The organism is Pseudomonas sp. FME51, assembly GCF_014897305.1.
In genome coordinates, this window is sequence record NZ_JABUYN010000003.1 from 172,242 (window position 1) to 229,912 (window position 57,671).

Below are 57,671 nucleotides of genomic sequence, written 5' to 3' on the forward strand. Positions count from 1 at the left end.
TACCGAACAGACTTACAACTCCTTGCAAGCCATGTATGGCAGGGCCCTGAATCATGAAATCAGCAGCGGCAGCGCCCGGCCCGCTGAGTTTGGCGCGCACGCCGGCGTAGCCCGGTTGCAAGCGCTCGGCGCGGCACGCCGGCCAATAGCGCTGGATCGACCGGGCAAATCCCTCGCCCAGCCCCGCATCGACCTGATAGTCGATGCCGTCGGTGTAGCGCACGTCCGGCCCGAACCGCAGCTGTCCGCCCAGATCCAGCGTAGCATGCACACCCAGACCAACCGCGTTGGGCTCAGGCATGGGATAGACCAGGTGACGGAAGGGTGAAGAGCCCGCATAACTGAAGTAACGGCCCTGGCAGTAGTGCAATGACGGAATCAGCGCCGCTGGATAACCACCGATTGAGTGAGCCAGCTGCTGGGCAAACAATCCGCCGGCGTTGATCAGCCAGCGGCAACTGACGGCGAACGGCTGGCCGCCGCTCTGCCCCTGTACCCGCCACTGATCACCCTGACGCTCAACCCGATCGACCCGGGTACGCAGACACAGCTGCCCACTCAGCCCTAGCAGCGCCGTCTCGAAGGACTGCATCAATGCGTGACTGTCGACGATCCCGGTCAAGGGTGAGAACAGGCCACCGACGGCCGTGACCGCGGGCTCCAGATCGCGCACCTGATCCGCATTCAGCGATTGCAGCTGCACGCCACAGGCCTGTGCGTTGAGTCGCAGCTGCTCCAGCGCCGGCAGCTCCTCATGGGTGGTCGCCACCAGCAGTTTGCCGATACGTCTGTACGGTACCCGGTGTGCCTCACACCAGGCGTACAACCGGTCGCGCCCATCCAGACACAGCCTGGCCTTGAGCGAGCCCGGCGGGTAATAGATACCTGCATGGATCACTTCACTGTTACGGCTGGAGGCATGCTCACCGATGCTGGCTTCACGCTCCAGCACCATGACTTCCCGCCCCACGCTGGCCAGGCGCTGGGCAATGGCCAACCCGACCACACCCGCCCCCACCACTATCACCTCGATATCCGCCACGCCCGCCTCTGCTCAGATAACCCCGCTTATTCTGCCGGCTCACCCGTCACAAGGAAAGCGGGGTTCAGAGCCAGCCGCCCCCCGGGACGTTCCTCCTATAGCCCCGGGGATGGGCTAGCCGTATAATGCCCGCCCTTGATTTATATATTGTGGAGAATTGCCATGACGGAGCGCAGGGCGAGTGTCGAGCGCAACACGTCGGAAACGCAGATCAAAGTGGAAATCAACCTGGACGGTACCGGTCAGGCGCACTTTGATATCGGTGTTCCCTTCCTCGAACACATGCTGGACCAGGTAGCGCGACACGGCCTGATCGATATGCATATCGAGTGTCGTGGTGATCTGGATATTGATGACCACCACACCGTGGAAGATGTCGGCATCACTCTCGGCCAGGCGTTTGCCAAGGCCGTAGGTGACAAGAAGGGGCTGCGCCGCTACGGCCACTCCTATGTGCCTATGGACGAAGCCCTGTCGCGTGTCGCACTGGACTTCTCCGGCCGTCCCGGCCTGCAGATGCATGTACCTTTCACCCGCGCAGTAGTGGGCCGCTTTGACGTTGACCTGTTCCAGGAATTCTTCCAGGGCTTCGTCAACCACGCGCTGGTCACACTGCACATCGACAACCTGCGTGGCATCAACACCCACCACCAGATCGAAACCGTGTTCAAAGCCTTTGGTCGCGCATTGCGCATGGCCATTGAAATCGATCCGCGCATGGGCGACCGCATCCCTTCGACCAAGGGTTCGCTGTAAATGAGTGCAGTAGTCGTTATCGACTACGGTATGGGCAACCTGCACTCGGTTGCGAAGGCACTGGAACATGCCGGCGCGCGCCACGTGAGCGTCACCAGTGACGCTCAGCAGATTCTGGATGCCGAGCGTGTGGTGCTGCCCGGCGTCGGCGCCATCCGCGACTGCATCAGCGAACTGCGCAAGCTGGGACTGGATCAGGTCGTGCGTCAGGTAGTCACCGAAAAACCCCTGCTGGGTATCTGTGTCGGCATGCAGATGCTGCTGGAGCGCAGTGAAGAAAATGGCGGCGTGGACGGCCTCGGCCTGTTTCCCGGCGAGGTGAAGTTCTTCGGTGATGATCTGTTCGAAGACGGCGAGCGACTCAAGGTGCCCCACATGGGTTGGAACCAGGTAAAACAGACCGGCGACCATCCGCTGTGGCACCGTATCGAACAGGATGCGCGCTTCTATTTCGTGCACAGCTATTACGCCAGTCCGGTGAGACCGACCCAGACCGCCGGACGCTGCCATTACGGTGTCGATTTTGCCGCCGCACTGGTACAGGACAATATTTTCGCCACCCAATTTCACCCGGAGAAGAGCCATACCAATGGCCTGCAGCTGCTGCAGAACTTCCTGGTGTGGGATGGCCGCTGGTAAACCGATCAGGAAAATCTAGCCATGCTCATTATCCCCGCGATTGACCTCAAGGACGGCGCCTGCGTTCGTCTGCGCCAAGGCCTGATGGATGACGCCACGGTGTTCTCCGATGACCCCGTGGCCATGGCCGCCAAATGGGTCGAGGCCGGCTGCCGCCGCCTGCACCTGGTGGACCTGAATGGCGCCTTTGAAGGCAAACCCGTCAACGGTGACGTGGTTACCGCCATTGCCAAGCGTTACCCGAACCTGCCGATCCAGATCGGTGGCGGCATCCGCTCGCTGGAAACCATCGAGCATTACGTCCGCGCCGGCGTCAGCTACGTGATCATCGGCACCAAGGCCGTCAAACAGCCGGAGTTTGTCGGCGAAGCCTGCCGCGCCTTTCCCGGCAAGGTGATTGTCGGCCTGGATGCCAAGGATGGCTTTGTAGCCACCGACGGCTGGGCAGAGGTCAGCGATCTGCAGGTCATCGACCTCGCCAAGCGCTTCGAAGCTGACGGCGTCTCCGCGATCGTCTACACCGACATCGCAAAGGACGGCATGATGCAGGGCTGCAACGTTGAAGCCACCGCAGCACTGGCCAATGCCACCCGCATTCCGGTGATCGCCTCCGGCGGCATCCACAACCTGGGCGACATTCAGAAACTGCTGGACGCCCGCGCACCCGGGATCATGGGCGCCATTACCGGCCGCGCCATCTACGAAGGCACACTGGATGTAGCGCAAGCACAGGCACTGTGCGACGCTGCGGAAAACTGAAACAACCATCGGAGAGCTGACATGGCGCTGGCCAAACGCATCATCCCCTGCCTCGACGTGGAAAATGGCCGCGTCGTCAAAGGCGTGAAGTTCGAGAATATCCGTGACGCCGGTGACCCGGTGGAAATCGCCCGGCGCTACAACGAGCAGGGCGCAGACGAGATCACCTTCCTCGACATCACCGCCACCCACGAAGGCCGCGACACCACGCTGCATACCGTCGAGCGCATGGCCAGCGAAGTATTCATCCCGCTGACCGTCGGCGGCGGCGTGCGCACCGTGCAGGACATTCGCAATCTGCTGAATGCCGGAGCCGACAAGGTCTCGATCAACTCCGCTGCCGTATTTACGCCGGAATTTGTCGGCGAGGCGGCCGATCGCTTTGGCTCTCAGTGCATTGTTGTCGCCATCGATGCCAAGCGGGTGTCGGCGCCCGGTGAGCCGGGTCGCTGGGAAATCTTCACCCATGGCGGACGCAAACCCACCGGTCTGGATGCGGTGGAGTGGGCGAAGAAGATGGAAGCACTGGGCGCCGGCGAGATCCTGCTGACCAGCATGGACCAGGACGGCGTGAAGAGCGGCTACGATCTGGGCGTAACCCGCGCCATCAGTGATGCGGTGGGCGTCCCGGTGATCGCCTCGGGCGGAGTCGGTAACCTGCAGCATCTGGCTGATGGCGTGCTGCTCGGCGGCGCCGATGCAGTCTTGGCCGCCAGCATCTTCCATTTCGGCGAGTTCACCATTGGCGAAGCCAAGGCGTATATGGCCGAGCGCGGGATCGAGATGCGGTTGTAAGGGGGCTCACCGATACTTGCGCGCCAACAGCTCCTCCACACTGACAACCACCACCCCTTCATCCTGTTTCAGACCCGGCAGCCGCTGCTCCAGATAATCCAGCGTTTCCGGATAGGGATGGCCGATGATCAGCGCTGCACCCTGCTTGCGCGCCAGCTTCAACGCGCGCTGGAAGGCGGCATCGATCGCTGCTGCAGTACGTTCATTATCCAGAAACACATCCCGCGACAGATGCCGCACGCCGTGCGCCTCTGCGGCAAAAGCGGCCTGAGTGGCCGGGGACGTGCGACTGTCGATGAAGAACAGACCGCGCGCGCCGAGCACCTGCATCACCCAATCCATAGCTTCGCGTTCGCCAGTCAGGCGGCTACCCATGTGATTATTGAGCCCCTGAATGGGGATAAAGCTGTTCAGATTGGCTTGCAGCGTTGCTTCCAGCTCTGCCCTATCCATCTCGGCATACAGCCCACCCTGCCCGATCGGCAACGCCGCACCATTCTCCATAGGCTGATGCAACATGACGGTCTTGCCGGCCGCTCCGGCCTCGCTGGCCAGCCGCTGGGCTGATTGGGTATGCGGCAGTATTGCCAGCGCCACGGGCGCCGGCAGGGCGATAAGACGCCGCCCACGGATCAGGCTGTGGCCGACGTCGTCGATGATGATACCGATTACCGGAGTGGCATCCGGTGCAGAGGCAGGTGCAGTGGCTGGCTGCACTTCAACGATTTCCGGCAGCGGCACAGCCGGGCGGCCTTCGGGCTCAGGCTCAGCATCAACTGCATGCTCCAATTGCAGCCAGCGCGCGCGCAGTTCGTCGTAATAGGCTGCGTCGCTCTGCAGCGTATCCACTGCTCCCGCGACCTGCTCCGTGATGGCTTGCTCAGTATCGGCTGCCGGCGGATCGTCCGGCTCTCCACAGCCGATCAGCACCAACATGAACAGCCCGGCCATGGTCAGAGCGAGCATGGCCGGGCGAAACGAGAAGGTCATTGGCTGCGGGTGATATTCAGACCCTTGAGCAGATTCAAGGCTTGATTCAATTGATAGTCGGCCTCGCGCGCTGCGGCTTCATCTGTCACCTGCCGGCGCATCGTCGGACGCTCATCGCCATTGCCATTGCCATTGTTCAGATGGCCGAGCAGATCGGCCTCACGGTAACTCGCTTCTTCCGCGTTGCGGGTCAAGAGCGCCCGTTCGACCTGAATATCCGGCACTATCCCCTGCGCCTGGATCGAGCGACCGTTCGGGGTGTAGTACAGCGCCGTGGTCAATTTCAGCGCACGGTCGTTGTTCAGCGGCAGTACCGTCTGCACCGACCCCTTGCCGAAGCTGTCGGTGCCCATGATCACCGCCCGGCCTCGGTCCTGCAGAGCGCCGGCGACAATCTCCGAAGCCGATGCCGAGCCGCCATTGATCAGCACCACCAGCGGAATCTTCTTGCCGGGGTTGGCTGGGGAGGCGTTGAAGCGCATTTCGGTATTCGGCAAGCGGCCCTTGGTGTAGACGATCAGGCCATCGCTGAGAAAGGCGTCGGCAACCTCCACTGCGGACTGCAAGACGCCGCCCGGGTTGTTGCGCAGGTCCAGCACCAGCCCCTTGAGCTCATCCTTGGCAGTCAGCGTTTTCAGGCTGCGGCGGACTTCTTCTCCAGTATTGTTCTGGAACTGGGTAATACGCAGGTAGGCATAGCCCGGGTCGAGCGCCTCGGTGCGCACGCTTTTCACCTTGATCACCGCCCGCTCCAACTCAACGTCGAAAGCCGTACCGGCACCACGTACCAGCGTCAGAGTGATTTTCGAGCCGGCCGGCCCGCGCATTCTGTCAACCGCATCCACCAGGCTCATGCCCTTGACCGGATGATCATCAATCTTGACGATCAGATCTCCCGGCTCGATACCAGCGCGGGAGGCCGGGGTATCATCGATCGGCGAGATGACCTTGATGAAACCATCTTCCTGCCCCACTTCGATGCCCAAGCCACCGAATTGACCGCTGGTGGTGTCCTGCAGCCCCTGGAAGGCTTCGGGCTCGAGATAGGCCGAGTGCGGATCCAGCCCGTCGAGCATGCCGCGAATGGCATTCTCCAGAAGAGTGGCATCGTCGACCGGCTCGACGTAAGAAGTACGAATGCGCTCGAGCACCTCGGTAAAGGTACGTAACTCATTGAGCGGAAGCGGGGCACCAGCTTCGCTGTCCTGCGCCTGAGCGGAAATTACGCCAAGTACGAGAGTCAGACAGGCAATGGACAAATTACGCACAGCGGTCATCGAATTCTCCGAGTCAAGACAGTGGGTCCTTGAAAGATGCCGGCAAACACGCCGGTCATTACTGATGACCTCCGGCCGCCTGGGGTCACTCAATGCCATCTCTATCCCTGAAAAAGCGCAGCGAGCCCCTGCAGCATGACCGAGCGCATGGGATTTTTCAAAGGATTCTCAGCCAGAGAGCATACACCAGGCGGCCGGATCGAGTGCCCGCCCCCGATGACGAATGGAAAAATACAGTGCAGCCTCGCCCATCCCGCCGCTGTTACCCACGGTGGCTACGGCCTCGCCCGGCTGAACCCAGCTGCCGACATCTCGCAGTAAACTCTGATTATGACCGTACAGGCTCAGATAGCCGTTGCCGTGATCGAGGATCAGCAACAGCCCGGAGCCACGCAACCAGTCGGCGAAGACCACACGTCCGCCGTGCACCGCGTGCACCTGCGCACCTTCCCGTGCACTGATCAGCAAGCCATCCCATTTGAGCCTGGAATCTGCGCCCCGCTGACTGCCGAAGCGTGCCTGGATCTTGCCATTGACCGGTAGCGGCAGCTTGCCCTTGGCCTGGGCGAAAGGCAGGCTGCCGGCCGGCGCCGGAATACTGGTGATCGCCTCATCAAGCTTCTTGATCAGCGCAGCCAGCTCGGCCCGTTCCGTTTCACGTTGGCTGATCTGCTGTTGCTGGGATTGGCTACGCCCACGTAGCCCGGCCAGGACCTTGGCGCGATTCTCCCGCTCGGACTCCAGCTCCTGTTGGCGCGCCGCCAGCGCCTGCCGATCCTGCTGCAGTGCTGTCTGCTGGCTGGCAATCTGTGCGCTGGCGTCGCGAATCTGCTCGATGGTATCGGTGTAACGCTCTATCTCCTCAACCCGCGCCCGGCTGACATAGCCGTAATAGCGCAGCATGCGCGCGACGCGTGAGGGGTCATCCTGGTTGAGCACCATCTTCAGATAATCCTGACGCCCAGCCATATAGGCTGCACGCACCTGCCTGGCAATCTGCTCCTGCTGAACTTCCAGTGCAACCTGCAACGCCTCGGCCTGCTGCTGCAGGTCGTGCAGACGGCTCTCGCCCTCGCGAATCTGCTGTTCCATGTCAGTGCTTTCCCGGCGCAACCGACCGATTTCGCTCTCGCTGGTCTCCAGCTCTTTTTCCAGGCCGGACACTTCCTGCTTAAGCGAGCCCAGCAGCTTCTTCAGCCGGGCAATTTCCTGCTCGGTCTGCTTCAGCTCGGCCCTCGCCTTCTCGGCATCAGCCGGCTGCGCCAGCGCAGGTAGCGCCGGCAACATCAGCAAAAGACAAAGCACCGCACCGGCCCATGACCGATAGCTCATGATCGCGGCTCAGCCGTGCAGGCTGACGATGGAACGACCGGTCATCTCCGCCGGCTGTTCCAGCCCCAGCAGCGTCAACACGGTAGGCGCCACGTCGGACAGAATACCGCCGTCACGCATGCTCACCTTGCGTGGCCCGACATATACGAAAGGGACCGGTTCGCAGGTGTGCGCAGTGTGGGCCTGGCCAGTGCTGCTGTCAGCCATCTGCTCAACGTTGCCGTGGTCGGCGGTGATCAGCGCTTCGCCACCCACCTTGGCCAGCGCCGACTCAATGCGGCCGATGCAATGATCCAGACATTCAACCGCCTTGACCGCCGCCTCGAACACCCCGGTATGGCCAACCATGTCGCCGTTGGCATAATTGACGATGATGGCGTCGTAACGCTGTTGCTCGATGGCTTCAACGATGCGATCAGTCACTTCCGGCGCGCTCATCTCCGGCTGGAGGTCATAGGTGGCGACCTTGGGCGATGGAATCAGGATGCGCTCTTCGCCTTCGAAAGGTTCTTCGCGACCACCGGAAAAGAAGAAGGTGACGTGGGCGTACTTCTCGGTTTCAGCGATACGCAGCTGGGTCTTGCCATTGTTTGCCAGATATTCACCCAGCACGTTGGTCAGCGAGGACGGCGGGAAGGCGCAGGGGGCGGGAATATCTGCTGCATATTGGGTGAGCATGACGTAACCGGCCATGTTCAGCGCACGCTGCCGGGCGAAGCCGTCAAAGTCCGGCTGAACGAAGGCACGGCTCAATTCACGGGCGCGGTCGGCGCGGAAGTTCATGAAGATGACGGCATCACCGTCCTCCACCCTGACCGGCTCGCCGATGACGGTAGCCTTGACGAACTCATCGCTCTCGCCACGCTGGTAGGCCGCTTCCAGCCCGGCCTCGGCGCTGGCGGCGCTGAAGTCGCCCTGCCCTTCGCTGATCAGGTTATAGGCAGCTTCGACACGCTCCCAGCGATTGTCGCGGTCCATGGCGAAATAACGACCGATCAGGCTGGCAGTACGCCCCTTGCCCAGGCGTTGATAAGCCTGCTCCAGCAGAACCAGGGAAGGCGCAGCGCTTTTTGGCGGCGTATCGCGACCATCAAGGAAGGCATGCACGTGAATCTGCTCGGCACCGCGGCCGGCCGCCAGCTCAACCATGGCGACCATCTGACTCTCATGACTGTGCACCCCACCCGGCGACAGCAGCCCCATGACATGTACCGCGCGACCAGCCTGCACCGCTTTGTCGACCGCCTGGCAAATGGCGTCATTGGTGAAGAAGTCGCCATCGTCGATGGCCTTGGTCACCCGGGTGAAATCCTGATACACCACCCGGCCTGCACCGAGGTTCATGTGGCCGACTTCGGAGTTGCCCATCTGCCCGTCCGGCAACCCCACATCCATACCGGAACCGGAAACCAGGGTATGCGGTGCGTTCGCCCACAGGCGATCCCAGACAGGGGTGTTGGCTGCCATGATTGCGTTGGACTCAGGCGAATCACTGTGTCCAAAGCCATCCAGAATCATCAATACCACGGGTTTGGGAGTTGCTGTCATCCGATTAGACTCGCTGTATGAAAGAGGCAAGGGAGTGCACTGCCGCGCCGCGGCAGGCATGCTGCCGCCAGTTTACTTGGCCGGCTGCGGTGTGTCATGCACACCGGAGGTTCTGCCACCCGACCGGGCTGTGTATACTGGCGGCCTTCAACGATTCCGGAATTATACTTCATGCAGTTTCTACAGCATCTTATCGAGTTCATAGGCAATCATTATTGGTTGACCACGGCCTTCCTGATTGTACTGGCACTGCTGATCATTACCGAAGGTCGCAAGGCCGGCAAAGCCATCACCACTCAGCAGGCTACCGCGCTGATCAACCGGGAAAACGCGCTGGTCGTCGATGTGCGACCGAAGAAAGACTACGCTGCCGGGCATATTGTCGACTCGATCAGCATTCCTCAGGACAGCTTCGCCACTCGGATGGTCGAGCTGGAAAAGCACAAGGAACGCCCGATTATTCTGGTGTGTGCCAACGGCCAACATTCCGGCCCTTGCTCCAAGCAGCTGAAGGCCGCAGGCTACAATCAGGTAAGCCGGCTGGCCAGTGGCATCGGAGGCTGGCGTTCAGACAACCTGCCACTTGTTAAGGGCTGATATGACTGACATCACTATATACAGCAGCAATTACTGTCCATTCTGCATTCGCGCCAAGCAACTGCTGGACAGGAAGGGTGCCGCTTACAACGAGATTCGGGTAGACGGCAAGCCCGACGTGCGCGCCGAGATGACTCGGCTGGCCGGCAGGACTTCGGTACCGCAGATCTGGATCAACGGCACCCATGTCGGCGGCTGCGATGAACTGATAGCACTGGAACGCTCGGGCAAACTGGATACAATGCTGGCGGGCTGAATTTACAGGTAGCCCAAGACCAATAGAACCAACAAGGACTGAACATGGCTGACGAACAACAGAACAACACAACCGCCAATGGCGCACAAGGTAACCAGCCGCAGGTGCAGTTCAATCTGCAGCGCATCTACATCAAGGATCTCTCCTTTGAGTCCCCGAAAGCGCCGGCAGTGTTTCAGAGCCAGTGGAACCCGAAGGTCAATCTCGACCTGAACACGCGCCACACCGAGCTGCAGGAAGGCATCTACGAAGTGGTGCTGAGCCTGTCCGCCACTGTCACCAATGGCGAAGAGGAAGTTACCTTCATCGCCGAAGTGCAGCAGGCTGGCATCTTCGCCATCAACGGTCTGGATGAAGCCGGTATGCGTCACACACTCGGCGCCTTCTGCCCGAATATCCTGTTTCCTTATGCGCGTGAGGCCATCGACAGCCTGGTTCTGCGTGGCAGCTTCCCTCCCCTGATGCTGGCTCCGGTCAATTTCGACGCCCTCTTCGCCCAGGCCGAGCAGCGCCGCACCGCGGAAGCAGCCGAAGCCGAGGCCTGATTGTTCGCGTTCGCCGGTCCGCTCTGCGACCGGCGACGCTTGCGCCTCTTGTCAGCTACTCTGCCATCATCTAAGGTATTTGCCGCTTCCCCCCAGCTATGGATGTGCGCATGACCCTGCCTGCTTCACGCCCGCTTTACCTGCTCGCCTTCATCACCTGCGCCCTGCTTCTGGCGGCAGCGTATTACATGGAATACGTCATGGGGTTGCTGCCGTGCCCGCTATGCATCGTGCAGCGCTTTGCCATCCTGCTTATCGGTCTGGTCTGTCTGGCCGCCGTACTGCACAACCCGCAACCCAAACGTGAACACCGCCGCAATCTGGCCGCCCGTGCCTATGCCTTCGGCGTCACCCTGTTTGCCGTATTCGGCGGCGCCACCGCCAGCCGCCAGGTCTGGCTGCAGCATCAACCAGCCGACCAGCTGCCATCCTGCCTGCCCAGCCTCGACTACATGGTGGATGTATTGCCCGTATTCGAAATGCTCACTCTGCTGTTCAGCGGCACCGCCGACTGCGCCAAGGTGACCTGGACCTTTCTCGGCTTGAGTATTGCCGAATGCACGCTGCTGGCTTTCATCGGCTTTGCACTGTTCGGACTGGTTCAATTGATCCGCCGCGAAGACTGAAACACACCACGCCACCGCAAGTCTTGATACCGCCGTACGGACTGGCCTATTCTGTTGTTTCCACGGGAACAGCAGTCCCAATCCCGGCTCACAAGGCAAGATGAGGTGGATCATGCTGGAAAGGTGCACAACAGCCCAGGAACGCTGGGGCGGAGTCGACCAACTCATCGACCGCTGGCTGGCTGAACGCGAGAAGCTCGTGGGGCACTATATTGCTCTGCGTGATCGACAGGACCCCGACGTCAGCCCACAAACACTACTCAACAATTTCTGCAGCTGTCTGCTGGACTATGTCTCGGCTGGGCATTTCGCGGTCTATGAACACCTGGTGCGCGGCGCTGAAGAAGCGGGCGACGAGCGCGCCCTGGACCTGACTCGCCAGGTTATTCCGCGAATCGAAACGATCACGCAGTTCGCTGTCATATTCAATGATTATTACGGCCCGAAGAATACCCGCGCGCTCAAGCTGGATGTCATGCATTCACGCTTGCTGAAGCTCGGCGGCCTATTGCTGGAGCGCTTTGAACTCGAAGATTGTCTGATCGAAGTGATGCATAACGCTTACCGCAGCACCCATGAAGCAACCGAGACAATGGAGTAATACGTGACCGGTCAAACCGAAGACAACAAGGCCGCCCGAGTCCAGACCCCGCTGCACCTGTTGCAGGTACTGGCGCGCACGCTGAACGAGCATCTGGCAGAGGCCTGCACCCAGGCCGAAGCCGATGCCCACAAGGCGCTGGAGAAGCTCGACAGCGAACACCTGAAGTTGCAGGAAAAGCTCGACGAAGCACAGCAGAAGCTGGCCTCTCGAGAACAGGAAGACGGCAAGCCGGTGGAGAAACTGACCACCAGGATTGAAGAGCTGACCACTGCCATCGCGGCGCTGACCCAATCACGCAATGACGCCCAGGATTATATCCGCCAACTGCAAAGTGATGTCCGTCAGACACTGCGCCTGGCCAAAGGGCTGGATCGTATCGACCTGCAGGTAACCCAGGCCATCGAAAAGCGCGACAGCCCTACACCCGCCGCCCGTTCTGGCGGTCGTCAGGCACCGCGCCGCCCGCGCAACAGAAAGCCCGCTGCCGCCCCGTCCGGGGACGCCGCGGAGTAAGCCATGCATCGCTGTCGCCGACTGCGGTCGGTGGCAGCGGTCTTCATCCCCCTCTCCACGCCAGCTCAGCAAGCTGATCCAACCGCGTACTGCTGGTAGCGCAGCAAAACTGCAAATGCGCCCTGATCCCATGCAACGACTCATCCGATCCTGTCAGGCCTTCGCATAGCTGTGCCAACTGCGCCAGCTGATGCCATTCCGCCGCCAGCTCACAGGCTTTGACCTGATCTCGCAAGGTGACTGCGCCTGGATCGCCAGTCAAGCTCCGCCGCACCTGTCGCAGCGGCTCGATAACCTGCTGCCGCCAAGGCGACTGCCGAGCATGCAGCGATTGCCACAATGCCTGGTCCGCTGCAACACCACGCGACCCCAGCCAGCATGCTGTGAGCAGCAGTAACACATCCTCTCCGGCCTCATCCTGCAAGCTCAGCAACAGCGTTTCCACTCCCGGCTGCGCGTACAGCTGTCCCGCGTACTCGGCCAGCGACAATCCTCTCATCGGATACCTCACACTGATATACTCCGCGCCATGATAAAGATCGATTCCCTGACTCTGCAACGCGGCCCGCTGCGACTGCTGGAAAACGCCAACCTGACCCTGCATCCGGGCCAGAAAGCTGGCCTGCTCGGTACCAATGGCGCAGGCAAATCCAGCCTGTTCGCGCTGCTGCGCAACGAACTGACGCCCGATGCCGGTGATTGCTCGCTCCCGGCAGATTGGCGCATTGCCCATATGCGCCAGGAGATAGATGACCTGGAGCGACTGGCCGTCGACTATGTACTGGATGGCGACCAGCGTCTGCGCACCATCCAGCGCCAGCTGGCAGAAGCCGAGCAGCAGCACAACACCAGCCAGCTTGGCACCCTGTACGCCGAACTGGAAGCCCATGACGGTTTCAGTGCCGACAGCCGCGCACGCACTCTGCTGGCAGGGCTGGGTTTCAGCTCAGCGCAATGTGAGGTCCGGGTCGGTGACTTCTCCGGCGGCTGGCGGATGCGCCTGAATCTGGCCCAGGCATTGATGTCACCCTCCGATCTGCTGCTGCTCGACGAACCCACCAACCACCTGGATCTGGACGCCATCCTGTGGCTGGAAGACTGGCTGAAAAGCTATCAGGGTACTTTGTTGCTGATCTCCCATGATCGCGACTTCCTCGATGCGGTGGTCGAGCATATCGTGCATATGGAAGCTCGCCAGCTAACGCTTTATCGTGGTGGCTACAGCCAGTTCGAGCGCACCCGCGCGGAACGTTTGAGCCAGCAGCAGGCCGCCTTCGAGAAGCAACAGACCCAGCGCGAACATATGCAGAAGTACATTGCCCGGTTCCGCGCTCAGGCGACCAAGGCGCGCCAGGCACAGAGTCGCCTCAAGGCGCTTGAACGCATGGAGCTGCTCAGTCCGGCGCATATGGACTCGCCATTCAATTTCAGCTTCCGCGAAGCGGACAGCCAGTCCAATCCGCTGCTGGATCTGCGCGAAGCTGCACTCGGCTACAACGGCTCGGCCATTCTGCAGCACGTCAAGCTGCAGCTGGCACCCGGCGCGCGCATCGGTATTCTTGGCCCGAACGGCGCGGGCAAATCCACCCTGATCAAGACGCTGGCCGGCACCCTGCCACTGCTCGCCGGCGAGCTGAAGACCGGTGAGCACCTGGCGATCGGCTATTTTGCTCAGCATCAACTGGACAGCCTCGACCCGGAGGCCAGCCCGCTGCTGCATCTGGCACGCATTGCACCGCAGCAGCGAGAGCAGGAGCTGCGCAACTTTCTCGGCGGCTTCGACTTCCACGGTAGCCGTGCCGAAGAACCGGTGCTGCATTTCTCCGGCGGCGAAAAGGCGCGTCTGGCTCTGGCGCTGATTGCCTGGCAGAAGCCCAACCTGCTGCTGCTGGACGAACCGACCAACCACTTGGACATGGAAATGCGCCATGCCCTGACCGTAGCCCTGCAGAACTTTGAAGGCGCCATGCTACTGGTTTCCCACGACCGAGCACTGATCCGCGACACCACTGACGAACTGTGGCTGGTCGCCGACGGCAGGCTGTCCACCTATACCGAAGACCTGGACAGCTATACCCGCTGGCTCGCCCAGTTTCGCCAACAACAGGCCAACCTGGCTGCCGGCAGCGAGTCGGCAGACACCGAACCCCGTGTCGATGCCAAAACCCAGCGCCGTCAGGCGGCAGAACAACGCCAGCGCCTTGCCCCATTGAAGAAGGTGGCGGACAAGCTGGAGAAGCAGCTGGAAACCGCACAGCAGAACATGCAGGAAATCGAGACGGCCTTGGCCGACAATGACCTGTACAGCGATGCCAACCGCACTCGACTCAAGGAGTTGCTGGCACGCCAGGCCGATGGCCAACAGCGCATCGACGAGCTGGAAATGCAGTGGCTGGAAGCCCAGGAAACTCTTGAGCAGTTGCAGGCAGAGCTGTCCGACTCATGAGGAACTGACGAGCAATGACTTTGTGGATTGACGCCGACGCCTGTCCCCGCCCGGTACGCGACATCATGTTACGCGCCGCTCGCCGGCGGGAACTGCAGCTGGTACTGGTAGCCAACAGCTCGCTGGGCCTGGCCGCAGCTCCCGGTGTGCGTCAGGTGGTGGTACCGGGCGGTGCAGATGTGGCTGACCTGTACATCATCGAGCATTCGCAGCCAGGGGACCTGGTCGTCACTTCCGACATCCCCCTGGCTGATGGGCTGGTGCGCCGTGGCGTCACCGCCATCAACCCGCGCGGTGAGATCTACGATCAGGGCAGCATCGGCGAACGCCTCGCCGTACGCAACCTGATGGACGAGCTGCGCGGCGCCGGTCTGGCCGGCCGCGGCGGCCCGCCTCCTTTCAGCGACAAGGACAAACAGTCCTTCGCCAACGCGCTGGATCGGTTGCTGGCGCAGGGGCTGGGCAAGTAACCACACGTCTCGAAGGACAGGCTTGCGGCAGAGGCCAGTGCGGTAGCTGCGCGAGCACAGTGCCTTCACGAGCGATGAGGCTGCCGCTACGGGTAAAAGGACACCCCGGGCGCTGAAGCGGCGGGGCATATCGGCGATATAAGCCTCATGGCCAGCATTGCACGGACATCCGGCCTGCCATACATGCAAGCCTCTCTATACCACTCAGACTCTGACCGGGAGAAAACAATAGCGTAAAGCCATCCCCGTTCTGCCAACCCCCGCACATCCTGCAAAGTTTGCACTTTAACCCAGGTCTGCAGGGGATTAATCTCCGCGGTTCATGCAGGAGAATGCCCGGACTGGTGCCGGCTCGCATCGCCGGACAAGGATCATCCCGCCCCATGCAAACCGATTTGAACACATTTTCCCTGGCCATCGCCTTGGTCCTGGTCACGCTGGGCATGACCCTGGTGCTGATCATGGCTGCCTGGCATTCCGGCAGCGAAAAAGGTTTACGGCATTGGGCGCTGGGCAATCTGGCACTGACTATGGGGCTGGTATTAAGCATCAGCCAGGGCCTGCTGCATCACAGCCTCTCGCAGATTCTCGCCACCGGCCTCATGGTGCTGGGCCTGGGGGTCATCTGGCTCGGGGTGCGTGCTTTCAAAGGGCTGAGCCAGCCTCAGGTCGGACCTATTCTGGCCGCACTGCTAGTCATGCTGATTCTCGGGTACTTCCATTACATACAGGACAGTGCCGCAGCGCGATTGACCACTACCGGCATCTGGTTGGGTGTGCTGTGCCTGATGTCCGCGCGCGAACTGCTGGTCTCGGCGACCGCCCCACTGCGCCGCGCCTACTGGTTTACCGGCGGGATCATGCTGCTGAGTGGTATCGGCCTGCTGTTGCGCACTGCAGCAGGCTTCCTCGGCGCACTGCTCGACGTCGGCATCACCGATAAGGAGCTTCAGCACGCCACGCTGTTGAGTGTGATGGTAGCGCAGATAGGCATGGCTGGCGGCTTCATACTCATGACCCATTACCGCACCATAATGGCCCTGCAACAGCTATCCGAGCACGACGCTCTGACCGGCACGCTGAATAGACGCAGCATGCATGATCAAGCCCAGACAGTGCTCGACACCACTCGACAGCATGGCCTGCCGGCTACGCTGGTCATGCTCGACGCCGACCATTTCAAGCGCATCAATGACGAATTCGGGCATCAGACCGGAGATGCCGTGCTTTGCCATCTGGTAACGCGAATCCGCTTGCACATGCGCAGTAATGATTTGCTCGGGCGCTTTGGCGGTGAGGAATTCGTGCTGCTGCTGCCAGGCGTCGATGCCAGCGATGCGCTGGAGATAGCCGAACGTATCCGCCTCGCCGTCAACAATCACCCGGAGAATATCTCCGATCAACCGGTGATGCTCAGCATCAGCCTGGGTGTTGCCAGCACCGACTTGCACGGGCACGACTACAACGCCATGGTGTCTGCCGCTGATGGTGCCTTATACCGGGCCAAGGCGCTGGGGCGCAATCGAGTCGAGATGTGCAGTGCAACCGATTCCCCGGTGCGCGACAAGATGGCCCTACGTTTACTGTCCCAATTCCGTCATAATCTCGACGTATAAGGAAGGTCGAGGGTTCCGCCACCCGTTCCGGCCCGTCCCGCCTGATCTTCCCGTCATTCATCAGATCGGTGTTTCACACCATGGGAGTTACAGTGAGTCAGCCTGCCAATCGTCCGTTTCCTCTGTCCCGCATGCGTCGCGCACGCAAGGATGAGTTTTCCCGTCGGTTGATGCGTGAGAATCGCCTGAGCACGGATGATCTGATCTATCCGGTATTCGTGCTCGAAGGCACCGGCCAGCGCGAGCCAGTAGCGTCCATGCCGGGTATCGAGCGTCTGTCCATCGACCTGCTGCTGGAAGAAGCTGCCGAGCTGGTCGAGCTGGGTATTCCCGCCGTAGCGCTGTTTCCGGTGACCCCGACCTCCGCTAAGTCACTGGACGCTGCCGAAGCCTGGAACGCGGAAGGCCTCGCCCAGCGTGCCACCCGGGCGCTGAAAAAGCAGTTCCCGGAACTGGGCGTGATCACCGACGTTGCGCTCGACCCCTTCACCACACATGGTCAGGACGGCATCATCGACGAGCAGGGCTATGTCCTGAATGACATCACCGTCGAGACGCTGGTCAAACAAGCGCTGTCCCATGCCGAGGCTGGTGCCGACATCGTCGCCCCCTCGGACATGATGGACGGGCGTATCCGTGCGATCCGTGAGGCGCTGGAAGCCGCCGGGCATATCAACACCCGGATCCTGGCCTATTCGGCCAAATACGCCAGCGCCTACTATGGTCCGTTCCGTGATGCCGTGGGCTCGGCCAGCAACCTGGGCAAGGCCGACAAGGCGACCTATCAGATGGACCCGGCCAACAGCGACGAAGCCCTGCACGAAGTGGCGCAGGACCTGTCCGAAGGTGCGGATATGGTGATGGTCAAGCCAGGCATGCCCTATCTGGACATCGTCCATCGGGTCAAGGAAGTCCACAAGGTGCCGACCTTTGTTTATCAGGTCAGTGGCGAATATGCGATGCACCAGGCAGCGATCGCCAACGGCTGGCTGAGCGAGGCAGTGATCATGGAGTCGCTGACCGTGATCAAGCGCGCCGGCGCCGATGCCATTCTCACCTATTACGCAAAACATGCCGCGCGACAATTGCGCAACATGAAATAACTTCAGAGGACCTCATGCAGGACACCAACAACGACTCAGAATTGCAGCCCGAGCCCACTCCTGCGCAGGCGCTCCCCACCGCCACGGCTCGCCGGCAGAGTATTTTGCCGGCTGCCATTGCACCACCGGAGCTGGTGGAGGTGACTGCGCCGGCAGCGGATATCAATGCGCCGGAGCTGTACATCCATCGCGAACTGTCGCAGCTGCAATTCAACATTCGCGTACTGGAACAGGCGCTGGATGAGTCCTACCCGTTGTTGGAGCGCCTCAAGTTCCTGCTGATCTTTTCCAGCAACCTGGATGAGTTCTTTGAAATCCGCGTCGCCGGCCTGAAGAAACAGATCACCTTTGCCCGCGAACAGACCGGTCCGGACGGGCTGCAACCGCAGCATGTCCTGAGCAAGATCAGCGAGATTGCGCATCAGGAGGTCAACCGCCAGTATTCGATCCTCAATGACGTGCTGCTGCCGGCGCTGGCCAGAGAGAAGATCCGCTTCATCCGGCGCCGCCAATGGACCTACAAGCAGACGCTGTGGGTACGCCGCTTTTTCCGCGACGAGATCGCACCTATCATCAGCCCGATCGGCCTGGACCCAACGCACCCGTTCCCACTGCTGGTGAACAAGAGCCTCAACTTCATCGTGCAGTTGGAAGGTATCGATGCCTTTGGCCGCGATTCCGGTCTGGCAATCATTCCGGCTCCACGCTCGCTGCCGCGCCTGATCCGCATTCCGGATGAACTGTGCGACGATGGCGACAACTTCGTGTTCTTGTCATCAATGATTCACGCCCATGCCGATGACCTGTTCCCCGGCATGAAGGTGCTTGGCTGCTATCAGTTCCGGCTGACCCGCAACGCCGACCTGATTGTCGACCCCGATGAGGTTGACGATCTGGCTCGCGCTCTGCGTGGTGAGTTGCTGTCGCGCCGCTATGGCGATGCGGTGCGGCTGGAAGTAGCCGACAACTGTCCCAAACCGCTGTCGGACTTTCTGCTCAGGCAGTTCGGCTTGAGCGAATCGGAATTCTATGAGGTCAACGGTCCGGTCAACCTGACCCGGCTGTTTTCGATTACCGGCCTGGAGAATCGCCCGGAGCTGCAGTTCCCGTCGTTCAGTCCGGGCATTCCCAAACTGCTGTCCAGCGCTGATAACCTGTTCCAGGCGATTCGCAAACAGGACATCCTGCTGTTGCACCCTTACGAGTCGTTCAGCCCGGTGGTCGATCTTCTGCGTCAAGCCGCGCAGGACCCGTGCGTGCTGGCGATCAAGCAGACCCTGTATCGCACCGGCGCCAACTCGGAAATCGTCAATGCGCTGGTCGAGGCTGCACGTAACGGCAAGGAAGTCACCGTAGTGATCGAGCTGCGCGCACGCTTCGATGAAGAGTCAAACCTGCAGCTGGCCAGCCGTCTGCAGCAAGCCGGCGCGGTGGTGATCTACGGGGTGGTCGGTTTCAAGACCCACGCCAAGATGATGCTTATCCTGCGCCGAGAGGACAAGCTCCTGCAACGCTATGCACACATGGGCACCGGCAACTACCATTCCGGCAACGCCCGTCTGTACACCGATTACAGCATTCTGACCTCGGACGCCGCCCTCACTGAAGATGTGCACAAGCTGTTCAACCAGCTGATCGGTATGGGCAAGGCACTGCGCATGAAGAAATTGCTGCAGGCGCCCTTCACCCTGAAGAAACGACTGCTGGAACTGATCAACCGTGAAGCTCTGGCGGCTCAGGCCGGCAAGCCGGCGCACATCATCGCCAAGGCCAACGCGCTCACCGACGCCAAGATCATCAAGGCGCTGTACAAGGCATCACAGGCGGGAGTGAAAATCGAGCTGATCATTCGCGGTATGTGCTGTCTGCGTCCAGGCATCCCGGGGGTGTCGCACAATATTACTGTGCGCTCGATCATCGGGCGCTTTCTCGAGCACAGCCGGGTCTACTACTTCCTCGGCGAAGGTCAGGAACAGGTGTGGATGTCGAGTGCCGACATGATGGAGCGCAACCTGGATCACCGGGTGGAAACCTGCTTCCCGCTGGAAGGCAAGAAGCTGATTACCCGCGCACGTCAGGAATTGCAGACACACCTGACTGACAACACCCACGCCTGGATACTGCAGCCTGACGGCAGCTATATCCGTTGCACTCCGACCGGCAACCAGATTTCCCGCAGCGCACAGGGTGCGCTGCTGGATAAACTGGCCAGCTCGCCTCAGCGCGCCGTCAACGTGTAACCGATCTTCGCCCAGTATTGCGACTCTTGGGCGAAGTCGGCCTGGGTCAACGGATTGGCCTTCAGCCAACCCGGCGGGAAGCGCAGCGTCAGCTGCGTATCCCTGGCCTCGACCTGCAGCTCGGGCATGTCCTGAAAGCCGCGAATGTGGTGATAAAGAATCGCCAGCCGCAGCAACATGCACAGGCGCCGCAACGCAGGGCCGTCTTCGCCCACCTCGGCAACGCGATCTTCTCCCGGCAGGCTACGTCGATGACCGCGCACCAGCAATGCCATCGCCTGCTGCTCCTGACGTGAAAACCCGGGTAGATCGGCATGTTCAATCAGGTAAGCGCCATGCTTGTGATACTGGCTATGCGCGATATCCATACCGATTTCGTGAACACGTGCGGCCCAGCTGAGCAGATCCGCATGCTTGCTGTCGGTCAGCCCCCACGGCTCCGCCACCTTGCTCAACAGACTCAGCGCCTTCTGTTCGACTCGGGCCGCCTGCTCGGCATCGACATGGCTGCGCTCAGCCAATGCGGACAAGGTCCGCTCACGCACATCCTCATGCTGATGACGCCCGAACAGCTCGTACAGCACACCCTCGCGCAACGCCCCTTCAGAGAGTTCCATGCTCTGTATCTGCAAGGCATCAAACAGCGCCTCGAGAATAGCCAGCCCCGCGGGCAGGATGGGACGACGTTCAGCCTTGAGTCCCTGCAGGCTGAGCTTGTCCACATGATTGGCCTTGAGCACCTTGCGCTTGAGCCATTGCAACCCCTCGCGGTGCACCTCGCCATTGCTCAGTTCAGCACCGCGCAGGCATTGAGCAATAGTACGAATGGTACCGGATGCGCCAACGGCTTCCTGCCAGCCCACACGCTGAACGCTCTGTTCGATCCGCATCAGCTCCAGGCGCGCAGCGGTATACGCCTGGTTATACCCTGAGGAGGAAATACGACCGCCGTCAAAGAATTTCTGGCCGAATGAAACACAGCCGAAATGCAGACTCTCACGCAACACCGATTCGAAGCGCTCACCGATGATGAACTCGGTACTGCCGCCGCCAATATCCACCACCAGCCGCTTGCCGGCATCATCGGCCAGGGTATGGGCCACACCGAGATAGATCAGCCGCGCCTCTTCCCGCCCGGAAATCACATCCACCCGGTGGCCGAGCACGTCCTTGACCTTGTTGATGAAAACATCACGATTGTTCGCCACTCGCAAGGTGTTGGTAGCAACAATACGAACCGCGCCGGCGGGAAGCCCATTGATCAGTTGAGCAAAGCGCCGCAGGCAATCTACTCCGCGCTGCATGGCTTCTTCGCTGAGGTTGTTCTGCTCATCCAACCCGGCACCCAGCTGTACTTTTTCGCCGAGCCGCTCAAGAATCCGTATTTCTCCGTGGTCCACTCGAGCCAGTACCATATGGAAACTGTTAGACCCCAGATCTATGGTCGCCACCAGCGGAAAGTCCGTGTGTTCTGTCTGCGCCATGCGTATCCCCTATGTGTGATGGGGGAATATTACCTTCCAATTGCCAGCATTGCCCGCCTGCTGCGACAAACTGTGCAGCAAGTGCTCGGAAGAGCGGCTGTCTGTTGACGTTTCACACCAGCGTAGGGTGATGCTATCATCCACTTCATTGCACTTGGCTAACCCTATTTCCTGGAGAAACTCATGAGTGATTTGATTGTGCACGTCACTGACGGCAGCTTCGAGGCAGAAGTGCTGAAGGCCGACGGCCCTGTCCTGGTTGATTACTGGGCGGAATGGTGTGGCCCGTGCAAAATGATAGCCCCGGTGCTGGATGACATCTCGCGGGACTACGAAGGCAAGCTCAAGATCTGCAAGCTGAACATCGATGAGAACACCGACACTCCGCCAAAGTACGGTGTACGCGGTATCCCCACGCTGATGCTGTTCAAGGATGGCAATGTAGAAGCGACCAAGGTCGGCGCTCTGTCCAAATCCCAGCTGGCGGCCTTCCTCGATAGCAATATCTGATTTATCAGGCACCCCCGGTCCGCCGGGGATGCACTTTTCTTGATCAAACATGTAGACGCAACCGCCCAGCGGTGCTAGATTTGTTTTCCAACTCCCTGCCGCACCCTGCGGCAATGGCTTCCCTACTTGCCAAAATCCATCGCCCCATCCTCACATGGCGGCTGTTACCAACCCCGTCCTGCCGAAAGACGCATAACTCACCGAACCTATGAACCTGACTGAACTCAAGCAAAAACCTATAACCGAACTGCTGGAAACCGCCGACCAGATGGGCCTCGAGAATATGGGCCGATCACGCAAACAGGATGTGATCTTCGGCATCCTGAAAAAGCACGCCAAAAGCGGTGAAGATATCCACGGCGATGGCGTACTGGAAATTCTGCAGGACGGTTTCGGGTTTCTTCGATCGGCTGATTCTTCCTATCTGGCCGGGCCCGACGACATCTATGTCTCCCCCAGCCAGATACGCCGTTTCAATCTGCGTACCGGTGATAGCATTGCCGGCAAAATCCGGCCACCAAAGGATGGGGAGCGCTACTTTGCCCTGTTGAAGGTTGACTCGATCAACTTCGACCGTCCGGAAAACACCAAAAGCAAGATCCTGTTCGAAAACCTCACCCCCCTGTTCCCTGATGATCGTCTGAAGATGGAAGCCGGCAACGGCTCTACCGAAGACCTGATGGCGCGGATCATTGATCTGTGCGCCCCGATCGGCAAGGGTCAGCGCGGTCTGCTGGTGGCACCGCCGAAGGCCGGTAAAACCTTGATGTTGCAGAACATCGCTTCGAACATTGCACGCAACAACCCCGAGTGCCATCTGATCGTCCTGCTGATCGACGAGCGCCCGGAAGAAGTGACCGAAATGCAGCGCACCGTGCGCGGCGAAGTGGTCGCCTCGACCTTCGACGAGCCGCCGAGCCGTCACGTTCAGGTCGCCGAAATGGTCATCGAGAAGGCCAAGCGTCTGGTTGAACACAAGAAAGACGTGATCATCCTGCTCGACTCCATCACGCGCCTGGCTCGCGCTTACAACACCGTCATTCCCAGCTCCGGCAAGGTACTGACCGGTGGTGTCGACGCCCACGCACTGGAGAAGCCCAAGCGTTTCTTCGGCGCCGCACGGAACATCGAGGAAGGCGGCAGCCTGACCATCATCGCTACCGCGCTGGTGGACACCGGCTCGAAGATGGACGAAGTGATCTACGAGGAATTCAAGGGCACCGGCAACATGGAGATCCACCTGGATCGCAAGATTGCCGAGAAGCGCGTTTTCCCGGCAATCAACATCAACCGCTCCGGTACCCGTCGCGAAGAACTGCTGACCAGCGAAGACGAGCTGCAGCGGATGTGGATTCTGCGCAAGATCCTGCACTCCATGGACGAAATTGCCGCTATCGAATTCCTGTTGGATCGTCTGAAAGACACCAAGACCAACGATGAATTCTTCATGTCGATGAAACGCAGCAAGAACTGATCCAGCCAAACACGGCGAGCGGGCACCACCCTCTCGCCGTGGTTTGCCTTTTTGCAGCACCCCGCAGTCGGTATGATGCCGCACAACACACCCCTTTCATGGGCGGCGCGGCTGAAACCAAACAGCTTGCCGCTTGAAGCTTGAGGCTTAAAGCTGCCATGCAATACTCCGATCTTCGAGATTTCATCAAGGGACTGGAACAGCGCGGTGAGTTGAAGCGCATCCAGACACCCGTATCACCCATCCTGGAAATGACCGAAGTCTGCGACCGTACCCTGCGCAAGGGCGGCCCGGCTTTGCTGTTTGAAAATCCCACTGGATTCGACATGCCGGTACTCGGCAATCTGTTCGGCACTCCCGAGCGGGTCGCTCTGGGGATGGGCGCCAATGATGTCAGCGAACTGCGCGAGATCGGAAAGCTGCTGGCCTACCTGAAAGAACCCGATCCACCGAAAGGCCTGAAGGACGCTTGGTCCAAGCTGCCACTGGTGAAGAAGGTCATCTCCATGGCGCCCAAGGTGGTGCGTGATGCACCCTGCCAGGCGACCGTGATCGAAGGTGAGGATGTGGATCTGTCGCAGATCCCGGTTCAGACCTGCTGGCCCGGCGACGCCGGTCCACTGATCACCTGGGGGCTGGTGGTTACCCGTGGCCCGAACAAGGACCGGCAGAATCTCGGCATCTATCGCCAGCAGGTGATCGGTCGCAACAAAGTCATCATGCGCTGGCTCAGCCATCGCGGCGGTGCGCTGGATTTCCGCGAGTGGTGCGAGAAGCATCCCGGCGAACCCTTTCCGGTGGCCGTGGCACTGGGTGCCGATCCGGCAACCATCCTCGGCGCGGTAACCCCGGTACCCGATACCCTGTCCGAATACGCCTTTGCCGGCCTGCTGCGCGGCCAGCGTACCGAGCTGGTCAAGTGCCGCGGCTCGGAGCTGCAGGTGCCGGCGGGTGCGGAAATCGTGCTGGAAGGCGTGATCCATCCCGGCGAGATGGCCGATGAAGGCCCCTTCGGCGACCATACCGGCTACTACAACGAAGTGGACAGCTTCCCGGTATTCACCGTCGAGCGCATTACTCAGCGGGAAAAGCCCATCTATCACAGCACCTACACGGGCCGCCCACCGGATGAGCCGGCGGTGCTGGGCGTGGCGCTGAATGAAGTCTTCGTGCCGATCCTGCAAAAGCAGTTTCCGGAAATCACCGACTTCTACCTGCCGCCCGAAGGCTGCTCCTATCGCATGGCAATCGTATCGATGAAGAAGCAGTACCCCGGCCATGCCAAGCGGGTCATGCTCGGTGTATGGAGCTTCCTGCGCCAGTTCATGTACACCAAGTTCGTCATCGTCGTCGATGATGATATCAACGTGCGCGACTGGAATGACGTGATCTGGGCCATCACCACCCGCATGGACCCCAAACGCGATACCGTGATGATCGACAACACGCCGATCGACTATCTTGATTTTGCTTCGCCGGTCTCCGGTCTGGGCAGCAAGATGGGATTGGATGCCACCAACAAGTGGCATGGTGAAACCACGCGCGAATGGGGCACGACAATTGTTCAGGACCCGGCCGTAAAACAACGCATCGACGCCATCTGGTCCGAACTGGGAATCGATTGATGAAAGTGACTCTTCAGCCTTCGGGGCATGTCATTGAACTGCTGCCAGGCGAGCGCATCATCGATGCTGCTCGCCGCTTGGGCTTCGATGCACCGCAGAGCTGTCGCAATGGCAATTGCCATATTTGCGCTGCCAACCTGATCAGCGGACGGGTATTGCAGAACGGCACCGAGCGCCGCGGTGGCGAGTTGTTCACCTGCATTGCCGAGCCGCTGGAAGACTGCGAAGTGGAGTGGGAAAACGTACTGGCGCCCGATGAACTGCCATTGCGCAGTCTGGCGTGCCAGGTAGTCAACATCCAGGATCTGGGCGGCGACGTCTGCCAACTACAGCTGCGAGCCCCAGCGGGCAAGCCGCTGCGCTATCACGCCGGGCAATATCTGTTGCTGGAACGTTTCGATGGTGAGCTGTCGGCTTTTTCAATCGCCTCGGCACCCCATGAGGGCCGGCTGCTCGAACTGCATATCCTGGTCCGCGAACAGAACACCGTGGCGCTGGTCGAGCATATCCGCCAGCAGGGTATCGCGCGCATCAAAGCCCCCCTGGGTGATTGCTGCCTGCCACGGCTGCCCGACCGGCCGTTGGTGCTGATCGCCGCCGGTACCGGCCTGGCGCAGATGCAGAGTCTGACCGAGTATTGTTTGCAGCAGGGTTTCGAGCGACCTGTTCACCTGTATTGGGGCGTGCGTCAACCCGAGGACTTCTATCAGGCACCGCATTGGGATCATTGGCAGCAGCAGCCCAATGTCTATCTGCACAAGGTGGTCAGTGATGTACCGGACTGGGACGGTCGCCAAGGCATGCTATCCGAAGCCGTGTGCGAGGATCTGGCCAATCTGGCCGATTACGAATTCTTCCTGTGCGGCTCACCGGCCATGGTCTACGGCACCCTGGATGCCCTGCTGGCTGCCGGCGCGGTCGAGCAGCAAATCCATTCGGATGTGTTTGCCTACGCGCCACGCTAAGCCAACTCACAGGCCCTCTCCCACTGAGCAGCACAAGCACCACTGTCTGCCGTGGGAGCAGGCCGCTCCCACAAGAGCAACCACCGATTACCCCAGCGCTTTTGGCTGCGGCAACTCCGGCAGATCATGCACCATCAGCGTAAACCCCTGACGCAGCATCTTCTGGCTGGCCTGGTGCTCACCCAGATGCTCCAGCAACCTGACCAGCTCGGCGCAGGTCTGAATATCCCGACGGCTGGCGAAACTCGCTTCAAAATACTCCCGCGCCTTGCCCCACAGGCTGTTACGCAAAGCCAGCCTGCCCAGCGCCAGCAACAGCGTCGCATCCTGCGGGTGATCGGCCAGCCAGCGCTCGGCAGCATCCAGCTGACGCGCCGGGTCAGCGCCGCGCACCAGCCCATAGATATGCACCAATCGATCGTTGTAGGTGTGCCCCAGAGTTTCACGCAAGACTTTCTCCGCATGCACTTCGGCGCCGGACGCACGCAGCTGCAGGCAGTAGGTCTCGACCAGCACCATATCCTGCTTCAGCGGCTTGGGCAGACGCTCCCAGACCGTGCTGACCGGGTTGGCTTCGCCGGTAGGCAGACTCTGACCGCGTTGTCCCGCCTGGATCAGCAGAGCAATATAAACCTGCCGTTCCAGGGCCTGTTGATCGGCCTCGCTGTACAGCTTGTTGCGGTGCAGCTCAGGCAACAACTGCTCCAGCCGCTCCCAGTCTTCCAACCGCAGGTACAGCTGCCCCATCAGCTTCAAGGCATACAGATGCTTGGGGTGCTCCTTGCGCACACGCGTCAAGGTCGCCAGCGCCTGCTCCAGCTGGCCGCGGGATATCTGCAGCTGCGCCTGAGTGACCGCGATGGCCACATCGGCGTTAGGGGTGGTTTCGTAGGCTTCACGCAGCAGCCTGTCGGCCTCGCGGTAATCCTCCAGCTCATGCGCGGCGCGGGCCGCTGCCAGATAGTTGATCAGCGGCTGCTCAGCGTGCGGCGCGGCACGACGCAGCAGACGCAGACTGTTGGCCCAGTGACCTTCAGCGAACTCCAGCAGCCCTCGGGTAGTGATCTGATTGGCGCGGCGGGCACGGTTGTGTCGTGACCAGGGGTTTACCCGCCGGCTGGAGGCATTGATCAGCCGCACCACTGCCCGCAGCAGAACCAACAATAGCCAGAGCGCCAGCAGAAAACCGAGACCGACCCAGACGCTGGTTTCGATCGACATGTTGCGCCAGGCAATCAGCAGGTAGCCCGGGTCCTCGGCTACCGCCATGCCCAGCAGTGCTGCGATCAGCAGAACCACCAGCACCGCTACATAGCTTTTACTCATCAGCGGTCTCCCCACTGACTACGGGACTCTTGCGGCTTTGCACATACGCCGCAAGCCCTTGCTGCAATGGCGCCAGGTCGGGCGGCGTCACGCTCACCCGCTCGCTGCTGAGTTTAAGCAGGCGGCTCTGCATGGCGCGAACCTTTGGGTTATCCAGTTCAAAGAATTGTTCCAGTATGCCAGCGGCCCGCTGCAGAGTGTCCTGATAGATCTCACCTTCGCCGCGCAGCACCGCCCATTGCGCCTGTTCCAGCGTCAGTTGCAGAGTACGCTTGATCCGCTGCATTTCTGCATCATCCAGCAGGGGAGTGATGACCTTGCCGCGCTGGAAGTCGACCCGCACATAACGTTCCAGGCGCATCAGCATGCGCTCACCACGGGTACGACGGGCCAGACGATCCTCGAACTCCTCTTCAGGAGTCACCTCGTTCGGATCAAATACCGGCACTGGCAACGCGGTCAGGTCGACAACCTGATCATGCAGTGCACCCAGCTTGAGAAACAATCCGGAACGGTCAACCAGCGGCTGAGCTTCCAGCTCGGCCTGATAGCGTGCCAACTGCTCACGTACAGCGAACACGCCACTGTCGGGTTGCGCCTGGAGGATATGATCCACCGCCTCCAGCAACTGGCGCGCCGAGGCTACGTCCTGCGCCGCCAACAGACGCAGCGAAGCCAGGCGCAGCAAGTACTCGGCCTCGGCCAGCTTCCAGTCCGCCCGGGCATCACCCTGCAAGGTATCCAGGCGCTGGCTCAGCGCTTGCTGGCTGCGCTGCAGATCAGAGGTAAGCCTTTGAAATTGCTGCCACTCATCACCAGATGGCAGCCCTGCCAGTTGCTGCTCGGCGGCTTGCCGATTTTGCTGTTGGCTGTTGCGCAACTCGGTGAGGCGGTTATCCAGCTGCACCTGTCGGCCCTGCTCCAGTTGCTGCGCCTGATACCACTGCCAGCCGGATAATCCCAGCGCAGCCAGCCCCACCAGCAATGCCAGCAGCGCTATACCGCGCCCAGCCCCACCTCCACCAGAACCGCGCGTCGCCGGCTTGCTCGGCGGCACCTTGGGTGGCGGCGCTGCACTGCTGCCGGCGACCTTGTCGGTGCTATTGTTCGACGGCGTCCCGGTTGCCGGACCCGCGTTCGTTGCCGACGCCGGTGCAGTATCCGTGGAGGGTTGGTTGGCGCCTTGATTGTTGTCTTTTGTCGGTTCCACGCATTTCCCCTTATGGCGTGAGCGGGTGCGCCTTCACGGCGGCGAGTACATTGTCATCGTCTGCCCCCTGGCAGACCACCACATCGGTGCAGCCCAACTGCTGTGCCAGGCTGGCAATCCGCGCTCCCGGTACCCAGCAACGCCAGTGGCGCTGCTGCTCCCATGCTGATCCGGCCGCGCGCTGCCAATGCTGCAACGCTTGACCACTGAGTATCACTATTGCTCTCGCGCCCTGCTCTGCAGCCACGTTCAGATCGCTGGCCAGCGTTGCCGGCATACTGCGTTGATACAACTCCAGTAAATCTACCCGGCCCCCAGCATTCACTATGGTCGAGGCCAGATGGTCACGTCCACCCATACCACGCCAGATCAGTACACGCAGATCCGGCAGGCTCAGCAATCGTTGCCAGGCCGGCAGGCGCAGCAAGGCTTCACTGTCTTGACCGTCCTGCGGGATCTGCACCGGCAGACCATAATCTTCCAGCACGGCTGCCGTGCCCGCCCCCACCGCAAACCACTCAATGCCGGCGGGAGGCTGCGGCCAATAAACATCCATTCGCTCCAGTCCCTGCCGAGCCGCTATCGGGCTGACCACCATCACTGCATGATAACGGTCCAGCTCCAGCATCAGGCTACGCTGCTCCGGCGTTTCCGGCTGCGGATCGATCTGCAGTAACGGCAGACTGGTGCCGGTGATGCCCTGCGCCTGCAAGCGCTCAGCGAGGCGGCGGTTGTCTGCGTCCGAGCGCGTCAGCAACAGCGCTGCGCTCACTGCCCGTCCGCCTCCCGGTAGACTGCATCGAGAATCTCCTGCGCGCCCTGGCGCAGCAGATCTTCAGCCACCGCAACGCCCAACTGTTCCGGCTCGGATTCGGGGCCACGTGCTTCGGCGATCAGCAAACGCTGGCCGTCTGGATCACCGACCAGCCCACGCAGCCAGATTTCGCCATTGGCGCGCTCGGCATAACAGGCAATCGGCACCTGACAGCCGCCATTCAGATGACTGTTCAGCGCACGCTCGGCACGTACCCGCAGCGCGCTGTCAAGATCGTTCATCGGCGCCAGCAGGGCATGCAGCTCGGTATCCTCGCTACGGCACTCGATGCCTACGGCACCCTGACCACCCGCCGGCAAGCTCAGCTCCGGCGCAAGGCAGCTGCGGATACGCTCATCAAAACCCAGACGCTTGAGACCCGCAGCCGCCAGGATGATGGCGTCGTAATCCCCCGCGTCCAACTTGGCCAGACGCGTATTGACGTTGCCGCGCAGGAAACGGATCTGCAGATCCGGGCGACGCGCCATCAGCTGGGCCTGACGACGCAGACTCGAGGTGCCGACCACACTACCCTGGGGCAGCGCATCAATGGATTCATAGGTATTGGAAACGAAGGCGTCACGCGGATCGTCGCGCTCACAGATAACATACAGCCCCAACCCGTCGGGGAACTGCATGGGGACATCCTTCATGGAGTGCACGGCGAGGTCAGCTTCATCAGCCAATAGAGCGGACTCCAGCTCCTTGACGAACAAGCCTTTACCGCCGATCTTGGCCAGCGGAGAGTCCAGCAGCTTGTCACCGCGGCTGACCATGGGAACCAGGCTGACAGTCAGCCCGGGATGTAACTCTTCAAGACGCGCCTTGACGTATTCGGCCTGCCACAGGGCCAGTGCGCTCTTGCGGGTGGCGATTCGCAGATGTCTCATGGGATTCTCGCTGTCTACCAACAGGCATGATACGCGATGCCTCGGCCATCATCCACGCGTGGCAATGACGCAGCCGAATCACAACCCTTCCATCAGCTTGCGCAACCCCGGCACATGCCGGCGACTCACCGTCAGCGTCTCGTCCGGGAGACCCTTGAGGTGCAGATGGAAATGACCCATGGCGCTACGCTGCAGGCGCTCGATACGGCTGCGCGCCACCAGTGCGTTGCGATGGATACGCACAAAATGCTCACCGAATTCATCCTCCAGCGCCTTCAGCGGCTCATCCAGCAGCACCTCTCCCTCACTGTGGCGCAGCGTCACATATTTGTGGTCGGCGACGAAGTAGAGCACATCCTCGATCGGCACCAGCTCTACGCCCTTGCGGGTGCGGGCACTGATATGGCTGCGCGCCTGCTGCGTCTCGCTGGCGATACCGGCCTTGCCCAGACTGGCCAGTTGCATACGATTGAGCTTCTGCGCCTTGTCCAGCGCATCAGCCAGATCCTCGCTGCGTACCGGCTTGAGCAGATAGCCGACCGCGCTGACCGCGAAGGCTTCCAATGCATACTCGCCATGGGCGGTGCAGAACACCACGGCAGGGGCATCGCTCAGCTCACATAGCCGCGCCGCGGCTTGCAGACCATCCATACCCGGCATGCGAATATCCAGCAGCACTATGTCAGGATGCGATTTTTCAACCAGTTCCAGCGCCTCGTGCCCGTTGGCGGCCATGTCCGGCAGTACGGTGTAGCCCGGCAGGGCCGATACCAGCCTGGCCAGGCGCTCTCGGGCAAGAGGTTCATCATCGGCGATAAGTACTTTCATGCCTGAATGACTTCCTGTGCGTTAAGTGGACGGTTGCTTACAAGGATAGACCAGCTTGCTGAAGTAGCGCGGTCCGTCCTGCCACGCTTCCACTCTGGCCGATGGTCCGAACAGGGCGGCCAGGCGCGCGCGGATATTATTCAGCGCCATGCTCGCGCCTTGATGCTCCGATTGCTGTGGACAACTATTGGAGACCTGCAGTTCCACGCAGCCGTCAAGGTAGCGTCCTGTAACGCTGATGTACCCTCCATCGATGCTCGGCTGCAGGCCATGCAGAATGGCGTTTTCCAGCAATGGCTGCAGTGTCAGCAACGGCATCGGCAAGCCTTCAGGCAGCTCGTCCACCGTCCATATCACCCGAAGCCGCTCACCCAGGCGGTACTGCTCAATGCGCAGATAACCGCGGCACAGGCGGTATTCCTCACCCCAGGTCGCTACCGCCTCAGTGTCGGCGAGGTTGGCGCGAAACAGGTCGGACAGATCAAGCACGGCGCTTTCCGCCTTGTCCGGTTGGCTGCCGATCAGGCTGACGATACTGTTGAGACTGTTGAACAGGAAATGCGGGCGGATACGCGATTGCAGCGATTGCAGACGCGCCTGCAGCGCCGCCTGATCATGCAGTTGCCATTGCTGCTGGAGATAGAAATAGCGCAGCAGCATGCTGGTCATGATCAATGCAATCAAGCCATGGCGCAGCAGTTGCTCGATGCGCCATGGCGGGCTGCCGGCCATGCCCTGATAGAGCACCCAGTCGGCAAGCACCGTAAATATCAGTGCGAGCCCAACCACCACCGCATAACAGCAAGCGATAGCCACGCCCAGCGGACGACGACGCATCCAGCTACGCAAGCGACACAACAGCGCCGCAGATAACAGCACTATCCACTGTACGAACAGTGATGCCAGAGCCAACTGCAACCAGTCGAAGCCCTCCGCAGCCGGTTGTGCCAGCACCCAGACCAGCACCATCAGCTCGGCCAGCACGACCAAGGTGAATACCGCTACGGGCGAGCACAGGTCCGGAAGAAAAAAATCCTCTCCCGCCTGAGGCTTGTTCAATAAAGACCAGAATCCATTCATCGTCGCAGTGTCCGCCAGCAGGACGCGATCGTGCAAGCCTGAAATGCTATGCTATGCCTCTTTTCATCTATATCAGCGGAACGATCCGACACATGAGCCAAGATCAGACTACCAACCAATCCTGGGGTGGCCGTTTCAGCGAACCGGTGGACGCCTTCGTCGCCCGCTTCACTGCTTCGGTCGATTTTGACAAGCGCCTGTACAAGCACGACATCCAGGGCTCCATCGCCCATGCCACCATGCTGGCAAAGGTTGGTGTGCTGAGCGACAGCGAACGCGACACCATCATCGACGGCCTGCGTGTGATCCAGGACGAAATCGAAGCCGGCCAATTCAACTGGCAGGTGGATCTGGAAGATGTGCACATGAACATCGAGGCGCGTCTGACCGATCGCATCGGCATCACCGGCAAGAAGCTGCACACCGGCCGGTCGCGCAATGATCAGGTAGCCACCGATATCCGTCTGTGGCTGCGCGAGGAAATCGATATCATCGTCGCCGAGCTGGAACGTCTGCAGCAGGGTCTGCTGGTCCAGGCGGAGCAGCATGCCGCGGTGATCATGCCTGGTTTCACCCACCTGCAGACTGCCCAACCGGTAACCTTCGGCCACCACCTGCTGGCCTGGTTCGAGATGCTCTGCCGTGACCGTGAACGCCTGCTCGACTGCCGCAAGCGGGTCAACCGCATGCCACTGGGCAGCGCCGCGCTGGCCGGTACCACCTATCCCATCGACCGCCAGTTGACCTGCGAACTGCTGGGCTTCGACGCGATCTCCGGCAACTCGCTGGACGGCGTGTCCGACCGCGACTTCGCTATCGAATTCTGTTCTGCCGCCGCACTGGCGATGATGCACATGTCGCGCTTCTCCGAGGAGCTGGTGCTGTGGACCAGTGCCCAGTTCAACTTCATCGAGCTGCCCGACCGCTTCTGCACCGGCTCATCCATCATGCCGCAGAAGAAGAACCCCGACGTACCGGAACTGGTGCGTGGCAAGTCCGGCCGTGTATATGGCCACCTGATGGGCCTGCTGACCCTGATGAAGAGCCAGCCGCTGGCCTACAACAAGGACAACCAGGAAGACAAGGAACCGCTGTTCGACGCTGCCGATACCCTGCGCGACTGCCTGCGCGCCTTTGCCGACATGATCCCGGCGATCAAGCCCCGCGAGGATGTGATGCGTGAGGCAGCACTGCGCGGCTTTTCCACTGCCACCGACCTCGCCGACTACCTGGTACGCAAGGGACTTCCGTTCCGCGATTGCCACGAGATCGTTGGGCACGCGGTCAAATATGGCGTGGACAGCGGCAAGGATCTGGCGGAGATGAGCCTGGACGAACTGCGTCGCTTCAGCGACCAGATCGAGCAGGACGTGTTCGAGGTGTTGACCCTGGAAGGCTCGGTGAATGCACGCGACCATATCGGCGGTACCGCGCCGGCGCAGGTACTGGCTGCGGTGCAACGTGGCCGCGAGCTGCTGAACAGCTGATGGCCAAGCAGAACGCACCCGGCGACCGCCCTCGTTATCGGATCAGTGCCGACCGCCAGTCGGCACATCGCCGTGTGCGCTATGTGGAAAGCAGCCATCCCGATGATGGCGAATGCACGCTCTGCCAGCTGGATGAGCTGGCAGAGCGCGAACAGATCGAACAGCCCACCCCCACGGCAAACATCGCCGACCAGAAACCCACCGACAAGTAGCAGATTGACCGTGGTTTACAGGAAGAACGCCACGAGTTGGATACTCCGAACCCACCCAGACAACGTAACGATCATTACCTCCATGTACATTTCTTTCCGAACAATCAGGTGCGCCTCGCATGGGACAAAACTATGGATATCCCAACTGATATCGCTGGCGATAGAACAGGCCGCCACCCAAGGCGCATATACCCGGTCCGCAATCGTCACAGGCTAATACTCACCTTCAGCCAATCAACCCCTCAGCCTTCAACGCTGCCTGCACCGCCGGACGCTCGGCAACACGGCTGGTGTAGCTGCTCAGCACCGGCCAGGGCGATAAGTCGACCTTCAGCATTTTGCTCCAACTCAGAATGGTGAACAGATAGGCGTCGGCGACGGTGAAGTCATCACCCATCAAATACTGTTTTCCTTCCAGTTGCCCAGCGATATAACCGAGGCGCTGGGCCAGGGTTTTCTTGACCTGCACTCGCCATTCTTCCGGCATTTTTGGATTGAACAATGGGCCGTAGTTCTTGTGCAGCTCGGTGGTGAGAAAGTTGAGTTTTTCCTGCAGATGGTAACGCGCCATGCTACCGGAGGCCGGCGCCAGCTTTTGGTCAGGCACCTGATCCGCCAGATAACCGAGGATAACCACTGCCTCAGTCAGGGTTTCACCATTATCCAGAACAAGCGCGGGCACATAGCCATTCGGGTTGATCTTGGTATAGTCGCCGCCACTGGCGGTTTTCTTGCTGGCCAGATCAACCTGCTCCCTGTCGAAGGAAAACCCGCCCTCATTGAGTATGATGTGGACCGCCTGCGAACAGGCTCCGGGACTGTAATACAGCTTCATATCGAGTCTCCTCATGGGTAGCTGATGATGCGGGGTGGACGAATCACACCCCGGCGAGACACCAGCATAGCTCCTTATGAGAGAGTCAGCAGATACCCACTTTCAGAGCTGCGCGCTGACCGACAACACGAAACTGCCAGCCCCTTCGTCACCGTAAGTACTGTTCGTCAGCTGATACTCACCCGCTTCCAGATACAACTCCAACTGGGCATTAGTACCGCCAGCACTGTCGTCATCCAGCTCTTCCAGTCCTTCTCCCTGCACACTCAGCATTGCATCGAAATCCGCTGAGCGCAGAGTGACCCGGTAACGACCAGCCTGCTCTACGTACAGCTTGACTGTGGTCGGCTGCCCTTCTGCCAGGCGCCCCACACGGGTTTCGTCAGGAGCGATACGATCACCAAGCTGATCCACTTCGGTCAGCTCCGTATGCAGGGTGAACACCCCTTCACCATTGCCGTGCTGCGCGGCATTGATGCGGTAGGTTCCCGGCTCGACCAGCACGCTCAGCAGGGCGTCATGGCCGCCACCGCTGTCGTCGTCACGCACATTGATACCCGCTCCAGTCAGTCCCAGAAGACTATCGATATCATCCGACTGCATGCTGACCTGCAGCAGGCCGGACTGCTCGACAAGCAGCCGATAAGTCTGCGGTTGGCCGGTCAGCATACCGGTGGCCTCTTCACCCAGATTCAGCGCATCGCCATCACCCAGGGTCACCCCTTCAGGCATTTCCCAGCGCTTGAAGCTCAGACTGTAGACCCCTTCGTCGCTGGTATCGATACCCCCGGCAATCAACTGATAGCTTCCCTCCGGCAGCATCGTCAAGACACGCGAGTCGGTCCCGCCAGCACCGTCGTCATCGGTTCGGTTGAGCCCCTTGCCACGCAATTTCAGTACGGTATCGAACTCCGTAGAGCGCATCACCAGCTCGTACAACCCTTTCTCTGCGATCTGCAGATTGTACTGGTTGCCGTTATTCACACTGCCAGCCTGCAGCTGTCCAAGGATCTCGGCGCCCAGCTCCAACTCACCCTCGTTGATGAGTTCACCAGTATTCAGCTCGACACGGAAAGGCCCGAAATCACTGGCACTTTTGCCACTGACCGCAAGGTGGTACACACCATCCTTTTCCGGCTGTAGAAACAGGCTCTCGTTACGCGGACCGCTGATCAGCTCACCTTGCTCTGACAACAGCAACAACACAGGCTGACTCAATGCACCACTGGTTTCCACCCGATAGACGCTGCCGCCTTGCAGTTGCAGATCGAAGCTCTGATTACGGGAGCCATCGTTCAGGTTGATCGGGCTCTGGCTGGACAGCTCGCCAGACAAGGTAGCAGGTACCTCACTCACGACCGGGGTAGTCGCCGCCGTCGGTTCTTTACAGCCAGACAACAGGATCGCAAGGCCCGCCAGTGGCAGGGCGACAGCACGGGGTGAAAACTGCATGGAGTATCCTTATCTTAAGCTCGATTACACGAAAAAACGCCCGACAATCAAGGGATTGCCGGGCGAAGAGCCAGAACTATAAAACGTATTTCAGCGGATGGGCAGCGGAATATTCAGCTAGCGGGCTGCTGTTGAGTAATGCAGTGAATATTGCCGCCTCCCAGGAGTATTTCCCGCCCGGGCACCATCACCACCCGGCGATCGGGAAACAGGGACTCCAGGATGGCTTGTGCCGATGCATCCTGCGGATCATCGAATGACGGAGCGACGATACCGTCATTGACGATCAGGAAGTTGATGTAGGAGCCGGCCAGACGAATTGACGGATCGCGCGACTGGCTGCCGGCTACCCGATCCACACCCGCGCACTCTTCCGCCGTGGCATGGAGGGGGCCTGGAATTGGCATGCGATGCACGGTCAGCTCCCGCCCCCGTGCATCGCGGCTGTTCTCCAGTACCCGCAGCGCCGCCTCGCAACGGGCATGATTGGGATCGGTCACATCATCGGTCCAGGCCAGCACTACCTCGCCGGGACGCACGAAGCAGCAGAAGTTGTCCACATGGCCGTCGGTTTCATCGTTGTACAAACCCTCCGGCAGCCAGATGACCCGCTCGATTCCCAGATAATCCATCAGCATCCGCTCCACCTCATGGCGCTGCAGGTGCGGGTTGCGATTGGCGTTGAGCAGGCATTCCTCGGTGGTGATCAGCGTACCCTCGCCGTCCACGTGAATCGCCCCGCCCTCCAGTACGAAGCCGTCGGTGCGATAGCGCGGGCAGCGCTCCAGCCCGAGAATCTTGTCGGCTACCTGATCGTCCCGGTTCCATGGCCAGTACAAGCCGCCATCGAAACCGCCCCAGGCGTTGAATACCCAGTCGACACCGCGCACCCCACCCTGGCCATTGGTGACGAAGGTCGGTCCCGTATCCCGCACCCAAGCATCGTCGCTGCTGATTTCCACCACGCGGATCGCCGGGTGATCCAGTTGCAGACTGGCGTTGGCATATTGCGCGGCAGACACACCGACCGTGACCGGTTCGAAGCTGGCAATCGCCCGCGCCACCTCGGCAAAGGCGGCCTGGGCTGGTTTGGCACCGAGCCGCCAATTGTCCGGGCGTTCCGGCCAGAGCATCCAGGTCTGACTGTGCGGCGCCCACTCGGCGGGCATGGCGTAACCGTCGGCGCGGGGTGTGCTGTGCAAGGTGTACATGAATCAGGACTCCAGCGAACCATCCAGGGTTTTCAACGGACCATACAGGTTCGGCCGGCGGTCACGGAACACGCCCCAGGCGGCGCGAATATGCTCCAGTTGGTCCAGATCGAATTGCTGCACCAGCACGGTTTCGTCGCTGTCATTGGCTTCCTGTACCTTCTCGCCGAACTGGTCAGCGATAAAGGAGGCACCGTAGAAGGTGATGTCATAGCCATCCTGCTCTTCCCGCCCAACCCGGTTGCTCGCCACCAGCGGCATCAGATTGGCCCCGGCGTGGCCCTGTTGCACCCGCTGCCAATGATCCTTCGAGGTAATGGAGGAGTCATGCGGCTCGCTGCCGATGGCGGTGGGATAGAACAGGATTTCCGCGCCTTGCAAGGCCATGGCTCGGGCGCTTTCCGGGAACCATTGATCCCAGCAGATACCCACACCAATAGTGGCAAAGCGGGTCTTCCAGACCTTGAAGCCGGTATCGCCGGGGTTGAAATAGTACTTTTCGTGATAGCCCGGGCCATCCGGAATATGACTTTTGCGGTACACACCCAGATTGCGCCCGTCAGCATCAATAATGGCAATACTGTTGAAGCGCGCCCTGCCAGACAACTCGAAGAAGCTGATCGGCAACACCACCTCGAGCTCCTTCGCCAGCTTGCTGAAATGCGCAATGGCAGGATTATCTTCGACCGAGGTGGCCAGCTGCAGGTATTCGGGGTTGGGCTTCTGGCAGAAATACGGCGTCTCGAACAGCTCCTGAATCAGAATAATCTGCGCGCCCTTGGCTGCGGCCTGACGCACCAGCTGTTCTGCTTTGGCTATATTGGCCTGGCGATCCCAGCTGCAGCTCATCTGGGTGGCGGCGACGGTAACAAGGCGTGGCATGGTGGTTCTCCGGCAAAGTGAGTCATGTATCAGAGCATAACCCATCGTGCCTGATCAGGTTCTTGAGGATGTTCGCAACCAACAAAAAACGCGCCGTACCGGCAGGTACGACGCGTTGGTTACAGCTATACAGACCTCAACACTTTACCGACACGCTATCCCCTGCTTCACATGCCCAGCCACTCCGGCAGCGCCAGGGAAATCGCCGGCACGTAGGTGATGATGGCCAGAAAGAACAGCAGCAGCATTAACCACGGCATAGCCGCGCGGATCACCGAACCTACCGGCATACCGGTCACTGCCGAGGTAACGAACAGGTTCAGCCCCACCGGCGGGGTGATCAGGCCGATTTCCATATTGACCACCATGATGATGCCAAGGTGGATCGGATCAATGCCCAGCTGCATGGCAATCGGGAACAGGATCGGTGCCAGGATCAGGATGATCGCTGACGGCTCCATGAAGGCACCGGCGATCAGCAACATGATGTTCACGGCCAGCAGGAACATCCATGGCGACAGATCCATCGCAGTCACCCAGGCGGTGATGGCTTGAGGAATCTGCTCGGTGGTCAGCACATGAGCGAATAGCATGGCATTGGCGATGATGAACATCAGCATGATGCTGAGTTTGGCCGCCTCCAGAATTACCTTGGGGCATTCGCGCAGGGTCATGTCCTTATATACGAACACCGCGATGAGCCAGGCATAGACCGCTGCTACGGCTGCTGCTTCGGTAGGCGTGAACATCCCGGAGTAGATACCGCCGAGGATAATCACCATCAACAACAGGCCCCACGCCGCCTTACGCGCCGCAGACAGCCACTCACGCACCGAAGCGCGCGGCAACGCTGGCAGGTTTTTCTTCACCGCGATAACGTAAATCGCGATCATCAGCGCCGCACCGAGCATCACACCAGGGACCACCCCCGCCATGAACAGCTTGCCTACCGATTGCTCAGTTGCTGCGGCGTAGACCACCATGACGATGGACGGCGGAATGAGGATGCCCAGGGTACCCGCGTTACACACAATCCCCGCACCGAAGGCTTGCGGATAGCCGGAGCGCACCATGCCCGCGATGGCTATGGAGCCTACCGCTGCCACTGTAGCGGGCGACGAACCGGACAATGCAGCAAATAGCATGCAAGCCATTACCGCACCGATCGCCAAACCACCACGAATATGGCCGACGGTGGCGTTGGCGAAGTCGATCAGTCGTCGTGCTACGCCGCCGGTGGTCATAAATGCTCCAGCCAGCAGGAAGAACGGAATAGCCAGTAGGGTGTAATGCTCGGATGTCTCGAACAGCTTGACCGCCAACCCGCTCACCGAGTCGGGGCTGAACAACATGATGGTCAGCGAGCCGGCCACCCCGAGGGAAACGGCGATCGGCACACCGATGAACATCAGAACGAACAAAGCCAGGAATAGAAACAGAATGGTCATGGGTTACGCTCCTCATCGTCGGCCAGTTTGGCGGCATCCGCCGCTTCATCAGCCAACCCCAGGCCGGTCTGCTCATGGCGCAGAATACGAATCAGGATTTCGGAAAAACGGATGAACATCAGGGCAAACCCAAACGGCACAACCAGCGCGACATGCCATTTACGAATACCAAATTGGTCCAGGTCATCAGCGTGAATGGCGTTACTGACCAGCGCGGACACCCACTCGAAACTGGCCACGCCAAGTAGCCCGGCATACCCCAGACAGACCAGACAGGCGATGATGCCAATCACCCACTGGGTACGCTGACTGGTCAGGCGCACCAGCGCATCGACACCGATATGCCCGGCCGTACGCACGCCGTAAGCCAGGCCGAAGAAGATCAGCCAGGCGAACAACGCTTTGCTCAGGGCATTCGCCCACGTCATGGTCTGAGCGAGCTCGACGATGAAATCACCAATGGCAAAGAAAAAATCGCTGGTCACTTCAAACGAGTCACCGAGGCCGTAAAACACGTTATATAAATTGTTAAGGATGACGTAGACAAACGTCACCAAGGTCATCGTCGCCAGCAGGAAGACGATGAAACCTTCCTCAAAACGATCCCAGACAAGACGAAGCGCATGCATGGTGGTTTCTCCAAGGGTCTAAAAACAAAAAGCCGGCATCCCTGCCGGCACAGTCAGCACTCAATTCAGAGGTTGCTAGCTTTAGCTTTTTCGATCAGATCAGCGCCGATTTCCTTGCTGAACTTCTGCCATACCGGCTGCATCGCTTCGCGCCACTCAGCACGCTCCTCGGGGGTCAGGGTGAGTATTTCGGTGGTGCCAGCCTCGAGAATCCGCGCGCGTGATTGCGCGTTCAGCTCATCAGCATGGCGGTTCACCTCAACGCTCACTTCGGCCAGAACCTCTTTCAGCTCACTGCGGATATCCTCCGGCAGGTCGTTCCAGAATTGGGCATTGGTGATGACCATGTAGTCGATCAGGCCATGGTTCGACTCAGTGATGTACTTCTGTACCTCATTCACTTTCTGACTTTCATAGTTGGACCAGGTGTTCTCGGTGCCATTGACTACACCGGTCTGCAGCCCTTGATAGACCTCGGCAAAACTCATCTTGCGGGGAATCGCGCGCAGTGCCTTGAACTGTTCGTCCAGCACCGCAGAAGCCTGTACCCGGAATTTCAGGCCGCGGGCATCACGTGGCTCACGTAACGGTTTGTTGGCGGACAGCTGACGCATGCCATTGTGCCAATAGGCCAGACCGAGGATATTCTTGTGCAGCATCGCCTTCAGCAGCTCCTGACCCGCCTCGCTCTGCTGGAAACGGTCCACCGCCGCCATGTCATCGAACAGGAACGGCAAGTCAAAGATCTGCAACGGTTTGGCGTAATGCTCGAACTTGGACAGCGACGGCGCCAGCATATGCACGTCACCCAGCATCAGCGCATCCATCTCCTTGCCATCACCGAACAGCGAAGAGTTGGGATAGACATCCACCTTCACACGACCCGGCAAGCGCTCCTCGGCAAGCTTCTTGAACAGCAAGGCGCCTTGCCCCTTGGGCGTATTGTCCGCCACCACGTGGGCAAACTTGATGACCACCGGCTCGGCCGCCTGGGCTAGACCGACAACGGTGAATGACATTGCGCAAACAATTGCTTTCAGTGTGTTCTTAAACATGTGCAGGTACCTTTTGTTGTTATCTTTCAATCAGTTAGCAAACCATTCTTAGATCGTGAGACCAGCGCGCTGCAGCACCCGCCGCGCCTGTCCGATCACTGGTGCATCAACCATCTGGCCATCGACCACGAACACACCCTCCCCGGATGCGCTGGCGCTCATGACCCGCTGCGCCCAGTTCAACTCGTCGCTGTCAGGCATCAGGGTCTGGTGCACCACCTCTACTTGAGCAGGGTGAATGCACAGCATTCCACCGAACCCCATGTCGCGGGCATCGGCAGCCATTTGTGCAAGGCCTTCGGGGTTCTTGATGTCAGGGAATACGCTATCCAGTGGTGATGCGAGATCCGCCAGGCTGCTCTGCAGCAGGATGGCGTAGCGCGCCTGATCAAGAATCCTGCCGGCTGCTGCGGTACCACTGTTCAGGCCCAGGTCGAGACCCAGATCCAGCGCGCCGAAGCTCAACCGTTCGACGCCGTCAGCTTGGGCGATTGTCGGTAATGCCTGCAGCCCCAGGGCGCTCTCAATGATCGGCCATACCGGCTTGCCACTGGCTGCTGCGATAGCTACCTGATCAGCACTCTCGACCTTGGGCAGTAGCACGCCGATGACACCAGCATGCCTGCGACATACCTCCAGATCCGCCTTCTGCTCGGCATGCAGCGGGGCGTTGATGCGCACTAATACCTGCGCCTCGGGATTGGCTGCGAGAAACGCATCCAGATTGCTGCGAGCCTCGCTCTTGAGGTTCTCCGCCACAGCGTCTTCCAGATCAACGATCACTGCATCTGCGCCGCTGACTAATGCTTTTGGGATGCGCTCGGGCCGGGTCGCCGGCACGAATAGCGCAGTCCGGATAATGGGTTTGAGAGTATTCATATTGCCCCCTGCTGACGCAGACGCTGAATATCGTCTTCGGCGTAGCCCAGCTCACTGAGCAGACTGTCGGTATGCTCGCCCAGCGCGGGCACGGCATCCATGCGCGGCTCGAATGCCGTGTTGCGGCCGGGCGGCAGCAGCGCCGGCAGCATGCCAGCCGGACTACCGACCTCGGACCAGCGCTGGCGCGCCTTGAGCTGCGGGTGAGCCCAGACGTTAGCCATATCATTGACGTGGGCGTTGGCGATCGGCGCCGCATCCAGGCGCGCAATCACTTCGTCGGAGCTCAGCGAGGCGAACGTCTCGACGATGATCGCGCGCAGTTCAGCACGGTTTTCCGAACGCTTGGAGTTACTGGCAAAGCGCTCGTCGCTGGCCAGCTGCGGCTGCAGCAGAACCTTCTCGCAGAATCCCTGCCATTCCCGCTCGTTCTGCAGGCCGAGCATCACCGACTTGCCGTCGCCGGCAGGGAACGGGCCATAGGGGTAGATGGTGGCGTGCGCCGCGCCGGCACGGGGCGGCGGCGTTGCGCCCTGGTAGGCGTAATACATGGGAAAGCCCATCCACTCGACCAGGCTTTCCAGCATGGACACGTCGATACGGCTGCCGACGCCGGTCTTGTCCCGCAGCATCAGCGCCGACAGCACGCCGGTGTAGGCGTACATGCCCGCGGCGATATCGGCGATGGAGCAGCCGGCCTTGGCCATCTGGTCTTCACCCGGGCCACCGGTGACCGAGAGAAAGCCGCCCTCACTCTGGATCAGCAGGTCATAGGCCTTCTTCTGTTCGTAGGGGCCGCCCTCGCCGTAGCCGGAAATATCGCAGACGATCAGTTGCGGGAACCGTTCGTGCAACGTCTCGAAGGACAGCCCCATGCGCGCCGCAGCGCCCGGCGCCAGGTTCTGTACCAGCACGTCGGCCTTGGCCAGCAACTGCTCCAGCACCTTGTCGGCGCCGGGCTGCTTGGCATTCAGCGTCAGGCTTTCCTTGGAGCGGTTGGTCCAGACGAAGTGCGAGGCCAGGCCATCGACGCGCTCGTCGTAACCCCGGGCGAAATCGCCGGAGCCGGGACGCTCGACCTTAATTACCCGCGCGCCCAGATCGGCCAGTTGCCGGGTACAGAACGGCGCGGCAATGGCGTGTTCCAGGCTGACCACGGTGATCCCGTCCAGGGGCCGGGGTTTGTTGTGCTGCTCACTCATTATCTGTTCCTCCCGCCAGACTGACCTGGCTCATATCCGTCTGCTCACGCAATACCCACACCCGGGCCACCAGTACTCCGGCCTGATCGGCATCGCAGGCGCCGGAAAAAGCCACCAGCCGGCGGAATTTGTCCTCCAGCTCGGCCCGGCTCAAGGTATTGCCCGGATCGCCCTTGGGCTCGTCGATGCTGCCGTGCAGCGTGCGGCCGTCCATGGTGGTGACCACGACCCGACCCAGCCAGCGCTGCGGATAGGCACCGTCGACTTCCGGATCCAGCTGCATGCTGACTTTCTCGCGGAAGGCCGCAATCCGGGCATCGGTCAGGCTGTGCTGCTCGAACTCCGGCAGGCCGGCCTTGCCGTAAACGGCGATCAGGCCCAGTACGGCACCCATGGAGAATTTGGCCTGGTGCACAGTCTGCGGCACCACCACCCGGCCCAGCACGTCGATCGCGCCCTGGTGCACCCGGGTTACCACGCTGGCGATGTCATCAGCCTGCAGCTGCTCGCGCTGCATCAGGTCCAGCAGCGCATCGGCTGCCGGATGGGTGTGCCGGCAGGAAGCGTGGAACTTGAACGAGGTTTCCGGCAGCGCCCAGCGGCTGCCGAGGCGGTCGGACAGTTTGCTCGGATCAGCATCGCTGGACATGCCCGCGGCCATGCCCTGATCACCTTCGAGAATATTCTGCGCACCAGTGAGGCCATCGGCGGTCATATAGGCGGCCAACAGGCCATCGGCAGCGGCCTTGGCGGTATGCAGTTGCTTGGAGTCGGCGGCATCGCGCAGGAACTCCCACAACCCGGCAGCCTGCGTACCGGCGCTGCCGAGCAGGTGAGTGAACTGCTGCTGGTTGAAGCCCATCAGCTTGCCCACCGCCACGGCGGCGGCCAGGGTGCCGACGGTCGCGGTGGTATGGAAGATGCGGTAGTGCGAGCGGCCGAGGAATTCACCGATGCGGATACCGGCCTCGTAGCCGGCAACCGAGGCAAGAATCAGCTCGCGACCGCTCTTGCCCAGATCCTGGGCGGCGGCCAGTGCTGCGGGAAACACCACGGTGGCTGGGTGCAGCACGGAGCTATTGTGCAGGTCATCCTGCTCGACCAGATGCGAGCTGGCGGCGTTGACCAGCGCGGCGAAATAGGCCGAGCTGGACTGACCGTTGACCAGAATCTGCGCCGGACCACTGGCCGGCCCCATCTTCTGTGCATAGCGCTCGAACAGCGGAATCGGGTGGGCGCCCTGGCTGGCCAGTGCCGAGGCCAGCCAGTCGAGGAACAGATCTTCGGTACGCGCAATCACCCCCTCGGGGAGTTGTTCGTAACGCAGATCGGCGAGAAAGGCTGTCAGCGCCTGAGTGTGTAGGCTCATTTCATCATTCTCCGATCAGAAGCTGCGCGGCAGACCGAGGATGTGCTCGGACACGTAGGACAGAATCAGGTTGGTGGAGATCGGTGCTACCTGGTACAGACGGGTCTCGCGGAACTTGCGCTCGATGTCATATTCGTTGGCAAAGCCGAAACCACCGTGGGTCTGCATGCAGGCGTTGGCTGCTTCCCATGACGCCTTGGCAGCGAGGTACTTGGCCATGTTCGCTGCGGCACCCGCGTTGCGGCCGGCGTCATACTCCTCACAGGCACGCCAGCGCATCAGGTCGGCTGCCTCGATTTCAATATGCGCTTCGGCAATCGGGAACTGCACCCCCTGGTTCTGGCCGATCGGACGACCGAACACCACGCGGTCGCGGGCATACTCGGTGGACTTCTGGGTGAACCAATGGCCATCACCGATGCACTCGGCGGCGATCAGGGTACGCTCGGCATTCAGACCATCGAGGATGTAGCGGAAGCCCTTGCCTTCTTCACCGATCAGGCAGCTCTCGGGGATTTCCAGATTGTCGAAGAACAGCTCGTTGGTTTCATGGTTGACCATGTTGGCGATCGGCTGCACGGTCATGCCGTTACCGATGGCCTGGCGCAGGTCGACCAGGAAGATCGACATGCCGTCGGCCTTGCGCTGCACCTCGGCCAGTGGCGTGGTGCGCGCCAGCAGGATCATCAGGTCGGAATGCTGGACCCGCGAGATCCACACCTTCTGGCCATTGATCACATATTTGTCGCCCTTCTTCACCGCCGTGGTCTTGATCTTGGTGGTGTCGGTGCCGGTGGTCGGCTCGGTGACGCCCATCGACTGCAGGCGCAGCTCGCCGCTGGCCAGCTTCGGCAGGTAGAAGCTCTTCTGCTCCTCGCTGCCGTTACGCAGCAGGGTGAACATGTTGTACATCTGGCCGTGCACGGTGCCGGAGTTGCCACCGCAGCGGTTCACCTCTTCCAGAATGATCGACGCCTCGGCCAGTCCCAGACCGGATCCGCCGTACTGCTCGGGAATCATCGCCGACAGCCAGCCGGCCTGGGTCAGGGCGCTGACGAAGGCCTCCGGAAAACCCTTGGCCTCGTCGATTTTTCGCCAGTATTCACCGTCAAACTCGGCACACAGGGCGCGAACCCCTTCACGGATGGCGTTGTATTCTTCGTTCAGGTACGGGTTCATTGTTGTGTCCTCTGGTTCATGCTCAACCCCGGCGCGATGGGCCGCCGGGGCATCAATTCGGTTGGGTGGTAAATCAGTTGAATTCGACTTCGGCCTGCTGGGCGATACCCTCGTCATTACCGGTCCACAGTTCGGCCTTGCCCGGCTCGACAATGCGGCCACCGGCAACAAAAGGATGTGGAGCGATCAACGGGCGCATGCCGCGGTAGGCAAAACGTTGCAGCTTCGCGTCAGGGTTGGCCCGACAGAAGGCTCGCAGATTCAAGGTCGCCATTAATGGACCGTGTACTACCAGGCCGGGGTAGCCTTCCGTTTCGGTGACGTAGGGCCAGTCGTAGTGGATGCGGTGGCCATTGAAGGTCACCGCCGAGTAGCGGAACAACAGGGTCGGGGTCGGGGTGATGGACTCCTGCCAATCGGCTTGCGGCAGCGCAGCACCGCCGGCCAGCTTCGGCGGCGTTGGTTCGCGATAGACGATATCCTGCTCCTCGCGAACCGCCAGCTGACCGCCCTGCAGATAGTCATGCTGCACGGTGACAAACAGCAGAGAGCCGGTACGACCGACTTTTTCCTCGACCCGCAGAATGGTGGAAACACGGGAAGCCTCAGCGCCGACCTTGAGTGGCGCATGGAACTCAACTCGCCCGCCGGCCCACATGCGGTTGCGGTTGTCCGCTGGCGGCAGGAAACCGCCGCGCGCAGGGTGGCCATCAGCGCCCAAGCCGGTTTCAGCCACAGCTGGCTGAAAGAAGCACCATTGCCACAGCGGCGGCAACACCTCACCAGCCTGCGGAGCGGGCTCACCCAGAGTAGCGGCGATACGCTGCAGCAGATTCAGGCTGAGGTGATCGTGGGTTTCTTCGGTACGCCCGACCCAGGCGGATAATGCTTGATCGCTCATCGGTTAGTCCCCGTGGCTGACTTGTATTTTTCAGTATCATTGCCAAGTGGCTACCGATCTGTGAATCTACATTTCAGCAAGGGGGCGTTCGGTTTTGATTAACACTGAAGCAGCACACCAGTAAACACGCGGGACACAGCGAGCCATGCATTTCGATTTATCAGATCTTCGTCTATTCATTCATATCGCCGAATCACCCAGCCTGACCCAGGGTGCACGCAAAGCGTTCATCTCACCGGCTGCCGCCAGCGTGCGGATCAAGAGTCTGGAAGCCGAGGCCGGCAACCGGCTGTTGTACCGTGACAGCCGGGGCGTGGAGCTGACCCCGGCTGGCCAGCTGTTTCTGCAGCATGCCCGGCTGATCATGCGCCAGGTCGACTACATGAAAAGCGAGTTCACCGAATACGGCACCGAGGCCGCCGGGCATATCCGCATCTTTGCCAACACCACCGCCGCCACCGAGTTCCTGCCGGAAATTCTTGGCGGATTCCTCGCCGAACGACCGGGCGTGACGGTAGATCTGCAGGAACGCCTCAGTCGAGACATCGTGCGCGGCGTGCTGGACGGGTCCACCGACATGGGGATCATCGCTGGGCCGGTCAAGGCCGATGGGCTGCAGGCGATTCGCTTCAGTACCGACCGCTTGGTATTGGTCACCCCAAAGGATCATCCGCTGGCCGGGCGTCAGAGCATCAGGCTGGAGGAAACCGCGAACTACCCCCATATCGGGCTACATGAAGGCACCACCCTGCTGCGCTTTCTGCAGGAACAGGTCGCCGAGAACGGCAACAGCCTGAACATGCGCATCAAGGTCTACAGCTTCGAGGCCATGTGCCGACTGATCGAATCCGGGGTCGGCCTGGCGGTGATGCCGGATTCTGCCGCCCGCCGCCACCAGCGCACCATGGCGCTGGCAGTAATCGAGCTGGACGAGCCCTGGCGGGTGCGCGAGCGCAGTATTCTGGTGCGGGATCTGGAAGCGCTGCCGAAGGTAATACGGGCCTTGATCGAACAGCTGCAGGCCTATGAGGACAGATGTTGAATCCGGGTTAGCTTCAAGATTTCCGGCCAGACCGCATAAGCCCTACCCCGCAGGCATCTGCCGGTAAAAATCCGCCAGATGCCGATAAACCGCCGGCCACGCAGCTAGCAACGACTCGGGTTGCTCAAAAAAGGTTTCCGATAGCACAGCAAAAAACTCGGCCGGGTCTTCCAGGGCGTAGTCATCCACCGGCAGCGGCTCGTCGTTGTCGGCCCGCCGCGCCAGATCATTCCAGGCCGCGGCAAAATCGCGTTGCCAGGCCGCCGCATCCATGTCCGCGTGCAGCGGCGGCGCACCATTGGCGCTGGCGTCGCGCATATCCAGCGTGTGTGCGAGTTCGTGAATCACCACGTTGTAGCCATCGCCCTGCCCGGAATGCCAGACATCCTCCAGCGACAGCACCACCGGCCCGCGTTCCCAGGCCTCACCGCTGCGCTCGCTGGTTTCCTGATGAACAATCCCGAACTCGTCCTCCCAGCTGTGCTCGGCAACGAAAGGGCCGTCGTACAGAATCAGCGTCTGCCAGCGGTCATACCATTCCAGCCCCAGTTCGAGCACCGGCACCACCGCCATTCCGGCGATACGCAGGCGCAGCCGGTCATCCAGCTCAGCGCCATTGACCGCCACCAAATGCTTGCGCAGCAACAGACGCAGCGCCAGCTCCTGAATATGGCGTTGTTGCTCCGGCCGGTAACGCTGGTATACCGCCCAGTCGCCCAGCGCCTGTTGCCACTGATCAGCCGTGACCGTCAGCCGGCGCAGCTGGCGATCTTCCCGCCAATAGCGCAGGCGTTGCCACCAACCCGAGGCCGGGCGCTGGGTAGAAGCTGCTTTGGAAATGACTGTGCTCCTGTCGGGGTTACGGCATGACCATAGCATGCAGGTCCACAGGCACATGTGCCAGCCCATAAGGCTGGCCATGCAGTAGCCGTTTTCAGCCCGTCATCAGGGCATCCTGGCCCGAGCGAACCCCGTTATTGGACGATGGCCTCGGGCTTATCGTGAACACCGAAGCGATCGACGATAGTGCTGCTGGCTTCGTTGAGTCCCAGCACCTCGACTTCAACACTTTCACGGCGGAACTTGATGACCACCTTGTCCAGGGCGGCCACGGCGGTTATATCCCAGAAATGAGCACGGTTCAGGTCGATGGTTACCTTGCTCAGCGCTTCCTTGAAGTCGAAGTCAGCAACGAATTTATCCGCTGAGCTGAAGAATACCTGACCGATGACCTCGTAGCTGCGATGTTCGCCGGTTTCGTCCAGCGAGGAGCGGACATCCATGTGATGGCCGATCTTGTTGGCGAAGAACATCGCAGCCAGCAGCACGCCTGCCAGAACACCAAAGGCCAGATTGTGGGTGAAAACAACGACGGCCACCGTGACCAGCATCACCAGATTGGTGGATAGCGGATACTTTTTGAGGTTGCGCAGCGACTCCCAGCGGAAGGTGCCGATCGACACCATGATCATCACCGCCACCAGAGCCGCCATGGGGATCTGACTGACCCAGTCGCTGAGAAAGACCACCATCAACAGCAGCACGACCCCGGCCACCAGGCACGACAAACGCGTACGCCCACCGGATTTCACGTTGATAACCGACTGACCGATCATCGCGCAACCAGCCATGCCGCCCATCAGGCCCGAGGCGATATTGGCTACGCCTTGGCCCTTGCATTCGCGATTCTTGTCGCTGGGCGTGTCAGTCATCTCGTCGACAATGGTTGCGGTCATCATTGACTCCAGAAGGCCGACCACGGACAGCGCTGCTGCGTAGGGAAAGATGATTGTCAGGGTTTCGAAGGTCAACGGCACGTCAGGCCACAGAAAGACCGGCAATGTATCAGGCAGCTGCCCCATGTCGCCGACCGTGCGGATATCCAGGCCCAGATAGAGAGCTACACCGGTGAGAACCAGGATGCACACCAGCGGCGACGGGATGAGCTTGCCGATCCGCGGCACATAGGGAAACAGATAGATAATGCCCAGGCCGGCGGCGGTCATCGCATAGACGTGCCAGGTGACGTTGGTCAGCTCAGGCAGCTGCGCCATGAAGATCAGGATCGCCAACGCATTCACGAAGCCGGTCACCACCGAGCGCGAGACAAAGCGCATCAGCGAGCCGAGCTTCAGATAGCCGGCGATAATCTGCAGCACACCACACAGCAAGGTAGCCGCCAGCAGGTACTCAAGGCCGTGGTTCTTGACCAGCGTCACCATCAGCAACGCCATGGCACCGGTTGCAGCGGAGATCATTCCCGGACGGCCGCCGACGAAGGCAATCACCACCGCGATACAGAAGGACGCGTAAAGCCCGACCTTGGGATCCACACCCGCGATGATGGAAAAGGCGATAGCCTCAGGGATCAGGGCCAGTGCCACCACAAGGCCGGCAAGCAAATCACCACGGATATTGGAGAACCAGGTTTGTTTCAACGAGTGGAGCATCAGAATTTCCAAAGCAATGGATCGCCCAGCACAGCAGGGCAGAGGTCCTGTGTAGCTGGTCGATTCGAGATCAGGTTATCGGGTGTAGGTGCTGTGGCTGGTGGCAGACCGGATACACAGCAAAGCCTAACCGCTGGCGAAGCAAGCGATTACGGGTAATGCGAGGGGGCGCAGCACTATGGCGGCGTAGGCTGCCAGGTCATGTTTCGCAGAGTCAGCATCAGGGGCCTTATCAAGATTTTTGTAACTCAAACAGCGCGCCAGTCTACAGGGCAAAAACCGTTTGGGCGAGCCCCGCAGCCCGGTCGCCGTACCAGGCGGTGATCGGGCATCCTATATCGCTTGCTCCTCTGGGCCTTCTCTATACCGTATGCAGATACCACATATACTCAAGATCCGAGATGGTCTTCTCGAACTCCTCCATCTCGCTTTCCTTGCACAACACGAAGACGTCCAGATACTCCTCACCGATGTATTCCTTCATCACCTCGGAGCCTTCCAGTTCGCGCAGTGCGTCGCGCAGGTTGGTCGGTAATGACGCTTCGTGCTGCTCGTAGGCGTTACCCTCGGTCATGGCCGGCGGCTCGATGCGATTACTGATGCCGTAATGAATGGCTGACAGCAGCGCCGCCATCAGCAGGTAAGGGTTGGCATCGGCGCCGCCGAGGCGGTGTTCGATACGCATGGCTTCCGCCTCGCCGCCCGGCACCCGTACTGCCACAGTGCGGTTATCGATGCCCCAGGTCGCGGCACAGGGCACGAAGAAGCTCGGACTGAAACGCCGATAGGAATTGACGTTGGGGCACAGGAAGGCCATGTATTGCGGGAGGGTTTCCAGCAGACCACCAATGGCCCAACGCAACGCATCAGGCAGATTGCCGTCGGCATCCGGGGCAAAGATGTTCGTTCCGTCCCGCTCCAGACTGATATGCACGTGCATGCCGTTACCCGCCTGATCGTGGTAGGGCTTGGCCATGAAGGTGGTGTCCATCTCGTGGTCATAAGCCACGCTCTTGATCACCCGCTTGAGCAGCACGCTGTAATCGCATGCCTTGACCGGATCATCCACGTGATGGAGGTTGACTTCGAACTGGCCGGGAGCCGATTCGGCGACGATGGCGTCAGCGGGGATGCCCTGCTCGTGGGCAGCTTCGATGACGTCCTCGAGGAATTCTGCGTATTCGTCCAGGTCATCCATGGAGTAGACCTGCACCGAATTGGGTCGCTTGCCGGAAATTGGCGAACGCGGCGGCTGCGGTCGACCAGTGATGTTCTCCTGATCGATCAGATAAAATTCCAGCTCGAACGCCGATACCGGCTTCAGACCCAGATCAGTGAAACGCTCGACTACCTGTTGCAGCACATAGCGGGGATCGGCAAAGAACGGCGTCTTACGGTCCAGTTCGTACATGGTCATCAATAGCTGACCGATGGGACGCTTCTGCCAGGGTTCGATACACAGCGTGCCGGGAATGGGCAGACAGATACGATCGGCATCACCGATTTCCAGACCCAGGCCGGTTTCCTCGACGGTGGTGCCCTGGATATTCAGGGCAAATACCGACGCCGGCAGCGCGATACCGCGGTCAAAAGCCCGGATCAATGCCGAACGATCGATGCGCTTGCCCCGAACGATACCGTTCATGTCGGCAATCAATAGATCGATGAAGTGAACCTCGGGATGCTCGGCCAGAAAAGTCTCGGCTTCCTGCATATCAACGGGAAGGGTATCGACTGGGTCAAGGGCTGGGATACTGGCGGGCTCGGTACCGACTGCCGTGTCATCGGCTGGGGAGTGCATGTTCGTCACCTGTTATTTGTAAAATATATCAATCATGACTCATATTGATTGAGAGTAAATCCGAAAGGCTACAGCGAGTCAATAGACCTCTGACCGCCCTGCAATGGCGCACAACGCACCATTCAAAGCCATTCTCGAACACCCATGAAAATCCCTTATCATGGGCTTTACAGGCGATTCGCAATGATTTTGTGGTTGTTATTCTTTGTTGCTATTGTATGAAAAATTGAACAAGCAACTCTGCAAAAGTGACAGTATGTTCGATATCCGCAAGTCGCTGATTGCCACTGTCTGCTCCGATACTGCTGTAATGAATTTGGGCCCAAGAGGACTGTATGAACAAGATTGAAGCTTTTCTCAAGGAACACAGAATCACCGAAGTCGAGTGCATGGTCAGTGATCTCACCGGCATTGCCCGCGGCAAGATCGCCCCGACGGCCAAGTTCATATCTGAAAAAGGCATGCGTCTGCCGGAAAGTATTCTGCTGCAGTCGGTGACCGGCGATTATGTCGAAGACGACATCTATTACGACCTGCTGGACCCAGCGGATATCGACATGATCTGCAAACCGGATGACGACGGCATCTACCTGGTACCTTGGGCGATCGAGCCGACCGCGCAGATCATCCATGACTGCTATGACAAGCAGGGCGAGCCCATCGAGATGTCGCCGCGCAATGTATTGAAGAAGATTCTGCGGCTGTATACCGAGAAAGGCTGGAAGCCGTTGGTAGCGCCCGAAATGGAGTTCTATCTGACCAAGCGCAACGATGACCCCGATCTGCCGCTGCAGCCACCGGTTGGCCGCTCCGGTCGTCAGGAGACCGGGCGCCAGTCCTTCTCGATCGACGCCGCCAACGAGTTCGACCCGCTGTTCGAGGACATGTACGACTGGTGCGAGGCTCAGGGCCTGGATCTGGATACGCTGATCCACGAAGAAGGCACGGCGCAGATGGAGATCAACTTCCGCCATGGTGACCCGCTGCACCTGGCCGACCAGGTGCTGGTATTCAAGCGCACCATGCGCGAGGCCGCTCTCAAGCATGATGTGACCGCCACCTTTATGGCCAAGCCGATCACCAATGAGCCAGGCAGCGCCATGCACCTGCACCAGAGCATCATCGATATCAAGACCGGGGAGAATATCTTCTCCAATGCCGATGGCAACATGAGCCAGCTGTTTCTGCATTACATCGGCGGCATGCAGCGCTACATCCCCGAGGTATTGCCGCTGTTCGCACCGAACGTCAACTCGTTCCGGCGTTTTCTGCCGGACACCTCGGCGCCGGTCAACGTGGAATGGGGCGTGGAAAACCGTACCGCCGGGCTGCGCGTGCCGGACTCCACACCGCAGAACATGCGCCTGGAAAACCGTCTGCCCGGCGCCGATGCCAACCCTTACATTGCCATCGCCGCCAGCCTGCTATGCGGCTATCTGGGCATGGTCAACTCGATAGAGCCGACCGCACCGGTGCAAGGCCGGGCCTATGAAAGACGCAACCTGCGCCTGCCCTTCTCCCTGGAGTCGGCCCTTGAACGCATGGAAATGTGTACTGACATCCAGGAAGTATTGGGTGAAAAATTCTGCCGCGGCTATATCGCCGTCAAACGTGTGGAAAACGAAAACTACAAGCGTGTCATCAGCTCCTGGGAAAGGGAGTTCTTGTTGTTGAGCGTCTAGCAGGCCGTCATTCATTCAACGGAGCAGAGGATTACCGTCATGACCAAACCTACCACCGCTGAACTGCAGGCCATGGATGCGGCTCATTATCTGCATCCCTTCACTGACCACAAGGCGCTGGGCGCCCGTGGCACGCGAATCATCGAGCGTGCCTCAGGCGTTCATCTGTGGGACAGCGACGGCAATCGTATTCTCGACGGCATGGCCGGGCTCTGGTGCGTCAACATCGGCTACGGGCGTACTGAACTGGCCGAGGCGGCGTATCGGCAGATGCTCGAACTGCCCTATGCCAACAGTTTCTTCCAATGCACCAACTCACCCGCGGTGCAGCTGGCCAGCGCGATTGCCGAGCAGGCCCCGGCGCACATGAACCATGTGTTCTTCACCGGCTCCGGCTCCGAGGCCAACGACACCGTGCTGCGCATGGTGCGCCGCTACTGGGACCTGCAAGGTCAACCAGAGAAGAAGACCATCATCGGTCGTATCAATGGCTACCACGGCTCCACCGTCGCCGGTGCCAGTCTCGGTGGCATGTCGGTGATGCATGAACAGGGCGACTTGCCCATCCCCGGTATCGTGCATATCGCCCAGCCCTACTGGTATGGCGAAGGCGGCGATATGAACGAGAACGAGTTCGGGCTGTGGGCAGCCCGTCAGCTGGAGGAAAAGATCCTTCAGGTGGGCACCGACAAGGTCGCCGCCTTCATCGCCGAGCCCATTCAGGGTGCTGGCGGGGTCATCATCCCCCCCTCCACCTACTGGCCGGAGATCAAACGCATCGTCGACAAGTACGGCATCCTGCTGGTAGTCGATGAGGTGATCTGTGGTTTCGGCCGTACCGGTGAATGGTTCGGCAGCCAGCACTTCGACCTGCAACCCGACTTCATGTCCATCGCCAAAGGTATGACGTCCGGCTACCTGCCCATGGGTGGGGTGATTGTCGGCAGTCGCGTGGCCAATTGCCTGATCGACAATGGCGGTGAGTTTTTCCACGGCTACACTTACTCAGGTCACCCCGTGGCTGCCGCGGTCGGCCTGGAAAACCTGCGTATCCTGCGAGAGGAAAAGATAGTCGACTATGCTCGTAACGAAGCGGCGCCCTATCTGCAGCAAAAGATAGCAGGCCTGGCGGAGCATCCGCTGGTCGGAGAGGTCCGCGGTACCGGTATGCTCGGCGCCTTTGAACTGGTCAGCAATAAGGCCACCCGGGAACGACTCCCCGGCAAAGGCGCCGCTGGAACCCTGTGTCGGGACATGTGCATTCTCAACGGGCTGGTGATGCGCGCGGTAGGCGACACCATGATCATGTCACCACCACTGGTCATTCAGCCGGAGGAGATCGATGAACTGTTCGACAAGGCCTGGCGTAGTCTGAATATGGCTGAAAAACAGCTGCGTTAGACGGGATAACAGGTAAAAGCCGGCACAATGCCCTGTCAAGCCTATCCGCCCGGGTCACGCTTGCATACACTAGCCGCGCCGGCGCAGGTGCCCGGTGAGAAAGGACTGAATACAGCCCCGGAGTTCGCTCCGGGCAGTGATAGATCATCCGATAACAGCCGGCTTTCCGGCCACACCAGAAGCAGCAGGCAGACCCGGTCACCGGGCAGCGTCTGCAACAGGAGAAGACATGAAACTTACAATGCACAAGACATTGCTGGCCATGGCCGTTACCGGGTTGTTCACCAGCGCCGCACACGCTGCCGGCGAATTGAAGATCTATAACTGGTCCGACTATATCGCCGAGGACACCGTTGCCAACTTCGAAAAGGAAACCGACATCAAGGTGACCTACGACGTATACGACTCCAACGAGGTGCTGGATGCCAAGCTGCTCACTGGCCGCTCCGGCTTCGATATAGTCGTACCGTCCAATCACTTTCTGACCAAGCAGATCGAGGCGGGTGTATACCAGAAACTGGATCACAGCAAACTGCCGAACATGAAGAATCTCAACCCGGCGTTGATGGACCAGATGGAAAGCATCGATCCGGGCAGTCAGTACTCGATTCCCTACATGTGGGGCACCAACGGTATCGGCTACAACATCGACAAGGTCCAGGCCATCCTCGGTGAGAATGCCCCGCTGGACACCTGGGATCTGGTCTTCAATCCGGAAGTGGCCGCCAAACTGGCCAGTTGCGGTATTTCCATGCTCGACTCCGGTGACGACATGCTGACCTCCACCCTGCAATACCTGGGTCTGGACCCCAACAGCAATGATGCCGACGATCTGAAAAAGGCCGAAGAGCTGCTGATGAGCGTGCGTGGGCATGTGACCTACTTCCACTCCTCGCGCTATATCTCGGACCTGGCCAACGGCGAGATCTGCGTCGCTGTCGGCTTTTCCGGTGACGTCTTCCAGGCCGCAGCCCGGGCCGAGGAAGCGGATAACGGCGTGAACATCGGCTACACCATTCCCAAGGAAGGTACGCAGCTGTGGTTCGACATGATGGCGATTCCCAAAGGTGCGCCGAACGCCGACAACGCGCATACTTTCATCAATTACATCCTGCGCCCGGAAGTGGTCGCGCCGATCACCGACTATGTGGCCTATGCCAACCCCAACCTGGCGGCCAACGAGTTCGTTGACCCGGAAGTCCTGAGCGATCCGGCGATCTATCCCACCGAGGAGGTCATGGCCAAGTTATTTGTGGCCAAACCGCGCCCGCTGGCATCTCAACGGATCATCACCCGAGCCTGGAACAGGATCAAATCCGGTCGCTGATGCCACTCTTTACGGGGCCGCTCAGCGGCCCCCTTCTTGTTGGGGAGTACTGATTATATGGTAGGTGCCGCAGGGGCCATGAAACAGGCCATGGCCACGAACGAACCAGTGGAGTTCGTCAAGATTCAGCGCGTCAGCAAACAGTTTGATGATGCGCTGGCGGTGGATGATGTCACCCTGACCATCAACCGGGGCGAGATCTTTGCCCTGCTTGGCGGCTCGGGTTCGGGCAAGTCCACCCTGCTGCGCATCCTTGCCGGTTTCGAAAAGCCCACCGAGGGCCGGGTGCTGCTCGACGGTCAGAACATTACCGAACTCCCGCCACACAAACGGCCAATCAACATGATGTTCCAGTCCTATGCACTGTTCCCGCACATGACGGTGGAGCAGAACATCGCCTTTGGACTGAAACAGGACAAGCTGAGCAAAGCGGAAATCAACGAGCGCGTAGCGGAAATGCTCAAGCTGGTACACATGAGCAAGTTTGCCAAGCGCAAGCCGCACCAATTGTCCGGTGGCCAGCGTCAGCGCGTAGCACTGGCCCGCTCGCTGGCCAAACGACCGAAACTGCTGCTGCTTGACGAGCCCATGGGCGCGCTGGACAAGAAACTGCGCTCGCAGATGCAGCTGGAACTGGTGGAAATCATCGAACGGGTCGGCGTGACCTGCATCATGGTCACCCACGACCAGGAAGAGGCCATGACCATGGCCCAGCGCATCGCCATCATGGACCAGGGCTGGATTGTCCAGGTCGGCACGCCGATGGATATCTACGAGAGTCCGGTAAACCGCCACGTCGCCGAATTCGTCGGCAGCGTGAACATCTTCGAGGGCGAGATCGTCGCCGACATGGAAGACCACGTGATC

Annotated in this window: 54 protein-coding genes (2 of these 54 cut by a window edge); 26 read left to right on the plus strand and 28 right to left on the minus strand. The window is 60.2% G+C overall.

From position 1 onward, the window contains the following. Positions 1-1,042, minus strand: partial view of an NAD(P)/FAD-dependent oxidoreductase gene (locus tag INT39_RS07355; protein WP_193073317.1) — the 5' portion only. Its footprint begins 71 nt before the window's first position; only the first 1,042 of its 1,113 coding nucleotides appear in the window; it begins with the start codon at positions 1,040-1,042; its stop codon lies beyond the left edge, outside the window. Positions 1,043-1,204: 162 nt separating this feature from the next. Here INT39_RS07355 and hisB point away from each other — a divergent pair, with 162 nt between their 5' ends. Genes hisB through hisF form a run of 4 tightly spaced genes read left to right on the plus strand, consistent with a single transcriptional unit; the run spans position 1,205 to position 3,991 of the window. Beyond that, positions 1,205-1,798 carry an imidazoleglycerol-phosphate dehydratase HisB gene (gene hisB / locus INT39_RS07360; protein WP_193073318.1) on the plus strand — a complete coding sequence of 198 codons (594 nt, stop codon included), beginning with the start codon at positions 1,205-1,207 and terminating at the stop codon, positions 1,796-1,798. Then, entirely contained in the window at positions 1,799-2,437 is a 639-nt protein-coding gene (gene hisH, locus INT39_RS07365) for an imidazole glycerol phosphate synthase subunit HisH (RefSeq protein WP_193073319.1), read from the plus strand. Between the two features lie 21 nt (positions 2,438-2,458). Then, positions 2,459-3,196: a 1-(5-phosphoribosyl)-5-[(5-phosphoribosylamino)methylideneamino]imidazole-4-carboxamide isomerase gene (gene hisA, locus INT39_RS07370; protein ID WP_193073320.1), complete on the plus strand. Its 738-nt coding sequence runs from the start codon at positions 2,459-2,461 to the stop codon at positions 3,194-3,196. 21 nt (positions 3,197-3,217) lie between these two features. Further along, positions 3,218-3,991 carry an imidazole glycerol phosphate synthase subunit HisF gene (gene hisF / locus INT39_RS07375; RefSeq protein WP_193073321.1) on the plus strand — a complete coding sequence of 258 codons (774 nt, stop codon included), beginning with the start codon at positions 3,218-3,220 and terminating at the stop codon, positions 3,989-3,991. 6 nt (positions 3,992-3,997) lie between these two features. Here the strand turns inward: hisF and INT39_RS07380 are convergent, their stop codons facing one another. From INT39_RS07380 to gpmI, 4 genes are all read right to left on the minus strand, one after another. Further along, entirely contained in the window at positions 3,998-4,981 is a 984-nt protein-coding gene (locus INT39_RS07380; RefSeq protein WP_226944605.1) for a divergent polysaccharide deacetylase family protein, read from the minus strand. After that, positions 4,978-6,258, minus strand: a complete 1,281-nt coding sequence (locus tag INT39_RS07385) for a S41 family peptidase (protein ID WP_193073322.1) — start codon at positions 6,256-6,258, stop codon at positions 4,978-4,980. Before INT39_RS07385 ends, INT39_RS07380 begins: the two co-directional genes overlap by 4 nt. A gap of 168 nt (positions 6,259-6,426) precedes the next feature. After that, a complete protein-coding gene (locus INT39_RS07390; protein WP_193073323.1) occupies positions 6,427-7,590 on the minus strand; it encodes a murein hydrolase activator EnvC family protein in 1,164 nt (387 codons plus the stop codon). Between the two features lie 9 nt (positions 7,591-7,599). Further along, positions 7,600-9,138 (minus strand): 2,3-bisphosphoglycerate-independent phosphoglycerate mutase, encoded by a 1,539-nt coding sequence (gpmI, locus tag INT39_RS07395; RefSeq protein ID WP_193073324.1) that lies wholly within the window; start codon positions 9,136-9,138, stop codon positions 7,600-7,602. A gap of 171 nt (positions 9,139-9,309) precedes the next feature. Here gpmI and INT39_RS07400 point away from each other — a divergent pair, with 171 nt between their 5' ends. The 6 genes from INT39_RS07400 (at position 9,310) to INT39_RS07425 (ending at position 12,279) form a co-directional block, all read left to right on the plus strand. Continuing rightward, entirely contained in the window at positions 9,310-9,735 is a 426-nt protein-coding gene (locus INT39_RS07400) for a rhodanese-like domain-containing protein (protein WP_193073325.1), read from the plus strand. Between the two features lies 1 nt (position 9,736). Next, positions 9,737-9,991: a glutaredoxin 3 gene (gene grxC / locus INT39_RS07405; RefSeq protein ID WP_193073326.1), complete on the plus strand. Its 255-nt coding sequence runs from the start codon at positions 9,737-9,739 to the stop codon at positions 9,989-9,991. 44 nt (positions 9,992-10,035) lie between these two features. Then, positions 10,036-10,536 (plus strand): protein-export chaperone SecB, encoded by a 501-nt coding sequence (secB, locus tag INT39_RS07410; protein WP_193073327.1) that lies wholly within the window; start codon positions 10,036-10,038, stop codon positions 10,534-10,536. A 110-nt stretch (positions 10,537-10,646) separates the two neighbouring features. Further along, the gene (locus INT39_RS07415) at positions 10,647-11,162 is read left to right on the plus strand and encodes a disulfide bond formation protein B (protein WP_193073328.1); all 516 of its coding nucleotides are present in this window, start codon (positions 10,647-10,649) and stop codon (positions 11,160-11,162) included. Between the two features lie 112 nt (positions 11,163-11,274). Continuing rightward, on the plus strand, positions 11,275-11,763 hold the full coding sequence (gene rsd, locus INT39_RS07420) for a sigma D regulator (protein WP_193073329.1): 489 nt from the start codon (positions 11,275-11,277) through the stop codon (positions 11,761-11,763). Positions 11,764-11,766: 3 nt separating this feature from the next. Further along, a complete protein-coding gene (locus tag INT39_RS07425; RefSeq protein WP_193073330.1) occupies positions 11,767-12,279 on the plus strand; it encodes a hypothetical protein in 513 nt (170 codons plus the stop codon). Between the two features lie 43 nt (positions 12,280-12,322). Here the strand turns inward: INT39_RS07425 and INT39_RS07430 are convergent, their stop codons facing one another. After that, positions 12,323-12,778, minus strand: coding sequence for a TIGR02444 family protein (locus INT39_RS07430; RefSeq protein ID WP_193073331.1), 456 nt, complete (start codon positions 12,776-12,778; stop codon positions 12,323-12,325). Positions 12,779-12,808: 30 nt separating this feature from the next. Here INT39_RS07430 and INT39_RS07435 point away from each other — a divergent pair, with 30 nt between their 5' ends. The 5 genes from INT39_RS07435 to ppk1 all read left to right on the plus strand — a co-directional run bounded on the left by INT39_RS07435 (position 12,809) and on the right by ppk1 (position 20,154). Further along, positions 12,809-14,725 carry an ATP-binding cassette domain-containing protein gene (locus tag INT39_RS07435; protein ID WP_193073332.1) on the plus strand — a complete coding sequence of 639 codons (1,917 nt, stop codon included), beginning with the start codon at positions 12,809-12,811 and terminating at the stop codon, positions 14,723-14,725. 14 nt (positions 14,726-14,739) lie between these two features. After that, positions 14,740-15,195 (plus strand): YaiI/YqxD family protein, encoded by a 456-nt coding sequence (locus tag INT39_RS07440; protein WP_193073333.1) that lies wholly within the window; start codon positions 14,740-14,742, stop codon positions 15,193-15,195. A gap of 383 nt (positions 15,196-15,578) precedes the next feature. Continuing rightward, positions 15,579-16,811, plus strand: a complete 1,233-nt coding sequence (locus INT39_RS07445) for a GGDEF domain-containing protein (RefSeq protein ID WP_193073334.1) — start codon at positions 15,579-15,581, stop codon at positions 16,809-16,811. 92 nt (positions 16,812-16,903) lie between these two features. Beyond that, on the plus strand, positions 16,904-17,914 hold the full coding sequence (hemB, locus tag INT39_RS07450; RefSeq protein WP_413468907.1) for a porphobilinogen synthase: 1,011 nt from the start codon (positions 16,904-16,906) through the stop codon (positions 17,912-17,914). A gap of 14 nt (positions 17,915-17,928) precedes the next feature. Next, positions 17,929-20,154, plus strand: coding sequence for a polyphosphate kinase 1 (gene ppk1, locus INT39_RS07455; protein ID WP_193073336.1), 2,226 nt, complete (start codon positions 17,929-17,931; stop codon positions 20,152-20,154). On the opposite strand, the gene ppx is transcribed toward ppk1, so the two are convergent. Next, positions 20,133-21,638 carry an exopolyphosphatase gene (gene ppx, locus INT39_RS07460; RefSeq protein WP_193073337.1) on the minus strand — a complete coding sequence of 502 codons (1,506 nt, stop codon included), beginning with the start codon at positions 21,636-21,638 and terminating at the stop codon, positions 20,133-20,135. The two genes, ppk1 and ppx, sit on opposite strands and share 22 nt — an antisense overlap. A 183-nt stretch (positions 21,639-21,821) precedes the next feature. Here ppx and trxA point away from each other — a divergent pair, with 183 nt between their 5' ends. The 4 genes from trxA (at position 21,822) to INT39_RS07480 (ending at position 26,212) form a co-directional block, all read left to right on the plus strand. Beyond that, positions 21,822-22,148, plus strand: coding sequence for a thioredoxin TrxA (gene trxA / locus INT39_RS07465; protein WP_193073338.1), 327 nt, complete (start codon positions 21,822-21,824; stop codon positions 22,146-22,148). A gap of 208 nt (positions 22,149-22,356) precedes the next feature. Then, a complete protein-coding gene (gene rho, locus INT39_RS07470) occupies positions 22,357-23,622 on the plus strand; it encodes a transcription termination factor Rho (RefSeq protein ID WP_193073339.1) in 1,266 nt (421 codons plus the stop codon). A 158-nt stretch (positions 23,623-23,780) separates the two neighbouring features. Beyond that, positions 23,781-25,247: a 4-hydroxy-3-polyprenylbenzoate decarboxylase gene (ubiD, locus tag INT39_RS07475; RefSeq protein WP_193073340.1), complete on the plus strand. Its 1,467-nt coding sequence runs from the start codon at positions 23,781-23,783 to the stop codon at positions 25,245-25,247. After that, positions 25,247-26,212 (plus strand): CDP-6-deoxy-delta-3,4-glucoseen reductase, encoded by a 966-nt coding sequence (locus tag INT39_RS07480; protein ID WP_193073341.1) that lies wholly within the window; start codon positions 25,247-25,249, stop codon positions 26,210-26,212. The genes ubiD and INT39_RS07480 overlap by 1 nt, the downstream gene beginning before the upstream one ends. 87 nt (positions 26,213-26,299) lie before the next feature. Here INT39_RS07480 and INT39_RS07485 read toward each other — a convergent pair whose 3' ends face one another. From INT39_RS07485 to INT39_RS07510, 6 genes are all read right to left on the minus strand, one after another. Beyond that, entirely contained in the window at positions 26,300-27,538 is a 1,239-nt protein-coding gene (locus INT39_RS07485) for a heme biosynthesis HemY N-terminal domain-containing protein (RefSeq protein WP_193073342.1), read from the minus strand. Continuing rightward, on the minus strand, positions 27,531-28,748 hold the full coding sequence (locus INT39_RS22790; RefSeq protein WP_193073343.1) for a uroporphyrinogen-III C-methyltransferase: 1,218 nt from the start codon (positions 28,746-28,748) through the stop codon (positions 27,531-27,533). Before INT39_RS22790 ends, INT39_RS07485 begins: the two co-directional genes overlap by 8 nt. 10 nt (positions 28,749-28,758) lie before the next feature. Continuing rightward, positions 28,759-29,520 carry a uroporphyrinogen-III synthase gene (locus tag INT39_RS07495; RefSeq protein ID WP_193073344.1) on the minus strand — a complete coding sequence of 254 codons (762 nt, stop codon included), beginning with the start codon at positions 29,518-29,520 and terminating at the stop codon, positions 28,759-28,761. Next, positions 29,517-30,452, minus strand: coding sequence for a hydroxymethylbilane synthase (hemC, locus tag INT39_RS07500; protein WP_193073345.1), 936 nt, complete (start codon positions 30,450-30,452; stop codon positions 29,517-29,519). Before hemC ends, INT39_RS07495 begins: the two co-directional genes overlap by 4 nt. A gap of 78 nt (positions 30,453-30,530) precedes the next feature. Next, a complete protein-coding gene (locus INT39_RS07505) occupies positions 30,531-31,280 on the minus strand; it encodes a LytR/AlgR family response regulator transcription factor (protein ID WP_193073346.1) in 750 nt (249 codons plus the stop codon). 21 nt (positions 31,281-31,301) lie between these two features. Further along, on the minus strand, positions 31,302-32,396 hold the full coding sequence (locus INT39_RS07510; protein WP_319021333.1) for a sensor histidine kinase: 1,095 nt from the start codon (positions 32,394-32,396) through the stop codon (positions 31,302-31,304). A gap of 56 nt (positions 32,397-32,452) precedes the next feature. Here INT39_RS07510 and argH point away from each other — a divergent pair, with 56 nt between their 5' ends. Both argH and INT39_RS07520 read left to right on the plus strand, forming a co-directional pair. After that, positions 32,453-33,847 carry an argininosuccinate lyase gene (argH, locus tag INT39_RS07515; RefSeq protein WP_193073347.1) on the plus strand — a complete coding sequence of 465 codons (1,395 nt, stop codon included), beginning with the start codon at positions 32,453-32,455 and terminating at the stop codon, positions 33,845-33,847. Then, on the plus strand, positions 33,847-34,059 hold the full coding sequence (locus INT39_RS07520) for a hypothetical protein (protein ID WP_193073462.1): 213 nt from the start codon (positions 33,847-33,849) through the stop codon (positions 34,057-34,059). The genes argH and INT39_RS07520 overlap by 1 nt, the downstream gene beginning before the upstream one ends. A 226-nt stretch (positions 34,060-34,285) precedes the next feature. On the opposite strand, the gene gstA is transcribed toward INT39_RS07520, so the two are convergent. From gstA to INT39_RS07580, 12 genes are all read right to left on the minus strand, one after another. Then, positions 34,286-34,894 carry a glutathione transferase GstA gene (gstA, locus tag INT39_RS07525; RefSeq protein ID WP_193073348.1) on the minus strand — a complete coding sequence of 203 codons (609 nt, stop codon included), beginning with the start codon at positions 34,892-34,894 and terminating at the stop codon, positions 34,286-34,288. Positions 34,895-34,996: 102 nt separating this feature from the next. Beyond that, the gene (locus INT39_RS07530) at positions 34,997-36,346 is read right to left on the minus strand and encodes a hypothetical protein (protein ID WP_193073349.1); all 1,350 of its coding nucleotides are present in this window, start codon (positions 36,344-36,346) and stop codon (positions 34,997-34,999) included. 113 nt (positions 36,347-36,459) lie between these two features. Continuing rightward, complete coding sequence (aguA, locus tag INT39_RS07535; protein WP_193073350.1) at positions 36,460-37,557, minus strand: agmatine deiminase; 1,098 nt, start codon at positions 37,555-37,557, stop codon at positions 36,460-36,462. Positions 37,558-37,560: 3 nt separating this feature from the next. Then, positions 37,561-38,439, minus strand: coding sequence for an N-carbamoylputrescine amidase (gene aguB / locus INT39_RS07540; RefSeq protein WP_193073351.1), 879 nt, complete (start codon positions 38,437-38,439; stop codon positions 37,561-37,563). 167 nt (positions 38,440-38,606) lie between these two features. After that, positions 38,607-39,887 carry a C4-dicarboxylate TRAP transporter large permease protein DctM gene (dctM, locus tag INT39_RS07545; RefSeq protein WP_193073352.1) on the minus strand — a complete coding sequence of 427 codons (1,281 nt, stop codon included), beginning with the start codon at positions 39,885-39,887 and terminating at the stop codon, positions 38,607-38,609. Continuing rightward, complete coding sequence (locus INT39_RS07550; RefSeq protein ID WP_193073353.1) at positions 39,884-40,516, minus strand: TRAP transporter small permease; 633 nt, start codon at positions 40,514-40,516, stop codon at positions 39,884-39,886. The genes dctM and INT39_RS07550 overlap by 4 nt, the downstream gene beginning before the upstream one ends. Positions 40,517-40,581: 65 nt before the next feature. Then, a complete protein-coding gene (locus tag INT39_RS07555) occupies positions 40,582-41,571 on the minus strand; it encodes a TRAP transporter substrate-binding protein (protein WP_193073354.1) in 990 nt (329 codons plus the stop codon). A 48-nt stretch (positions 41,572-41,619) separates the two neighbouring features. Next, positions 41,620-42,450: an HpcH/HpaI aldolase/citrate lyase family protein gene (locus INT39_RS07560; RefSeq protein ID WP_193073355.1), complete on the minus strand. Its 831-nt coding sequence runs from the start codon at positions 42,448-42,450 to the stop codon at positions 41,620-41,622. Continuing rightward, positions 42,447-43,652, minus strand: a complete 1,206-nt coding sequence (locus INT39_RS07565; RefSeq protein WP_193073356.1) for a CaiB/BaiF CoA transferase family protein — start codon at positions 43,650-43,652, stop codon at positions 42,447-42,449. Before INT39_RS07565 ends, INT39_RS07560 begins: the two co-directional genes overlap by 4 nt. Then, positions 43,645-45,021, minus strand: coding sequence for an MmgE/PrpD family protein (locus tag INT39_RS07570; RefSeq protein WP_193073357.1), 1,377 nt, complete (start codon positions 45,019-45,021; stop codon positions 43,645-43,647). The genes INT39_RS07565 and INT39_RS07570 overlap by 8 nt, the downstream gene beginning before the upstream one ends. 15 nt (positions 45,022-45,036) lie before the next feature. Continuing rightward, complete coding sequence (locus INT39_RS07575; protein WP_193073358.1) at positions 45,037-46,200, minus strand: acyl-CoA dehydrogenase family protein; 1,164 nt, start codon at positions 46,198-46,200, stop codon at positions 45,037-45,039. A gap of 73 nt (positions 46,201-46,273) precedes the next feature. After that, the gene (locus tag INT39_RS07580; protein WP_193073359.1) at positions 46,274-47,101 is read right to left on the minus strand and encodes a MaoC family dehydratase N-terminal domain-containing protein; all 828 of its coding nucleotides are present in this window, start codon (positions 47,099-47,101) and stop codon (positions 46,274-46,276) included. Positions 47,102-47,246: 145 nt separating this feature from the next. Between INT39_RS07580 and INT39_RS07585 the strand changes: the two genes are divergently transcribed. Continuing rightward, on the plus strand, positions 47,247-48,143 hold the full coding sequence (locus INT39_RS07585; RefSeq protein ID WP_193073360.1) for a LysR family transcriptional regulator: 897 nt from the start codon (positions 47,247-47,249) through the stop codon (positions 48,141-48,143). A 42-nt stretch (positions 48,144-48,185) separates the two neighbouring features. Here INT39_RS07585 and INT39_RS07590 read toward each other — a convergent pair whose 3' ends face one another. The 3 genes from INT39_RS07590 to INT39_RS07600 form a co-directional block, all read right to left on the minus strand. After that, positions 48,186-49,064: a zinc-dependent peptidase gene (locus INT39_RS07590; protein WP_226944606.1), complete on the minus strand. Its 879-nt coding sequence runs from the start codon at positions 49,062-49,064 to the stop codon at positions 48,186-48,188. A 53-nt stretch (positions 49,065-49,117) separates the two neighbouring features. Further along, entirely contained in the window at positions 49,118-50,593 is a 1,476-nt protein-coding gene (locus INT39_RS07595; RefSeq protein ID WP_193073361.1) for a SulP family inorganic anion transporter, read from the minus strand. A gap of 361 nt (positions 50,594-50,954) precedes the next feature. Beyond that, on the minus strand, positions 50,955-52,307 hold the full coding sequence (locus INT39_RS07600; RefSeq protein WP_193073453.1) for a glutamine synthetase family protein: 1,353 nt from the start codon (positions 52,305-52,307) through the stop codon (positions 50,955-50,957). Between the two features lie 422 nt (positions 52,308-52,729). Between INT39_RS07600 and INT39_RS07605 the strand changes: the two genes are divergently transcribed. The 4 genes from INT39_RS07605 to potA all read left to right on the plus strand — a co-directional run. After that, a complete protein-coding gene (locus tag INT39_RS07605) occupies positions 52,730-54,076 on the plus strand; it encodes a glutamine synthetase family protein (protein WP_193073362.1) in 1,347 nt (448 codons plus the stop codon). A 39-nt stretch (positions 54,077-54,115) separates the two neighbouring features. Next, complete coding sequence (locus tag INT39_RS07610; protein WP_193073363.1) at positions 54,116-55,477, plus strand: aspartate aminotransferase family protein; 1,362 nt, start codon at positions 54,116-54,118, stop codon at positions 55,475-55,477. Between the two features lie 229 nt (positions 55,478-55,706). Then, positions 55,707-56,804, plus strand: coding sequence for a polyamine ABC transporter substrate-binding protein (locus INT39_RS07615; protein ID WP_193073364.1), 1,098 nt, complete (start codon positions 55,707-55,709; stop codon positions 56,802-56,804). 57 nt (positions 56,805-56,861) lie between these two features. Further along, positions 56,862-57,671 carry the 5' portion of a polyamine ABC transporter ATP-binding protein gene (gene potA / locus INT39_RS07620; protein WP_193073365.1) on the plus strand. The gene runs 327 nt beyond the window's last position, so the window shows 810 of its 1,137 coding nt (coding positions 1-810); it begins with the start codon at positions 56,862-56,864; its stop codon lies off the right edge, out of view.

Bases quoted from the DNA above. Each gene is read 5' to 3' on its own strand.
- INT39_RS07480 (WP_193073341.1), top strand. From the start codon at position 25,247: ATGAAAGTGACTCTTCAGCCTTCGGGGCATGTCATTGAACTGCTGCCA.
- INT39_RS07520 (WP_193073462.1), top strand. From the start codon at position 33,847: ATGGCCAAGCAGAACGCACCCGGCGACCGCCCTCGTTATCGGATCAGT.
- argH (WP_193073347.1), top strand. From the start codon at position 32,453: ATGAGCCAAGATCAGACTACCAACCAATCCTGGGGTGGCCGTTTCAGC.
- ubiD (WP_193073340.1), top strand. From the start codon at position 23,781: ATGCAATACTCCGATCTTCGAGATTTCATCAAGGGACTGGAACAGCGC.
- INT39_RS07610 (WP_193073363.1), top strand. From the start codon at position 54,116: ATGACCAAACCTACCACCGCTGAACTGCAGGCCATGGATGCGGCTCAT.
- INT39_RS07565 (WP_193073356.1), bottom strand. From the start codon at position 43,652: ATGAGTGAGCAGCACAACAAACCCCGGCCCCTGGACGGGATCACCGTG.
- INT39_RS07605 (WP_193073362.1), top strand. From the start codon at position 52,730: ATGAACAAGATTGAAGCTTTTCTCAAGGAACACAGAATCACCGAAGTC.
- INT39_RS07580 (WP_193073359.1), bottom strand. From the start codon at position 47,101: ATGAGCGATCAAGCATTATCCGCCTGGGTCGGGCGTACCGAAGAAACC.
- aguB (WP_193073351.1), bottom strand. From the start codon at position 38,439: ATGCCACGCCTTGTTACCGTCGCCGCCACCCAGATGAGCTGCAGCTGG.
- INT39_RS07585 (WP_193073360.1), top strand. From the start codon at position 47,247: ATGCATTTCGATTTATCAGATCTTCGTCTATTCATTCATATCGCCGAA.
- INT39_RS07550 (WP_193073353.1), bottom strand. From the start codon at position 40,516: ATGCATGCGCTTCGTCTTGTCTGGGATCGTTTTGAGGAAGGTTTCATC.
- trxA (WP_193073338.1), top strand. From the start codon at position 21,822: ATGAGTGATTTGATTGTGCACGTCACTGACGGCAGCTTCGAGGCAGAA.
- INT39_RS07575 (WP_193073358.1), bottom strand. From the start codon at position 46,200: ATGAACCCGTACCTGAACGAAGAATACAACGCCATCCGTGAAGGGGTT.
- INT39_RS07435 (WP_193073332.1), top strand. From the start codon at position 12,809: ATGATAAAGATCGATTCCCTGACTCTGCAACGCGGCCCGCTGCGACTG.
- INT39_RS07400 (WP_193073325.1), top strand. From the start codon at position 9,310: ATGCAGTTTCTACAGCATCTTATCGAGTTCATAGGCAATCATTATTGG.
- dctM (WP_193073352.1), bottom strand. From the start codon at position 39,887: ATGACCATTCTGTTTCTATTCCTGGCTTTGTTCGTTCTGATGTTCATC.
- rsd (WP_193073329.1), top strand. From the start codon at position 11,275: ATGCTGGAAAGGTGCACAACAGCCCAGGAACGCTGGGGCGGAGTCGAC.
- INT39_RS07415 (WP_193073328.1), top strand. From the start codon at position 10,647: ATGACCCTGCCTGCTTCACGCCCGCTTTACCTGCTCGCCTTCATCACC.
- gstA (WP_193073348.1), bottom strand. From the start codon at position 34,894: ATGAAGCTGTATTACAGTCCCGGAGCCTGTTCGCAGGCGGTCCACATC.
- rho (WP_193073339.1), top strand. From the start codon at position 22,357: ATGAACCTGACTGAACTCAAGCAAAAACCTATAACCGAACTGCTGGAA.
- INT39_RS07485 (WP_193073342.1), bottom strand. From the start codon at position 27,538: ATGAGTAAAAGCTATGTAGCGGTGCTGGTGGTTCTGCTGATCGCAGCA.
- ppx (WP_193073337.1), bottom strand. From the start codon at position 21,638: ATGGCGCAGACAGAACACACGGACTTTCCGCTGGTGGCGACCATAGAT.
- ppk1 (WP_193073336.1), top strand. From the start codon at position 17,929: ATGCAGGACACCAACAACGACTCAGAATTGCAGCCCGAGCCCACTCCT.
- INT39_RS07430 (WP_193073331.1), bottom strand. From the start codon at position 12,778: ATGAGAGGATTGTCGCTGGCCGAGTACGCGGGACAGCTGTACGCGCAG.
- hisA (WP_193073320.1), top strand. From the start codon at position 2,459: ATGCTCATTATCCCCGCGATTGACCTCAAGGACGGCGCCTGCGTTCGT.
- INT39_RS07445 (WP_193073334.1), top strand. From the start codon at position 15,579: ATGCAAACCGATTTGAACACATTTTCCCTGGCCATCGCCTTGGTCCTG.
- INT39_RS07380 (WP_226944605.1), bottom strand. From the start codon at position 4,981: ATGACCTTCTCGTTTCGCCCGGCCATGCTCGCTCTGACCATGGCCGGG.
- INT39_RS07570 (WP_193073357.1), bottom strand. From the start codon at position 45,021: ATGAGCCTACACACTCAGGCGCTGACAGCCTTTCTCGCCGATCTGCGT.
- hisH (WP_193073319.1), top strand. From the start codon at position 1,799: ATGAGTGCAGTAGTCGTTATCGACTACGGTATGGGCAACCTGCACTCG.
- hisF (WP_193073321.1), top strand. From the start codon at position 3,218: ATGGCGCTGGCCAAACGCATCATCCCCTGCCTCGACGTGGAAAATGGC.
- INT39_RS07385 (WP_193073322.1), bottom strand. From the start codon at position 6,258: ATGACCGCTGTGCGTAATTTGTCCATTGCCTGTCTGACTCTCGTACTT.
- grxC (WP_193073326.1), top strand. From the start codon at position 9,737: ATGACTGACATCACTATATACAGCAGCAATTACTGTCCATTCTGCATT.
- gpmI (WP_193073324.1), bottom strand. From the start codon at position 9,138: ATGACAGCAACTCCCAAACCCGTGGTATTGATGATTCTGGATGGCTTT.
- aguA (WP_193073350.1), bottom strand. From the start codon at position 37,557: ATGTACACCTTGCACAGCACACCCCGCGCCGACGGTTACGCCATGCCC.
- hemC (WP_193073345.1), bottom strand. From the start codon at position 30,452: ATGAGACATCTGCGAATCGCCACCCGCAAGAGCGCACTGGCCCTGTGG.
- hisB (WP_193073318.1), top strand. From the start codon at position 1,205: ATGACGGAGCGCAGGGCGAGTGTCGAGCGCAACACGTCGGAAACGCAG.
- INT39_RS07505 (WP_193073346.1), bottom strand. From the start codon at position 31,280: ATGAAAGTACTTATCGCCGATGATGAACCTCTTGCCCGAGAGCGCCTG.
- INT39_RS07390 (WP_193073323.1), bottom strand. From the start codon at position 7,590: ATGAGCTATCGGTCATGGGCCGGTGCGGTGCTTTGTCTTTTGCTGATG.
- INT39_RS07560 (WP_193073355.1), bottom strand. From the start codon at position 42,450: ATGAATACTCTCAAACCCATTATCCGGACTGCGCTATTCGTGCCGGCG.
- INT39_RS07440 (WP_193073333.1), top strand. From the start codon at position 14,740: ATGACTTTGTGGATTGACGCCGACGCCTGTCCCCGCCCGGTACGCGAC.
- INT39_RS07555 (WP_193073354.1), bottom strand. From the start codon at position 41,571: ATGTTTAAGAACACACTGAAAGCAATTGTTTGCGCAATGTCATTCACC.
- INT39_RS07530 (WP_193073349.1), bottom strand. From the start codon at position 36,346: ATGCAGTTTTCACCCCGTGCTGTCGCCCTGCCACTGGCGGGCCTTGCG.
- INT39_RS07595 (WP_193073361.1), bottom strand. From the start codon at position 50,593: ATGCTCCACTCGTTGAAACAAACCTGGTTCTCCAATATCCGTGGTGAT.
- secB (WP_193073327.1), top strand. From the start codon at position 10,036: ATGGCTGACGAACAACAGAACAACACAACCGCCAATGGCGCACAAGGT.
- INT39_RS07600 (WP_193073453.1), bottom strand. From the start codon at position 52,307: ATGCAGGAAGCCGAGACTTTTCTGGCCGAGCATCCCGAGGTTCACTTC.
- INT39_RS07615 (WP_193073364.1), top strand. From the start codon at position 55,707: ATGAAACTTACAATGCACAAGACATTGCTGGCCATGGCCGTTACCGGG.
- INT39_RS07590 (WP_226944606.1), bottom strand. From the start codon at position 49,064: ATGGCCAGCCTTATGGGCTGGCACATGTGCCTGTGGACCTGCATGCTA.